The organism is Gardnerella sp. C0684A1 (genome assembly GCF_055326835.1).
The window spans coordinates 115,343-173,013 of record NZ_JBLTSX010000004.1; the positions used below are offsets into that span (position 1 = coordinate 115,343).

Consider the following 57,671-nt stretch of genomic DNA (forward strand, 5'->3'; position numbering starts at 1 on the left):
AGAATTACGTTTTTGTGTTGATCCAAAAGACTTACTAGCGTACTGAGGAGTGATTATGTCAAAAATATACAATTGCGCAGTTTTAGGAGATCCGATTGCGCATTCGTTGTCTCCCGTATTGCACAACGCGGCTTATAAAGCTCTAGGACTTACAAATTGGCAATATTGCAAGAAAAAAGTAAGCGAAACTGAGTTAGCTAATTTTATTCGTAACTTAGATGAATCTTGGAAAGGCTTAAGTCTTACTATGCCGCTTAAAAAAACGGTAATGGAACTCGGAACATCTTGCGATTACTGGTCAAGCGCGCTTAACGTGGCAAATACGGCAGTTTTTATAAGCAACCCAGCAACTGCTTTAAAATCGCAAATCGAACTGTATAACACAGACGTAAGAGGCATAGTAGAAACGTTTAGGAGAGCATTACAGAAAAGCGTAGGTGAAGTAAAAAAAGCTGTTATTATTGGCAGCGGAAATACTGCATCTTCTGCTATGGCAGCTTTGATTGAGATTGCGCAAATCTCAAAACTTGAAAAAGTGCAAGTTGTTGCGAGAGTAGCGAATAGTGGGACTATAAAAGGTGCTGAAATAAAAGGTGCTGAAATAAAAGATGCTGAAATAAAAGGCGTTGAACGTTTTAATAATCTTGTTCAAAAATATTGCGATGATTTTCCAGATAAAAGACGCATAGAAGATTACGGGAATTGCGATAACTGTAATTGTAACTACAAACCGGTAAGCGGTATCGAATTTCCTACAATAAGCGAAGAAGTATTTTCAAAATTCGCTGAGCACAGTGCAAAAAAATTATCAGAATGTGATAAATCTCTCATTTTGAAATCTCTAAGCTCAACAGACGCAATTTGCGCAATAGCAGAAGCGGATATAGTAATTAGCACTGTTCCAGCGCACGTAGCAGATGGGTTAGCAGTAGCGCTAAAAGCATACTGCCAAAATCAGGGATTAAAAAAATTAGGAACATTGCTTGACGTAGTTTACGATCCGCGTCCAAGTGCTTTGCTTAACGTATGGAGACAGTACGGATGCGGAATTGGCGGAGAAGAAATGCTTTTGTGTCAAGCTTTAGAACAAGTAAAGCTTATGACGTTTGATTACAGGCATTCTGAAGATAATTCTGAAGATAATTCTGAAGATAATTCTGAAGATGATTCTGACAAGGCTACAGATTACGATTGCTTAAGTAGTTGCATGCGAAAGGCATTACAGGAGGCATTATGAACGCTAGTAAGCAGCATGATGTTAGCAAAAAGCCAAGTGAAAAATTAAAAGCAACTTTGAAAACAAACAAGACGAACGCAACAAGCGTAACAAATGATGATTCAAGTAATTTAAGTAACTTAAACGACTTAAATGACTTAAATCAAACAAGCGATTTCGAAGTAATGCTAATCACTGGAATGAGCGGAGCTGGGCGCTCGCATGCTGCCAACGCGTTAGAAGATATGGGCTGGTATGTGATTGATAATCTACCTCCAAAACTTCTTATTCCTCTTGTAGACATGATGACTTCTTCAGGCTCTAAAGTACATAAGTTAGCTGCCGTTATAGATGTGCGCTCAAGAGGATATTTTGATGATTTATTCGCAGTTTTAGGGCATATTGACGATCTTGGTGTGAAGACTCGCATACTTTTCTTAGATGCATCTGATTCTGTGCTCATAAAACGTTACGAGTCTGTTCGTAGGCCGCATCCATTGCAACGCGGTGGTAGACTTATCGACGGAATTCGAGAAGAGCGAGAGCTTCTTGGACATTTGAAAGATTGCGCAGATATTATCATAGATACTTCATCTCTTAGTATTCACCAGCTTTCAACTAAACTTTATGAGGCTCTTCTTGGGAAAGGATCATCAACAGTTTCAGTACACATTTTCAGTTTCGGATTCAAATATGGAATGCCAATTGATGCTGATTTTGTAGCTGATATGAGATTTTTGCCAAATCCGTACTGGATTCCAGAGCTTAGAGAATTAACGGGAAGAGATAAAGCTGTAAGTGATTACGTGCTATCAAATCCTTCAGCTAAAGCTTTTCTTGACTCGTACGAAAAGGCTTTACTAACTGCTATAGATGGATTTGCAAAAGAAGATAAACATTATGTGACCATTGCTGTAGGATGTACAGGAGGTCAACATCGTTCTGTAGCGGCTAGTATAGAACTTGCAAGGCGGCTTAGATTACACGGTTTGCAAGTTACAGTATCCGCACGTGAACTACAATATAGGTCGTAAAAGTTTTGATAGCTATGTAAAATGTCCAGCGCATTCGGTATCACAGAAAGCCGAGCATGTCGATGTTTTGCGCATCAACTACGAATCCAACACGCATACTTGAAGAAGAACAAAAGTAGGAGGTTGTCCCTTGGCTCTTCTTGACGACGTCAAAAACGAACTCGTTTCGAACGATAATGAGCTCCCGACTGTCATTATGGCTCAAGCGGCAGCGATGATGCGTTTTGGAGGCGGTTTGCGTCCAGTAAATAATCAGGCCGTTATCCGCGCACAATTTGACTCACAGTCTGCTGCGGACTGGCTTGTCGCTGTTATACGCTCACACTTCCAGCGCGAAGCTACAGTATCTCAAATCTCGCGTCAAACGCCTACAGGAACTGTAGTTAGATATGACGTTCTAGTCGATAGAGGTGCAGCTGCTCTTGCGCTTCAAGCCGGCCTTCTTGACCGCAGAATGCGTATTGTTGCAGGACTCGCTCCTGAGATTGTCGGCGGAAGTATTGCGCAAGTTAAAGCCGCATGGCGTGGAGCTTTTTTGGCACACGGTGCTATCTCCGATCCAGGCAAAGCTAGTTATTTGGAAGTCGTTTGCCCAACTCATGAAGCAGCTAACGCTTTGCAAGCTATGGCAGCGCGATTGGGTATTACTGCAAAAGTTCGACAGGTTAGAAGCTCTGAGCGAGTTACTTTGCGAGATTCAGATGCCATCGAGCGCATGCTTAATTTGATTGGTGCTCCTCGCTCTGCTCGTGAATGGACTGGTAAGCGTTCTGATGGAGAAGCTCGCGGAAAAGCTAATCGTCTAGCAAACTTTGATGATGCTAATATGCGTCGTAGTGCGAAGGCTGCTGCTGAAGCTTGCGAAAAAGTACGTCACGCTTTCGAAATTTTGGGTGATGACATTCCAGATAATCTGCTTATGGCAGGTCGTTTGCGTTTGGAACACAGTGACGCAAGCTTAGAGGAGCTTGGTCACTTAGCAGATCCTCCTATTACGAAGGATGCTATTGCCGGTCGAATTCGTAGACTTCTTCAGCTTTCTGCAAAAGTTGAAAAATCGCGAATGTAATAGCGAAAGTAGTTGCGAGCGTAATTACGGAAGTAGTTGCAAAAGTAATATAAATCTTTTATAAATCTTTGGCGTTGAAGTGCTGATTTTTCTCAGCTTTCAGCGCCATTTTTAAAATTTATGAGATGTTATAGTTATGCGATACAATTGCGCGTGGCATGTATTGACATTCTAGGCTTGATTTAGCGATTTAGCCAGCATGTTTTGGAAAGGATACCAATGAAGACACTTAAAGATTTGGGAGATTTGAGCGGCAAGCGCGTTTTAGTTCGTGCAGATTTTAACGTTCCTCTTAAGGGAACGACTATCACTGATGATGGTCGTATTCGTGCTGCTTTACCAACCATTAAGGCTTTGCGTGAGCAGGGTGCTAAGGTGATTTTGATGGCTCATCTTGGTCGTCCAAAGGGTCAGGTTGTTCCAGAGCTTTCCTTAGCTCCAGTTGCTGCTCGTTTGGGTGAACTTCTTGGCGTTAATGTTGCTTTAGCTGCAGACACTTATGGAGAGGATGCTCAAGCTAAGGTTGCTGCCATGAACAATGGTGACGTTGTTTTGCTTGAAAACGTTCGTTTCAACGCTGAAGAAACAAGCAAGAATGAGGCTGAGCGTGCTGAATATGCCAAGAAGATTGCTTCTCTTGGTGACGTGTTTGTTTCCGACGGCTTCGGCGTTGTGCACCGCGCTCAGGGTTCAAATTACGATGTTGCTGCCGATCTTCCAGCAGCTGCAGGTTTGCTTGTTGAGAAGGAAGTTAAGGCACTTTCTCGCGCAACTGAAAACCCAGAGCGTCCTTTGACTGTCGTGCTTGGTGGTTCAAAGGTTTCCGACAAGCTCGGTGTTATCGAAAACTTGCTTTCTAAGGCTGATCGTCTTGTTATTGGCGGCGGTATGGTGTTCACATTCCTCAAGGCTTTGGGCCACGAAGTTGGTACTTCTTTGCTCGAGGAAGATCAGCTCGAGAAAGTTAAGGGATACATTGAAACCGCTAAGAAGAATGGCGTTGAGCTTGTTCTTCCAACTGATATTGTTGTGAACGCTGGCTTCCCAGCAGGAGACACCCCAGTTGCTCCAGAAGTAGTTCCAGCTGACGCTATTCCTGCAGACAAGATGGGCTTGGATATTGGCCCTGATTCTCAGAAGCTTTTCCACGACAAGATTGTTGATTCTAAGACTGTTGTTTGGAATGGTCCTATGGGTGTGTTCGAGGTTCCAGAGTTTGCAGCCGGTACTCGCGCTGTAGCACAAGGCTTAGTTGATGCCACTAAGAACGGCACTTTCACTATCGTCGGCGGTGGTGATTCTGCTTCTGCAGTTCGTAACCTTGGCTTCCCAGAAGATGGTTTCTCGCACATTTCCACTGGCGGTGGCGCTTCCCTCGAATTCTTGGAGGGTAAGACTCTTCCAGGCTTGAGCGTACTTGAGTAAGTAGCAATTAGGCGAGTAGTCTAAATCTAAAAATTAGTTAATTAGTTAGTTAATTAAATTAATTAATATAATTTGCTATTTAAGATTGTGCCGGCTTATGGAGATTTGCGTAATGCTTATCGAAATGAGTCGGCACAATTTAAATTAAGCGCGCTGAAAGTAGCTCAAAGAAGTAGCTCAAAGAAGTAGCTCAAAGAAGTAGCTTAAAGAAATAGCTTAAAGAAATAGCTTAAAGAAGTAGCTTAAAGAAAATATCATAAAGTAGAAGTTACGTATTTAGTTTAGTTTGAAGTAAGAAGGATGATCATGAGATCCAATCGAACTGCTTTAGTGGTCGGTAATTGGAAAATGAATTTCGACCATCGTGAAGCTACTTATTTTGTACAAAAATTCGCTTGGAAACTTCGCGAATCGCATTTCAACTATTCTAATTGTGACGTAGCTATTATGCCGCCTTTTACTTCAATTCGTAGCGTACAAGTCTTAATTGAATCAGATAAGCTTAGTATAAAATATGGTGCACAAACTGTTTCTGTAACAGCGCAGGGAGCTTTTACTGGAGACGTGTCTGCAGATATGCTTGCAAGTCTGGGCTGCTCAATGGTTATTGTTGGTCATTCTGAGCGCAGAAAATATCATCCTGAAGATGACGCAAATATTGTAGATGAGGTTCGTGCTGTGCTCGCAGCTGGAATGCAGCCTATTCTTTGTGTTGGTGAAAGTCTTAAGGAGCGTCAGCAGGGGATTGCTTTAGATTTTGCCGTAGGTCAAGTTCATGACGTAACGCGCGATTTAGACGCAAAGCAAGCGGAGCGTTTGATTATTGCATACGAGCCTGTTTGGGCTATCGGTACGGGTATGGTTGCAACTGCTCAATCTGCTCAAGAGGCAGCGTCAGCTATTCGTGAAGATTTACGTGACACTTTTGGAAATGCAGTATCAGATAAAATTCGTATTCTTTACGGTGGATCTGTTACTTCATCTAATGCAGCCAGCTTAATTGTTGAGCCTGATGTTGACGGATTTTTGGTCGGTGGTGCTTCACTTGATGCTGATGAGTTTGCTAATATTGTGCGTCTTGCTGCAGCCGCTCAGTAGATTAATGTTGATATGTGTCGGTAGTCAAAGGCTTTTACTAAGCTACTTAAAGTACTGTAAAACAGGAGGTTGGTTGTGTCCACTGTAAAAATTATTTTGCAGGTGCTGCTTGTGCTTACTAGCATTTTGCTCACTTTGTTGATTTTGATGCACAAGGGCAAGGGCGGCGGCCTTTCCGACATGTTCGGTGGCGGTTTAACCAAGAATGCCGGTAGCTCTGGTGTTGCAGAAAAGAATTTGAATCGATGGACTGTGATTATTGCACTCATCTGGGTTGCTGTGATTGTGGCTCTGAATTTGATGACTAAGTTCTCATTGATTTAAGATTGTTTTTAAATAGCGCGGTTTCGGCCGCGCTTTTTTGTAAAAAGTGGTGCGCTAATGTTGATGTTCAGTCCGTCTCTTATAGTAGCGGATTTGGATGGCACAATGCTGCATGATGCAGACGCTTTCGAGAATAGGTTTTTAACTCAGCAAACTATTGATGCTGTTTCTGAAGTTAAAAGAAAAACTCGAGTTCCTTTTGCTATTATTACTGCTCGTCCAGTTTGTGCTGCTCTTAACATAATAAAGTCTCTTAATGCTGACGTTTGCGCTTATTTGAATGGTGCGCTAATAGATTTTGATGCTAACAATTCAAGCGAATCTGTTTTGTCTTCTCAAAATCAGTCTGATTCAGTAGTTCGATTCGGTTTTTCTTCAAAGCGCGCTTGTGAAGTTTGCTTGAATCTACTTTGCGCAATACCTACGTTACACATAGGTATTGTTATGAATGATATTCGATACACTAATTTCGATTTACATACATTGTGGAAGTCAAGTAATTTTATTCGCACTGATTTTCGCGATATTCCAGATGGTATTGCAGACAAAATAATTATTGTTCCGCGAGATAGTGAAAAATTGCGTTTGCAGAGTGCTCTTCCAGACGATTTTTCCTTGCATATTAGCGAAGATGTTTTGTGGATGCTTACAAATCCTCTTGCAAACAAGGGACACGCGTTGAATGTTATTTGTGAGCGTTTGAGCGTAAAGCCTAGCCGGACTGTTGTTTTTGGTGACGATATTATCGATATTGACATGTTCCGTGCCGGAGGATATGGGGTAGCGGTGGCGAATAGTAATCCACGGCTTCTTGCTATTGCAGACGAAGTTTGCGCTTCTAACAACGACGATGGCGTTGCTAGCTGGCTTCAAAACGAATTACTCTAGCTGTTTATTGAAATTATCAAAATCGTACGGATCTTTTTCACACGCTGTTACTGGGTGAAAGCAGGTTGTCGTGTGCGCTTACTCAGTTGATAGAAAATGTCGAAAACATCGGTCGATTTGGTGTTTTCGACAGTTTGGGCTTGCTTTTTGTTTATTTCACCAAATGGTTTGGTGTTTTCGACAGTTTGGGCTTGCTTTTTGTTTATTTCATCAGATGATTTGGTGTTTTCGACAGTTTTAAGCAAGCGACAAAGAAATTGCGCTAGGCACGTTCTCATACTTCCGCATCTACAAAAGACAAACTGTGCCAGCAATGAATAAACTGCATCGAGTGTTATTTGTGCAGAAAACTGTACTGCGTGCGTGTACGTTTTTTTAACATTTGTAAGTGCGCTATAGATGTTACAGCGCTGTTGGAGTATATTTGCAAGTGTTGAGAGAAAATTTTGCTTTGTGATGTTTTTAAATATTGCGAAATATTGCAAGGTAGCGTTAAGTAGTGTGAAGTGGCACCACTTAGCGTTAAGTAGTGATAAGGAGTGTGAAGGTGAAACGTAAGTATGGAATTGTTTCTAGCTGTTTGACTGTATTGCTTGGTTGCATGTGCGGTTTGAGCGCGTGTGGTGAGCCTTCTGCTAGTGATATGCCTGCTAATGGCGGTTTTGAATCTACTAATGCTTCGGATCCTGCAAGTGGCTCTTCCGTTTCTAATGACGCTGGTAGTAAGAATTCATCAGAAACTATATCTCTTAAAGAAGTAGCTAAAAAATGCAATTTCAAGCAATTGGAATCTGATGAAAATGACTATCTCTTTGATGCAGTTCTTATAGATGGAGACCAAGATGCTTCTGGAGAGAAATTTAAGAAAGATTATGCCTGTGCTATAAAAAATGTTAATCCTGGAGACCCAGTTGCAGAGAAATTTAGCGATAAACTAGAATCTTTAGATATCAGAACTCTTTCTGTTAATTTTGAAAACTATGACAAATATATGCCACCATATTTGGGTAACACTTATTACGTATATCCTACTTACGAGGGTATAAAAATAGTAAAACTTAAATAAGCATTTTTTTATTAGCAAATCATCCGTTTGATGTCAGAAATGTTATTGAGTTAGTTCGTATTTCATAATATCGGCATCAGACATTGATTATTAGATTCTATATGTATAAATAATGGAGTTGTTAGCAGTTATGAGTAGAGCAAAAAAATTTATATATTTTGCAGTATCTTTATCAATAGCCTTAACAGGTTTATCTGGCTGCGGTGAGAATAAGGATAAAATAAATTCTTCGAGTACGTCGGGGGATCCTATTAAATCGTTAGCTGCGGAATGTGGATTAAAGGTTGTAAAAGACCCTGTATTTTCTAAATATGACATGGCGATTATTAATGGTTTTAAAACTATTAATGATTTTAACAAAACTAAGTTGTGCTTGCTAAAATCTAATATTTCTACTGCAAATCAAGATAATATGTACACAACAGGGGCAGGTTCTTTTAGATATTTAAATTCGGATGTTGTTGCAATTGATCAATACAATGATGATCCTGAAGAGTACTACTACTGGTCATCTCCTTTAGTGAAGTGCAGTGGCAATTCCGATGAGGCACATTGTTATAATTATATTTTTATTATGAAGAAAGAAGATTTTAACAAGTTAAATCTTGATCGATTGAATAGTCTGAAATAAATATTGCGAAATATTTTGAAATATTGCAAGGTAGCGTTAAGTAGTGCGAAGTGGCATCACTTAGCGTTAAGTAGTGATAAGGAGTATGAAGTGAAACGTAAGTATAGGATTGTTTCTAGCTGTTTGACTGTATTGCTCAGTTGCATGTGCGGTTTGAGCGCGTGTGGAGAGTCTTCTCAAACTGGTGGAACTGCTATGGGTTCTGTTAACAATGGCACTAACCCTTCTAGAACTGTAACTATTAGGGAGGCAGCTATTGCATGCAATATCCCTGAATGGCAAGTCTCATCTGGATATTTGGGACATACTGCACTTTCTTACCAAGAATACGTAGAAGATCCTGGTTACGTTGATGATAACACTGTACCTGAGTATTCTAGAGAAAATAGTAGTCGTATATTGCATTCTTTGACTAAAGTTATTCCTTGTGTTATTCGAGAATTAAATCCTGATGATCCTAAAGCTTTAGAATTAGCTTCTAAAGTTGAGAGAACATTCAGCAAGTACAATCCTGATAATCTTAATGACTACTTTAAAGAAAATGACCTCGCGTTTATTAATTATGTTGGACGTTCGTATGTAATAGCGTCACGCCCTTGTAGAGGTATTGAGTTTCTTGCTTTCAGTGTTGACTATTTTAATAAGTTAAATTCTAAGATGAATTATCGAACACGATAGTAGTAGTTTTTATTTGTTGCGAAGGAGTTGTTTTAGCATGTTTAAGAGAATAGTTGCATCTGTTTCTGCAGTTGCTGCTGTAATGTGTTTGTGCAGCTGTGGTGTTAACAGTAATAATGTCAGTGCTATAAGTAAAAGCGATGGCGCTGTTGGTTTAGGTGCTACTAATTGTGGCATAACAGAGTCTGCTAAGGAGCCTTTATATAATAAGGAAGATATTTATATAAAGAATAATTTCTCGTCTTTTGATGACTTTGCTGATAAAGTAAGCTGTTTAGCTAATTCTATTGCTCCGAATGATTCTTTCTTGAAAGATGGATTAAAAAAATTGAAAAAAGATTATGAGAATAATAAGGAAGGTGTAAGTGTTTATTTCCATGGCGACTATGGAGTATTCATGAGATATAGCCCTTCCGATAAGTGCGGTGAAATATATAATCCAGGTATGTTTACAAACATTAATTCCCACATCGACGCATCTAAATATTGTCGCGTTATACTCTTGATTAGCAGGGATAGCGTTAACGATATGATTCAATATGGTAACTCTCAAAAAAAGAATTAATTAAACATTACTAGGATGTAGTGTGGTACTTATTTTTCGGACAACTACACAAAAACAAAAGCCGTACATGCGATGGAATTAAATCCAAATGCATGTGCGGCTTCTGTTATTTATTTAATGATTTAATCAAATCAGGCGTTTACGCGATCGATGCCGGACTGCACGTCAGCAATCACGGAATCCCAAGACTTGATGAAGGCGGCAACACCGTCGGCCTCAAGCTTGTCGGTAACGTCCTTGATGTTGATGCCAAGCTCAGCAAGCTTGTTCATAACAGCGTGGCTCTCTTCGTAAGTACCCTTAACGGAAGGAGCACCGTTGCCGTGATCAGCAAGAGCGTTCAAAGTCTTCTCTGGCATGGTGTTAACAACATGCTCAGCAACCAACTCGTCAACATACTTGCAATCGGAGTAAGCTGCGTTCTTGGTGCCGGTAGAAGCCCAAAGAGGACGCTGCTTCTTTGCGCCCTTAGCTTCAAGAGCAGCCCAACGTGGGTCAGCTGCAAACTTCTTCTCGAAGAGTTCGTAAGCCAAGCGAGCGTTAGCAACAGCAGCCTTGCCTTCAAGAGCCTTAGCTTCATCGGAGCCGTTAGCTTCGAGGAGCTTGTCAACAGCGCTATCAACGCGGGAGACGAAGAAGGAAGCTACGGAACCAATGTGCTTCAAGTCATGGCCGTTAGCATCTGCCTGAGCGATACCTTCGATGAAGGCGTCAATAACCTGCTCGTAGCGCTCGAGGGAGAAGATCAAGGTTACATTCACGGAAATACCCTTAGCGAGGGTAGCGGTGATAGCTGGAAGACCTTCCAAAGTTGCAGGAATCTTGATCATAACGTTTGGACGATCAACCTTTGCCCAAAGCTCTTCAGCCTGCTTCTCAGTGTTAGCAGTATCGTGAGCCAAGCGTGGATCAACTTCGATGGAAACGCGGCCGTCAACGAAATCAGTCTTTTCAGCAATCTCGCGGAAGATATCGGTTGCGTTACGAACATCAGTGGTGGTCAACTCGCGGATAGCGGTTTCGACATCAACCTTGCCGAGTTCCTTAAGCTGTGCATCGTATGGGCCAACCTGGCTCAAAGCCTTCTGGAAGATGGATGGGTTGGTGGTAACGCCAACAACATTCTTATTAGCAATCAAATCCTGCAAAGAACCGGACTCAATGCGGGTACGGGACAAATCGTCCAACCAAATAGAAACGCCGGAATCGCTGGTGCGCTGCGTTGCTTCAGTCATGTTATCTCCTTAACACTGTGCTCCACCAATTGGGGCACGTCGGTATTTTGGCGTTTTTACAAGAAACAGCGGTTGATGCAGAACCAACGGTAGCTCGGCATCAACACGCCGTCGCTGTCTCTTGTGAAGTAGCTAAATTAGCACTTCTAGTTTTGTGATGAATCAATTTTATTTTGATACATCAAGCTTTATTTTGCTTACTTTCTATCTTAAGCGCGAGCTTCTTCGATAGAAGCCTTAGCAGCTTCTACTACGTGCTCAGCAGTAATGCCCAAGTCGATCATGTTCTGACCGCCGTCACCCTGCAAGCCGTACTGTTCGATAGAAACAGCCTTGCCGCAATCGCCAAGATACTTGTACCAAGGCAATGCCAAGCCAGCTTCGATGGAAACACGAGCCTTGACGGACTTTGGAAGGATTGCTTCCTTGTACTCTTCGTCCTGCTCTTCGAACCATTCGAGAGATGGCATAGAAAGAACGCGAGCCTTAACGCCTTCTGCAGCCAAAGTCTTGGCAGCAGCAACAGCCCACTGAACTTCGGAACCGGTTGCCATGATGATTACGTCTGGAGTGCCTTCGCAATCAACCAAAACGTAAGCGCCGTGCTTTACGCCTTCGCGAGCCTTTTCAGCAGTCTCGGCAAGGGTTGGAACACCCTGGCGAGTCAAAATCATAGCGGTTGGGTAGCTGTTCTTCTTCTCGAAGAAGTAGCGGTAAGCTTCAGCAGTCTCATACTCATCTGCAGGGCGCACAACCTCAAGCTGAGGAATAGCGCGGAAAGCAGCCAAGTGTTCGATTGGCTGGTGAGTTGGACCATCTTCGCCCAAGGCTACGGAATCGTGGGTCCAAACGTAGAGGTTTGGAATCTCCATCAAAGCAGCCAAGCGAACTGCTGGGCGCTCGTAGTCAGAGAACTGGAAGAAGGTGCCGTTGAATGGGCGAGTGTCAGAACCAAGCAAAATACCATTGGTAATAGCACCCATTGCGAATTCACGCACACCGAAGTGAAGCTGACGACCGTACTCGGAAACGTTTGGCCAAGTGCGAGTTGCATCCTCGGATGGGCCGAAGGAGTCAGCACCCTTAATGTTGGTGTTGTTGGAACCACCCAAATCAGCGGAACCGCCCCAAAGTTCTGGCATAACAGCAGCAATTGCGTTAAGAACTGCGCCGGAAGCCTTACGAGTAGCAACCTTAGATCCAACTTCGAAGCCAGCAACCAAGTCGTCAATAGCCTTGTCGAAGCCTTCAGGAAGCTTGCCAGCCTTAATGCGCTCGTAGAGAGCAGCCTTATCTGGGTTGGCAGCAGCCCACTTTGCAAGAGCCTCATCCCAAGCCTTGTGAGCAGCCAAGCCGCGCTCTGCAACCTTGCGAGCATGAGCCAAAGCTTCTTCGTCGATTGGGAACGAAACTTCTGGGTCGAAACCGCAAAGTTCCTTCAAGCCCTTAACAGCTTCTTCACCAAGCTTAGAGCCGTGGGAAGCTTCGTTGTCGGTCTTGCCTGGGGTTGGCCAAGCAATCAAAGTATTAACCTTAATGAAGTGAGGCTTATCGTTAACTTCCTGAGCCTTTTCGATAGCAGCAGCCAAAGCCTGAACGTCTTCCTTGTAGGAGCCGTCTGGCTGGATGAAGCTAACTTCATCGGTGTACCAACCGTATGCACGGTAACGAGCAAGAATATCTTCAGAGAAGGTGAGCTTAGTGTCGCCTTCAATCTGAATGTGGTTTGCATCGAAGATTACAGTCAAATTGCCAAGCTTCTGGTTTCCAGCCAAGGAAGCAGCTTCAGAAGAAACGCCTTCCTCAACGTCGCCTTCGCCGCAGATAACCCAAACCTTGTGATCGAATGGGGAAGTGCCGGCTGGAGCTTCTGGATCGAGAAGACCGCGCTCAAAGCGCTGGCCGTAAGCGAAACCAACAGCAGAAGCAAGACCCTGGCCAAGAGGACCAGTTGTTATTTCGATGCCTGGGGTTAAGCCATACTCTGGATGGCCTGGAGTACGCGTGTCAGCGCCGCCACGGAAATACTTGAGATCGTCAAGAGTCAAGCCGTAACCAGAGAAGAACAACTGCACGTATTGCGTAAGCGAAGCGTGACCGCCAGAAAGAATAAAACGATCGCGGCCAGCCCACTTTGGGTCAGCAGGATCGTGCTTAATGAAGTGCTGGTACAGAGTGTACGCAATTGGTGCCAATGAAACAGGGGAGCCAGGATGTCCGTGTCCTGCTCGCTCAACAGCATCAGCCGAGAGAACCTTCGCCATTTTTACGGCGCGCTCGTCTAATGCAGACCAGTTGAAATCGGTCATGTGATCTACTTTCCTTCCAATAATCCGGGTTTTAAGCACAGCTCACGCTGGCTTTTTACCCTCTCATTGCCCTTCAATCCTATCTTTCATATGCGACGAATATGTTACAAAGTGTGTCAAAAGTTTGCGTTTATGTGCTGTTGAGTGATTGTGAAAAAGACTACAATAGAAAATGTTGTGTAACATGTAAGGAGCTTGTTTTTCTAAGCTCTACCGTACACGGAATTACATGAGAGGTGAATTGATGCAGTCAAGACGCATGATGGTACTCCGTGCAGTTGTTGAAGATTATATAAAATCTAAGGAGCCTGTAGGTTCTGCTTCGTTAGCAAAAAATCATAATCTTGGTGTAAGTTCTGCAACTATTCGTAATGACATGTCTGCTTTGGAAGAAGAAGGCTACTTAGTTCAACCTCACACTTCCGCCGGTAGGATTCCTACAGAAAAAGGTTACCGTTATTTTGTTGACGGTTTAGCTGCGGTTATTCCTCTTTCTGAAGCTCAAAGGCGCGCAATACGTAGTTTTTTGAGCGGTTCTGTTAGTTTACAAGATACGTTACAGCGTTCTGCAAAACTTCTTGCAAGTATTACAGGACAGGTTGCGCTGGTTGCTTCTCCTGCTCTTTCTCGTGCAACTGTTCGGCATATTGAGATTGTGCAAGTTTCTACTACTACGCTTCTTGTTGTTGTGATTACTGATACTGGCGGCGTTGCACAGCATATGTTGCAAGTTGGCTCTATTTGTGCAGAAGATCTTTATAAGGTGATTGCTCTTGTTAATGAGGTCTCCGTGGGTTGTTCCTTAAAGATTGCCGCCCGTAAGATTCGTGCTCTTTCTAGTGCAGTTCATTCTGATTCATCTAAATATGGTGCATCATATTCTCTTTCTTGCGTAAAGTCTTGTGCTACGCCTTCTTGCGTAACTAATTACGCTAATGCTGATTATGTTTCTAATCGTACTGTTGATGCGCTTATTTGTGGTTTGGCAGATGCGCTTGATGATATGCATAATGGTGAGCATGCGCACGACTTGTATGTTGCTGGTGCTTCTCAGCTTGCTCATAGGCAGACTATGACTGATTTTGCTTCGCTTTTTGATGCTCTTGAAGAGCAGGCTGTAATTATGCGCCTTATGACTTCTCTAAGCGAGGAGGCTAGTGATTGCGCAAATGGAGTAAGTGTTGCTATCGGTTCAGAAACGCATACTCCTGGCCTGCTTAACGCTTCGATTGTGACTAGCGGATATGGGTATGGTTCAGATGTAAGTGGTTCTGATATAAGTGTTTCTGATGATAATTCTGAAGTTAGTGAGATCAGTGCGACTTGTGATGTGATTTCTGACTCGCATGCCTCTTCGCCAGTTGCTTTTATCGGTTCTATTGGTCCGCAGCATATGGATTATGTTGCTACTATGGGCGCTGTAAAAGCGGTTGCTAAGTATTTGAATGCTTTTATATCTAAAACTCGCTAGTTTTTGTATATTTATAAATACTTAAACTAGCGGCATTCTACTGACTGTGCCTTATGGCACAATAGTTGGAGTTTATTAATAAAATACAGGTTTTATAAGGGAATATTAAGTGACTGATTATTATAAGATTCTTGGTGTTGATCATGACGCAAGCGAAGATGATATTCGCAAGGCGTATCGAAAGATGAGTCGCAAGTATCATCCTGATATTGCAGGTCCTGAATTTGAAGATAAATTTAAAGAAGTGAATGCTGCGTACGATGTGCTTTCAAATCCAGAAAAGCGTCGTATGGTAGATATGGGTGTAGATCCTAATAATCCGTCTGCAGGTGCTGGAGCTGGTTCTAGTACGTTTTCGAACATGGGAATGGGTGATATTTTCAGCCAGTTCTTCGGTGGTTCGTTTGGCGAATCTCAAGGTCCTGTTTCGCGCGTACAGCCGGGTGCAGATGCGCTTACTGAGACTAATATAGATTTAAAAACCGCTATTTTTGGCGGAAATGCTCGCGTGCGTGTAACTACTTTTGGTGTGTGCAAGGATTGTAATGGTTCTGGTTCTTCCGACGGTAGTAAGCCTGTAACATGTAAGCAATGTAATGGTTCTGGTTTTTGCCAGAAAGTGGTTCGAACTATGCTCGGCCAAATGGTTTCGTCAATGCCTTGCGAACGTTGCGAAGGTCATGGCGATGTTATTGAGCATGTTTGCCAAAATTGCATGGGTCACGGCCGTGTGCGTACTGTACGCGAAGTTGGTGTTAATATTCCTGCTGGAATCCATGATGATTCAAGATTGCGTTTAGCTTCCCAGGGTGCTGTTGGAGAATGTGGTGGCCCAGCTGGCGACTTGTACGTGGATATTCATATTCGTAAAGATAAGCAGTTTACTCGAGAAGGCGATGATTTGCATTGTTGGATCGATGTGCCAATGACTTGGGCTGTTCTTGGTCATGAAACTGAGATTGATACTTTCGATGGTGTTAAAAAGATTATTATTCCTGCAGGCTGCCAGAGTGAGGATACTGTTACTATTAGTAATCTTGGCGTAACGAAATTGCGTTCTGATTCGCGAGGAAATATTGTTGCGCATATTATTGTGGAAACTCCTACGAAACTTAATGAAAATGAGCGTTCTCTTATGGAACAGTTTGCTAAATTACATGACGCTTCTGTTAAAGCTCCTAAACAGCGTCCTGTTCCTAAGCAGAGTGAAGATCGTAAGGGATTCTTCGGAAAATTGAAGGATGCTTTTTCTAATTAGTTGCGCTGAGTGATTAGTTGAGCTGAGTGACTGTTTCAATCTTTAAGATAGTTTATATGTGTAATTGGGGTAGTAAGTATGGTTTTGTCGTTACTTTTTGCTGGAACTCCTGAAGTTGCAGTGCCATCTCTTAGAGCTTTGGCTGAAGATCATGAGCACTTCGATGTTAAAGCTGTACTTACTCGACCTGATGCTCCAACTGGTCGTGGTAGGAAGCTAATGCCGAGTGCTGTAAAGCAAGCTGCTCTTGAGCTGGGTTTGCCTGTACTTGAGTGCAATCCTAGTGATGAGGATTCTTGTATAGCATCTCTTAAAGCGACTGGTGCTGAAGCTGCCGCTGTTGTGGCTTATGGCAAGATTCTGCGCCAGAATGTTTTAGATGCTTTGCCGCTTGGCTGGTATAATCTTCATTTTTCGCTTCTTCCGCAGTGGCGTGGTGCTGCTCCTGTGCAGCGCGCAATTTGGGCAGGAGATGATATTACGGGCGCTACTGTTTTTCGCATAACGCGCGGCATGGATTGCGGTCCTATTCTTTCTCAAATGACTACGAGCATTGGTGAGCATGAAACTTCTGGTGATTTACTTACTAGACTTTCTCACGACGGTGCTTCTCTGCTAGCTGCTTCGCTTCAAGGAATGTACTCGGGTAGCATAGTTCCTGTTGAGCAGGATCAGTCTGCATTCGAGCTTGCTGATAAAATCACTGTTGAAGATGCGCATATTCGTTTTGATGCTCCTGCTTTTGCGGTTGACCGCCAGATTCGTGCTTGTACTCCTAATCCGGGTGCTTGGTGCATTATGCGCGAAGATTCTAAAAATGAGGAGAATTCCACTACTTTACATGTGTTGAAGTCTGCTATTGCTGATTCCAATAATGTTAATACTCCAAAATCTGGCCAGTTGTCGCCTGGTGAGCTTTTTGTTGGAAAACATAATGTTTGGGTTGGTACTGCAACTGAGGCTTTGGAGCTTATTGAGGTTAAAGCTCAAGGTAAGAAAGCTATGAAGGCGGCTGATTGGGCGCGTGGAGCTAGACTTTCTGCAGCAGCTTACTGCGCATAAAATTATGAGTATGAACTTTTCTTCGATGTTGCCAACTTTGTCTAAACCAGGACTTTTGGTTATGGACGTTGATGCCACGCTTATTGAGGAAGAAGTTATTGATTTGCTTGGCACAGAAGCAGGATGCGGTAGTGAGCTTTCTGCTATTACAGCGCGAGCAATGCGTGGGGAAATTACTTTCGACACTTCCTTGCGTTTGCGAGTTGGCATGCTTCGAGATTTAAATATTGACGAGTGTAAAAAGCGTATTATTTCTAAAATTCACGTAACTAAAGGCGCGAATGTTTTAATTGACACTCTTCATGCGCACGGTTGGAAAGTTGGTGCAGTTTCTGGAGGTTTTCACGAGATATTGGATGACTTACTGCCGAATCTGAATATCGATTTTTGGGTTGCTCACCATTTAGAAACTTTAGAAGGAAAGTTAACTGGCAATGTTCTTGGAAATATTGTGAACGAATCCGCAAAAGTTGAGGCGCTAAAAACGTGGGCAAATCAGCTTGAAATTGCGCAATATCAAACTGTCGCAGTTGGTGATGGAGCAAACGATATTTCCATGATTAAATATGCTGGACTGGGCGTAGCTTTTTGCGCAAAACCGGCGGTAGAAGCTGCAACAGCCTACCATATTTGCACGCGCGATTTAAGTGCGGTACTGCGCTTTTTAAACGCTAAGTGATCTTAATTAAACGATTAAAATATAGTAAAGATTTTCGAAAAAGTATTAAATAAACTATAATATACCAGTAGAGATTTTACGGTAGAAGGTATGGGGTGTATGACTGAAGTGAATTTGCGTGAGGTTGCTCTTGAGGTTGCGCGCATTCTTGAGGATGTTGGTAAGCATGCTTATCAAGATCAGCTTAGTCCGCGCGATATGACTCGTTTGGCGTTGGGAGATCTTACTAAGTCTAATTCTGATTTAGGAGATAAGCTCGTTCGATTTATACAGAATCGTATAACTTACATTAATACTTTTCAGGGTTTTTGGCGCAATCGTCCAGAAAATTGTAATCCTGGAGACCGCTTCTGGTGTGTAGGAACTGTTGATGGTGCGATTAATTTCAATCGCGATATGGCAGAGTGGACTCTTACTGTTTCGCTTTTTGAATTCAATCATGAGGGTTCAGCTAGGCCGGTTCTTGGAGTGGTTCACGCTCCTGCATTGGGATTGACTTATCTGGCTGCAAAAGGTCAGGGTGCGATTCGTATTCGTAGGACTCCGCAAGGAGAGAAACGCGAGAAAATTACTCCTTCTACGACTTCAACTTTGCAGGGATCTGTGGTTTGCTACGGAATGTCTTACATACCGGGTGAATCTAAGCGCGCGCTTGACGTGGTTTCTTCAATTGAAGAGGTATGTCCTGCAGATATTAAGCGCATTGGGCCTGCGTCTCTTGACTTGTGCAAAGTGGCTGACGGTACTTATGATGCGTATTTTGAGCCGCATTTGCATCAGTGGGATATTCCGGCAGTTTCGGCTGGAGCTGTAGTGGTTGAAGAAGCACAGGGTCAAGTGTGTCAGTGGGATGGAAGTCCTATTCACTGGCGTAGAGAGAATGATGTTGTGGCTTCTAACGGTTTGCTTATTAAAGAGTTAAAACCGTATTTGAAGTAACAAATAATCTACTTGTGTTTCGTGTTGTATTTGTGTGTTGTATTATATTTTTTTAACGAATATTATGACGTTATAACATACTATTTATGCGGAATTTATGCGGTGTTTATGCGGAATTTATACGGTAATGAAATATAAATCACAAGAAATACAGCATAAAACTGCTTGAAATGTATGAATATTTGAGTAATATTCAACCTGTGTCACTGTCAGTTTGCAAATTATGTACGCTGAAACGTATTAAGAGAGTGTGAAGCGTTCTATAAATATCAAATTGATGTGAAAGAAGCGAATGCTAATTTATTGGCTGCCGCATGATTGCATATTACAAATTATGCATAAGCAGAAGTATAAAGAAGACAGATTGTTGAGGTGAGGAATAATGACGAAGAAGATCGTTAGTGCAAAACATCTTGCTGATTTGCAAAAATCTATGCAAAAATCTATGCAAAAATCTGGTAACAACGTTATTTATGCGCCACTATCCAAGAGCGTGTGCGCTGCGATGCTTGCTGGATCAATGTTGCTTGGGGGGGGGGTATTCGTTTCTCCTGCGCCTGCTTATGCTGACGGTTATGTAGCTCCTGACGGAAATATTTACTACGGTTACAAGTCAGACGCAAACTACAGTAAACAGCGAATTAAAATTGAAGTTCATTACTACAGCAGCAAAGAAGATGCTGATAAAGATGAGAACCGAGATCCTCTTGGCCAGTTTGTACGCGTAAAGTACGTTGCAAATCTTAATTCTGAAGATAATTCATTTGATAAGTGGGCATTCCGTCCAATGTGGTGGTATGGTGTTCCAGCAGGTTTAACTAACGTACACAATGTTATTTACAGCCGCTTTGAGAAGTATACGAAGGAAGGAAAACCTGATACTGTTCCAGGTACTACTAATCCAGGTCTTAAAAAAGATAGTGAAAATACAACTAAGCATTACAGAGACGCAAAGGATTGGAAGAGTATTTCCAGATTCTATATTACCGATCCAAGCACGCTTACTTCTAAGAACGGCTTGGCTATGCTACTTGGTGTCGATGGTGGTAAAAACAAGGGTTACGATCCTAACGGCACTAATGCAGGCAATTGGAAAGACTTCTATGATGCTTCTAAGGGCATGCAGGGAATGTTTATTGATTGGGAGTCTGCAGGTAAGCGCTTCTATGAGATGACTTACGTTGCAGAGTTGACGGATGACGCGTGGAAGAACCGTGACGAGCATCCACTTCGTTTTGCTGCTGGCGTTTACCGTTTTGCTGGTAACTGGCATATTGCTACTGGTCAGATTCACCGCGCTCCAAAGATTGCAGACAGCTTGAAGGTTCAGTATCCAGCTTTGACGCCTGTTGCTAAAGCCGATGGTCTTACGCCTGACGAGAAGACAAAGGTTACAGCTGCAATTAAGAAGGCTAATGAAAACACAAAGCATTTCACAGACCTTCTTGATAAGATTGAAGTTGATAAAGACGGTACTGCAACTCTTACTTTCCATGACAAGACAACGATTACAATGCCTGGAAAGTTGCTTGTAGTAGAAGATAAAAAAGATAACGTTAAGTTCCCACCTGTATACCCTGCTCCAATTGGTGTGGTGAAGCCTAAGAATTTGAGCGAAGATGATCAGAAGGCGATTATTGACGGCTTTAAGAAAGCTAATGCAGACAAAGACTTCCTTAAGAAAGTTAAGGATAAAGACGCTGAGGCTTATACGTTTGATAACAATAAGCAGGAATTGACTATTAATTACAAGGACGGCTCTTCGCTGACCATTCCTTACGATCAACTGGTATATCAGGGTGCAACCATTGCTGATTGGGCTCCTTACGTTGTGCCTGATCCAATTGAGGTTACAGATCCTGCGAAATTAAGCGAGACTGAAAAGAAACAGGTTACCGATGCCTTTGATACAGCAAACGCTGACTTGGATGTTTACAATAAAGCAAAGAAGAATGGTGCAACTCCTGTAAGCTTTGATAAAGACTTCAAGAACGCTATTATTACCTGGGCAGACGGTTCAACAACAGAGATTCCTTCTTGGCAATTCCTCAAGCAAAAGGCTGAAACACCAACACCAAATCCTCAGCCGCCTACTCCGAAGCCAGCTGAAGAAAAGAAGACGTTCACGGTTGATTTCTCTACTACTACGAGTAGGGTTATACCGAACTTTGACCCATTCAACGCTTCGTCTGCAAGTGAGACAACCAAGAATGCAGTTACAGCTTTTAAAGGTGCGCTTAAGAAGCTTCCAGCAAAGGATTCTGATGGTAAGACTGTAACTATTACTGACGTTGATTTTGATTTCAATAGCGGCGAAATTATTTTTAAGGCTGGAAACGATTATAAAGAGCAACGTTATCCTATGTCTTTACTGTTTAAGAACGGTAGCACTGGCACTCAGAATCCTACGCAGCAGACGCCTACAAGCAAGACTGATACTGACCCTAACAACAACAAAAATACTTATAAATATTTTGTTACTAAGACTCAAATTAGTGAAGCTAAAGTTTCTGATGTAAAGCCTCAAGAAGTTGTTAAGGCATTAAAGCAATTTGTTAAAGATAATTACACTGGTTGGACTGAACAAGATTTAGCAAGTGTTACTAGTAATGTAGCTGTTGGTAAAAACTGGAAAGCGAAAAACGGTACAACAAATCTTGAACCATTCAACAATGGTAATGGAAGAATCACATCAATTAGTGTAAGTAATGATAATGGATTAACAGTTAATGGTTATCAGTATGCAGACCAGGAAGATGCTAATATTGATGTATCAACTGATGGTCCATTATTTACTATTTCAGCAGATGATTTGTATGCTCCAAATAGTGGAAGCCAGACTCCTACGGATAACACCGCTGAAAAATTGAAAGAGCTTGCTAAGCAGATTCGCAACCAGCGAAAGCAGGCTGGAGAGTTAGCAGATGCCGATATAACTACTCTCAAAGCTACTGACAAAGATATTGATGGCATGAATAATGAGCAAGCTCTTCGTGATCTTATCAAGAAGATTGCTGATTATCAGAAGCCAAAGCCAGTTGAGTATAAGTACAACTTTGAGAAGTTGAAGTTGAATCATGATGGTGAGCCAAACGATGCTGATTACAAGAAGATTGTTGTAGATCAGTTCTTGAAGAAGAACTATACGACTGACAATGCAAAATGGTCAACACTTGAGAATGCTTATTCTAATAAGACTGTTGTTCTTTCTGGTAACAATGCGAACACATATAACTTAACGCCTGTTACAAGTGGAACATCCGGCTTGAATATTTACACTGGCAATAAGCAAACAGGTAGTGTAACAAGTGTTGGTATCGATTCTAATGGTAATTTAGTCGTTCGCGGCTGGAAAGCAGACTCTAGTAGCCAGCATGCGGAAGTATTGATTACTATTAAGAAAGCTGATTTGTATACTCCAGAGTCTAAGGAACAAAACCCAACTCCATCTGCTGAAGACCTCAAGAAGTTTAGAGAGCAGGCAAAGGAGATTATTGAGCGCAATCCTAAGCTTACTGAGGATCAGAAAAAAGATTACAAGAATCAGATTGATAAGGCTGATACTAAAGATAAAATCCAGAATATCCTCAAGGAAGCTAATAAGAAAGGCAATGACAACAATGTTAATGCTAATGATTTAAAGGAAAAGGAAAAGAAGGAAAAGGAAAAGCGCGAAAACGAGCAAAAGGAGAAGGATAAGAAGGAGCGCGAAAAGAAGCAAGAAGAGCAAACCACTAAGGATAAGAAGAGTGCTAACGACACTATTGATAATCTTAGTGATTTAACTCAAGATGAAAAGGATAAGCTCAAGGAAAAGCTGAATGGAAAGAATGGAGATACTACCAAGCCTGGTGCTAAGACTCCTGAAGAAGTTCAGCAGATTGTTAACGAAGCTCAAGTTCGAAATGCTGCTCACAAAGCTATTAAGGATGAGTTACCATTCTTAAGCCACGGCAAGGGAGAAAGCGACAACGACGATAAGGCTCTTAAGGAGTTAATCGGTTCTGATCCAGCTCAGAAGGATAGCGCGCTCACTGCTTTGGAAAATGCTTTGACTGCAAAAGATGCTACTGCAGAAAGCATCAATAATGCTCTTGACGCCGCCAAGCGCCAGAATACAAGTAATGAGCAGAATGCCAAGATTGCTGGTATTGCGAAGCTTGAAGCTAAGAAGGCAGAGCTTGATGCAGCATATAACGCTTTAGCAGCTGATCAACAGGCGAAAGCCAAGAAGAATTACGACGCTGCTATTACTGCAATCACTAATGCTAAGACTGCTGTTAACAAAGCAACAAAGCCTTCTGACATCATGACAGCTGTTAATGGTGTAGATACTTCGCTTAATGCTGCTAAGGAAGATATCAAGAATAATACTCCTAAGCGCGATACTACTCAGAACACATACGATGATCAGTCTGAACTTAATAAAGAAAAGGAAGCTCAGAAGAAACGTATTCAAGATAGCAATCTTTCTGCCGAAGACAAGCAGAAGGCTATTGATGACATCAATGCTGCCACTAAGCTTGGCGACCCAGAGGGTATTGCTAATCGCGCGCTGAAGGCGCAGAAGATTAAGGATGCGCTTAAAGCAATTGACAACCTTGAGCATTTGAATGATGCGCAGAAGAAAGCGTATAAAGATATCATCAACACTACTGATGCTGGTAATCACAAAGATGACCAGGGCAAAGACACTGGTGTTGACGACATCGACGATGCGCTCGCTAACGCTGCAAACACCGATAATGCTATGGCTCGTCTTAAAGAGTTGAAGAAGAAAGCCGATGAGTTTGCTAAGGGTGATTCTTATACAAAGTCAACTGATACCGATAAAAAGAAAGCGTTTGACGCTGCTGCTACTGCAGCTGGTGCTGTTCTCGACAAAACTAAGGGTGACGCCAAGACTGCGGATCAGGTTAATGAGCTGTACAAGGATCTTCTTAAGGCAATGCGCGATATCGATCCTCAAGCCGAGAGTGCTGGTCTAAAGACCGATGCTCTAAGCAAAGAGATTGAGTCTGATAAAAAGTTGAAGCCAGATGATAAAGCTGACCCTAAGATACCAGGTGATTCGGTTTATACCACTGCTTCTGCAGATAAGAAAAAAGCATTTGATGACGCTTTGACTGCCGCTGAGCAGGCTTTGACGACTGCTGAAAATACTAAGAAGCCTGATGCCAAGAAGATGAGTGCTGAAGAGGAAGCAACTGCTCAGAAGGCTGTTGACGACGCTCTTGACAAGCTTGTTAAGGCTCGCCTTGCTTTGGATGGTGTTAACACCAAGCCGCTTGAGCAACAAATCGCTAAAGATGCAGATATTAATAAGTCTGTAAAGTACACCAAGGCCTCTGCTGGTAAGAAGAAGGCGTACGACGATGCTCTTGCGGCTGCTAAGAAGCTCATAACTGATTTGACTACTCCTATCACTGCTGGCGCCTCTACACCTAAGTACGATAAAATCACATTAGACACCAAGGAGAATAAGCAGAAGGCTTTGGATAAGGCTATCCAGACTCTTAAAGAAGCAGCTGCCGCTCTCGACGGTAAGGAACAAGAACCAACCCCAACGCCTTCTGTTGATAAGAGTGGTTTGCAGCATGAGATTGCGAATAGTGGTGATGTGAAGAAGTCGGATGATTATAATAATGCTCCTTCGGATAAGAAGCAGGCTTATGATCACGCTTTGGATCACGCTAACGAAGTGAACAATGATCCGAATGCTACTCAGGATCAGGTGAATCAGGCTGCTGAGGATTTGCAGAAGGCTGAGAATGATTTGAAGCCAACTCCAAGCCCGCTTCCAACTCCTGTTCCTGGCGGTCATGAAGATTCTGGCTTTGGTGTGAATGATAACGCGCCTACTACTGTGGATAAGGGCGAGTTGAACATTCAGATTGATAGTGCTGAGTCTGATTTGCAGCCGGGCAATGCTGGTAACGGTAACGCTGGTTCTAACAATGCTGGTAATGCTGCAAACTCTGGCGCAAACGCTGGTAATGCCGGTAACGCTGGTAATACTGCTAACAACAACTCTGGCTCCAACGCCAATGCTGCTAATGGCGCAAATTCTGCTGCGGTGAATGCTGCGGTTGAAAATTCGCCGGCTGTGAAGCAGGCTGATGCTCAAGTTGCTAAAGCTCAGGCGGCTTTGGACGCTGCTTTGGCTGAGGCTAAGAAGGTTGCTGCGGATCCTAACGCAACTCAGGCTCAGGTTGATGCTGCGGCTCAGAAGCTTTCTGCTGCTCGTAAGGCTTTGGCTGATGCTAAGGCTCATGCAGATGAGGTTCGTGCTTCTGTTCGTGCTTCTGTTCGCGCTCAGGTTTTGAAGCGTTCTAAGGGCATGAAGTTAAGCAAGACTGGTAGTAATGTGTCTGCATTTGGCGTGTTTGCTGCTAGTGTTGCTGCTGCTGGTGCTGCGCTCTTCGTGAGCAAGCGCCGCGGAATCTCCCGCCACTGCAACAAGTAGTAGGTTATATTTAATTTAATTCGATTAAATTAAATAAACGGTTGAATAATTAAATAGTTGAATAACAATGAGCCTCACTTGCGATTGATTTCACAAGTGAGGCTTTTTGTTATTAATTAACTGAGAAAACAACGGTCACGCGTTACTGGTGCAGTACGTAATCTGCGCTAGTAACAGCATTTTACGATTTATTGTTAGATATCAGCTAATACATGCTTTGAACGCCACCGCACGTTTGTATTACTTACGCAAGTTTTGCGTCACAAAACTTCAATAGACATGATTCCAACCGGTTCGAGTGGAGCATCAGATCGGTCGGTTGCGACTGCATCGAGCTTATCTACCACAGCTTTTGAATCATCATCAGCTACTTCGCCAAAAATAGTGTGATGACCATCCAACCAAGGAGTAGGAACTGTAGTAATAAAGAACTGTGAGCCGTTAGTACCATGCAAACGACCGTCGCGTCCACGACGCTTACCAGCATTCGCCATAGCAAGCAAATAAGGCTTATCGAACTTCAGTGACGGATCAATCTCATCATCGAACTCGTATCCAGGACCGCCAGTTCCTGTACCAAGTGGGCAGCCACCCTGAATCATAAAATCTTTAATAATGCGGTGGAAAGTTAAACCATTATAGAAAGGTTCATGAGAGGATTCACCAGTGAACGGATCTTTCCATTCCTTCTCGCCAGTGGCAAGACCAATGAAATTCTTCACTGTTTCTGGAGTTTTACTGTCAAATAAATTGATTTTAATATCACCTTCAGAGGTGTGCATAATAACTGTAGTCATGAGTACAATTTTCACATAAGTTGAAGACTGCAAATTGTAATTGTGTTAAAAAGAATTATTAAGAAAATTATTAAAAACAAGAGAATTATTCATAATAAAAGCGGGCTCATAGTCAAGCAGTAAGCTCAACCACAAGCCCGCGTATTTGTTGTAACCTTCTTCTATTTATACATTACAAGATTTAATTATTTGCGAAAACTTGTAAGTATTTGTGTTTATCCACTTGCACTTACAAATTTTCGCAAATCAAATTTTCGCAAATCATACGCTTATGAAATCACAAGCGCTGGTACAAAGAAGATCCAGATTCTTGGAACTTCTTGCTCATCTCTTTCATACCATCGCTAATTGCTTGGGTACGTGCTTCTTCGACAAGCTGTTCCTGTTGAGCGGCTCCACCAAAACGCTTACGAATATTCTGCGAAATAGCCATTGAGCAGAACTTTGGTCCGCACATTGAGCAGAAGTGAGCCATTTTTGCTGGCTCTGCAGGAAGAGTATCGTCGTGGAAAGCAATAGCAGTATCTGGATCGTAGCTTAAGTTGAACTGATCCAACCAGCGGAACTCAAAACGAGCCTTACTGATTGCGTTGTCGCGATCCATAGCATGCGGATGATGCTTAGCAAGATCTGCCGCATGGCAAGCAATCTTATACGCAATTACGCCCTGCTTTACATCGTCTTTGTTAGGCAATCCCAAATGTTCCTTAGGAGTCACATAGCAAAGCATTGCAGTACCGTAGCGTGCAATCTCTACGCCACCAATAGCGGAAGTAATGTGATCGTAGCCTGGGGCAGTATCAGTAGTCAAAGGACCAAGCGTATAGAATGGAGCATTCTGGCAAATTGCTTTCTCCATCTCAATATTCATACGCACAGTGTCGAATGGCACGTGGCCTGGGCCTTCAATCATCACCTGAACATCATGCTGCCAAGCAATCTTAGTAAGCTCACCAAGTGTCATAAGTTCGGAAAGCTGAGCCGCATCGTTAGCATCAGCCAAGCTTCCTGGACGCAAGCCGTCACCCAAAGAGAACGCAACATCGTACTTTGCGAAAATCTCACACAATTCTTCAAAATGAGTGTAAAGGAAGCTTTCTTGATGATGCTGCAAGCACCACTCAGCCATAATGGAGCCGCCGCGGGAAACAATACCAGTTACGCGGTTTGCAGTAAGCGGTACGTAGCGAAGGAGCACGCCTGCGTGAATAGTCATGTAGTCAACGCCCTGCTCGCACTGTTCAATAACAGTGTCGCGGAAAAGCTCCCAGCTTAGCTTAGAAGCATCATCCTCAACTTTTTCCAAAGCCTGATACATTGGCACAGTACCGATCGGCACAGGGGAGTTGCGCAAAATCCATTCGCGAGTCGTGTGAATATCGTTACCTGTGGAAAGATCCATAACGGTATCCGCGCCCCACTTAGTAGCCCACGTAAGCTTTTCTACTTCCTCGTCAATAGAAGACGTAACAGCAGAATTACCCATGTTTGCGTTGAGCTTAGTTAAGAAGCGAGAGCCAATAATCATAGGTTCAGCTTCAGGATGGTTGATATTGCAAGGAATTACAGCACGTCCTGCTGCAAGTTCGGAGCGAACAAGTTCCACATCACAGTTTTCGCGAGTAGCAACATACTGCATTTCTGGAGTAGTAATTCCATGACGTGCATACCACATTTGAGTAATAGGATGATCTACAGCCTTCATAGGCTTATGCATGCGTCCGCGCCATTCCTTTGAGGCTTTACCACGCTTAATAGCACGCTTACCATCATCCTGGAGATTACGCCTACGACCCTCATACTCTTCTACGTCACCACGGTCTCGAATCCAATCGAGACGAAGAGGAGCTAAACCTTCCTTAGGATCGCATTTAGGGCCTTCAGTGTTGTAATCGTGGAAAGGAGGGTTAGGGCCTACTCCAGGCGTGTCTGAAAGCTTAATTTCAGTGTAAGGAACTTCCAAATCGTAAGAACCATACTTATATTCAAAATGAACTGGCGTAGTCTTACGGATATGAGCTTTGTCCCTCTGAGTGCATCCACGTGCGGCAATATCAACACGCTGTTGCTTTTGAAGTTTTGCAGCTTCCTTTGCTTCCTTAGCGTTAATAAAAGCTGGTTTCTTTTCTTCAGTTTTTTCCTCAGATTTTTCGGAAACTTTTACTCGCTTAGCGTAACCGTGTTTTGCCTCACCGCGTACTTTATTCCAATGCTCAACAAATTCGTGCATTGTAGATTCTGGTGTTTCTGAATCATACAAAACTTGCGAAATAAAGAAGCCAGCAGCTTTAGTGCTAGCAATCATATCTACATCGTCAAGCTGAGTTTTTCCGCCAACAAGAACAGGGAAATCACTTGCTTTGCAAATCGTATTAATTTTTTCTTCATCAAGCGTTGTGTGATTAGCTTCTAAATCGTAAGCTGCAGTAGTGTTTTCGCAGCCTTCTTCAGGATTGTGCATTGCAGTTACGCAAATGTAATCAATGCAGCCATCTGGAAGCTCATTTATAACTTTTACTAAGCTTTCAGTTTCAACAGACAAACCAATTACGGCATCTTCGCCAAGCAGTGCGCGTGCTTCTCTAGGTTCCATATCGCTTTGAGCTAAGTGCACGCCGTCAACTTTAATGCTTTGATTACGAGCTTGCCAAGCAACATCAACACGCTCGTCAATAACAAACGTTACCGAATCGCACTTGTTGTTATCTTCGATTATTTGCGCGATATCACGAGCTATTGTTGTTATTTCTTTAGCATTTTCATTGTTGCAATGAAGACGTATAAAAGTTGCGCCAGCGCGTAATGCATCATCAACAACATCAGTAAGCGGTCGATTAGAGCAAACTTGCGGATCTGCTATAAAACAAGCGCTGAGATTAAATTGATCACGCATTGATGCGTATGGATAATTCGAGGTCATGCTATTTTTCATTGCTCCCTACGTTGTATTAACTAACAGGTTCGAAGGGTCAGGCTTGTTGGCCTATCTCAGCTTTCTTGCGGAAAGCACCCCTGCAAAAATGTCGAATTATTAGCCAGTTTACATGATTACGTGGCCTTTGTTTGACGGGTATGTTGCGAAAGTGTTGATTTTTATACAAAAACCCGCTCAGCTCCTTATGCTGGGCGGGTATAACGAACGGCACGCACACTTTAAAAGTGGTATGGCTTCATCTACCTAACTTCTTTCTCGCTCTCGCAATTATTCCCCTTCGCGAGTAACACGGTACAAATATATTGCAGAGATTCTTATTTTTCTACGGTTACATTATTTATATTACTTATAACGCGTTGAAAAAAGCTGCAAAAACAGGGTTAAAGGTTATAATGTTATAAAGAATTATTACAAATTTATGACGAATCTGCGTGTCGAGTACAAAAGATTCAACCAAAACACTTTTAAATATCTAGTTGCAGACCGTAGATTACACTGTTACGTATGACTTCATTGCGATTAGCTTTAGCGCAGATTGATACTTGCGTAGGAAATATAGAAAGTAACAGCAATAAAATAGTGCAATACTCGCGCAGGGCAGCGCAAGATGGTGCAAAAATAGTAGTTTTTCCAGAAATGACACTTACTGGATATCCTATTGAAGATTTAGCGTTACGAGCAACATTTAGAACAGCCGCTTCGAAAGCAGCAGAAGAATTAGCAGAAAATCTTAAAAAAGAAAACTTAGGTAACTTATACGTAGTAGTCGGAACTGTAGGAGTAGACGAAAATTCCGGAAAACCAAGAAACAGGCTTCTTGTACTTCACGACGGAGAAATAAAACTCAACTACGATAAGCATTTCTTACCAAATTACGGCGTATTTGACGAATTTCGTATTTTCTCTTCCGGCAACGAGTGCACGGTTATGAACATTGACGGCAATCGTATAGGTTTTGCTATTTGTGAAGACATTTGGCAAGACGGAGGGCCGGTTGAAAAACTAGCCAATATTGGTATCGATCTTCTTGTTACAATGAACGGATCTCCATATGAAGAGGGAAAAACTCACGTACGCTATCAGATTGCTGCAAAAAGAGCAAAACAAGTAAAAGCGCCAGTAGTATACGTAAATCAGGTTGGAGGACAGGATGATCTCGTATTCGACGGAGCAAGTTTTGTCGTAGACTCAGATGGTAGTTTACTTGAACGTTCGCCACTTTTTGATGAAGATTTATCATACTTTGATTTCGATAGAAATTTGTCTAAACAAAAAGAATCAACAATCGCAAAAAGCTTAAATTCTGATGAAGAAGTTTATTGTGCATGTGTTTTAGGCCTTAAAGATTACATGCGTAAGAACGGTTTTAAAGGAGTTTGTTTAGGACTTTCTGGAGGAATTGACTCGGCATTAGTAGCAACCATGGCAGCAGATGCTTGCGGCGGAGAAAACGTTTGGGGTATTTCAATGCCAAGTATGTATTCTTCCGATGGTTCTAAAGATGATGCTAAAGATTTAGCTACAAGACTTGGAGCGCACTACGAAGTGCAGCCAATAGAGCCATTGTTTAAATCTTTCCAAACGCAACTTGAAGTGCAAGGAGTTGCTGCCGAAAACCTGCAGGCTAGAATTCGTGGCGTAATAGTAATGGCGTACTCTAATTCAAAAGGTCTTCTTGCGCTCGCAACCGGAAATAAATCTGAGCTTGCTTGTGGATATTCTACTATTTACGGCGATGCTGTTGGAGGATATGCTCCTATTAAAGATTTGTTTAAAACACGAGTTTGGGCTCTTGCTCGTTGGAGGAATAAAGCTGCGCAAAACGGAGTTGGTTTGGGAATGCTTCCAATAGTTGCAAGTACAGGTAACGTAAGTAAAGTTCCTGAAGATGGTGTGATTATTCCTGTTAATTCCATAATTAAGCCACCTAGCGCTGAGCTACGACCTGGGCAGAAAGATTCAGATTCACTTCCGGAATATGAGCTGCTTGATAGCGTTCTTGCGGCGCATATTGAGCATGCGCATGGACGTAGAGATCTTCTTGCAGACGGTTTTGACGCGAATACTGTAGATATTGTTATGAGATTGGTCGACCGAGCAGAGTGGAAGAGACGGCAATATCCGTTAGGACCTAAAGTAAGTGGATTGGCTTTCGGAAGAGATAGAAGAATGCCAGTTACTACTGCTTTTAGAGAGTGAAAATGTGATGTAAGTCACTGCAAAATCTTTCGTTTATCGCGTGTAGCACTTTTTCATGCTCTAACATTTAAGTAAGACAGCGTGAAGGTGCGCTGCGGATACGAAAGGAGTCACATAATATGACCGCAACAGATGCATCCGTTCTCACCGATGAGGATCTTCGTACAAAAGCGTGGAATGGTTTTACGGGCGAAAATTGGAAGAAAGATATTGACGTTCGCGATTTCATTTTGAAGAACTATACGCCGTATGAAGGTGATGAGAGCTTCCTTGCAAATGCTACAGAAAAAACAAAGCATATGTGGAAGTACCTCGATGATAATTATTTGGCTGTTGAGCGTGAGCGTCGCGTATACGATGTTGAAACCCATATTCCAGCAGGCATTGATGCAATGCCAGCAGGCTACATTGAAAGCCCTGAAGTAGATAATGTTATCGTAGGTTTGCAAACTGATGAGCCTTGCAAGCGCGCTATGATGCCAAACGGTGGTTGGCGTATGGTTGAGCAGGCTATTAAAGAAGCTGGCAAGGAAGTAGACCCTCAAATTAAGAAAATCTTTACTGTCTACCGCAAGACTCACAACGATGGCGTGTTTGGTGTTTATACCAAGAATATTAAGATTGCTCGCCACAACAAGATTTTAACCGGTTTGCCAGATGCTTACGGCCGTGGTCGTATTATTGGCGATTATCGTCGCGTGGCTCTTTACGGCGTGAATATGCTTATTGAGTTCAAGAAGCGTGACAAGGATTCGATTCCATACCGCAACGACTTTACTGAGACCGAGATTGAGCATTGGATTCGCTTCCGCGAAGAGCATGATGAGCAAATCAAGGCTTTGAAGCAGCTTATTAACTTGGGCAACGAGTACGGTTTGGATTTGAGTCGTCCAGCTCAGACTGCTAAGGAAGCTGTTCAGTGGACTTATATGGGTTATCTTGCGTCTGTTAAAAGCCAGGATGGCGCTGCAATGAGCTTCGGTCGCGTTTCTGCATTCTTCGATTGCTACTTTGAGCGCGATTTGAAGGCTGGTTTAATTAACGAAACCGACGCTCAGGAGATCATTGACGCTCTTGTTATGAAGCTTCGTATTGTGCGCTTCTTGCGTACTAAGGATTATGACGCAATCTTCTCTGGTGATCCTTACTGGGCAACCTGGTCCGATGCAGGCTTCAGCGAGGATGGTCGTACTTTAGTAACCAAGACTTCGTTCCGTTTGCTCAACACTTTAACTCTTGAGCATTTGGGACCTGGTCCTGAGCCAAATATCACTATTTTCTGGGATCCAAAGCTTCCAGAAGCTTATAAGCGTTTCTGCGCACGAATCTCTATCGACACTTCTGCAATTCAGTACGAGTCTGATAAAGATATTCGTGAGCACTGGGGTGATGACGCTGCTATTGCTTGCTGCGTTTCCCCAATGCGCGTCGGTAAGCAAATGCAGTTCTTTGCTGCTCGTGTGAACTCTGCTAAGGCTTTGCTTTACGCTATTAACGGCGGTCGTGATGAGATGACCGGCATGCAGGTTATCGATAAGGGTGTTGTTGAGCCAATTCGTCCAGAAGCTGACGGCACTCTCGACTATGAGAAAGTTAAGGCCAACTACGAGAAGGCTTTGGAATGGCTTTCGGAGACTTATATTGAGGCTTTGAATATCATTCACTACATGCACGATAAGTACGCTTACGAGTCCATTGAGATGGCTTTGCATGATAGGGAAGTCTATCGTACGCTTGGTTGCGGTATGTCCGGTTTGTCTATTGCTGCAGATTCTTTGGCTGCTTTGAAGTATGCGAAGGTTTACCCAATTTACAACAAGGATGCTAAGACTACTGAAGGCCACGAGTACGAGTACATCGAGGGCGGTGACGACGATTTAATCGTTGGTTACAAGACTGTTGGTGAGTTCCCTGTTTACGGTAATGATGACGATCGTGCAGACGACTTGGCTAAGTGGGTTGTAAGCACTGTTATGGGTCAGGTAAAGCGTTTGCCTGTTTATCGTAATGCTGTTCCAACTCAGTCTATTCTGACTATTACTTCTAACGTTGAGTATGGCAAGAATACTGGTTCCTTCCCATCCGGCCACAAGAAGGGCACTCCGTACGCTCCGGGCGCAAACCCAGAGAACGGTATGGATTCGCACGGTATGCTTCCATCTATGTTCTCCGTTGGCAAGATTGATTACGATGATGCTCTCGATGGCATTTCGCTTACGAACACAATTACTCCTGACGGTTTGGGTCGTGACGAAGATGAGCGCATTAACAATCTGGTTGGTATTTTGGATGCCGGTAACGGCCACGGCTTGTACCACGCAAACATCAACGTTTTGCGTAAGGAACAGCTTGAGGATGCTGTTGAGCACCCAGAAAAGTATCCGCATTTGACGGTTCGAGTTTCTGGCTACGCAGTGAACTTCGTAAAGCTCACTAAGGAGCAGCAGCTTGACGTTATTTCTCGTACTTTCCACCAGGGTTCAGTTACTGACTGATTTGGTTAATTGTTGAACACTGCCGGGAGTGAGGTTAGTTTCGCTCCCGGCTTTTGTTCATTGTTTATACATAGTTTGGAGGGCAGTTAGATGGCTGAAAATGCAGCATTCCGTACAACAACTCAACATATGTTGAAGGAATCAAAAGAGTATGCTCGCCAAACTTTAATGGGTGGTCTTTCTGGCTTTGAATCTCCAATCGGGTTGGATCGTAAAGATCGCTTAGTTGCTCTTAAAACAGGCGATATTGGGTTCGTGCACTCGTGGGATATTAATACTTCTGTTGATGGTCCTGGCACTCGCATGACTGTGTTTATGAGCGGTTGTCCGCTTCGCTGCCAATATTGTCAAAATCCTGATACTTGGAAAATGCGCGACGGAAAGCCAGTCTACTTAGATGCGATGATTAAAAAAGTTGACCGTTACCAAAGTCTTTTTAAAGCAACGGGCGGCGGAATTACTTTTTCTGGCGGAGAATCAATGATGCAGCCGGCTTTTGTATCTAGAGTTTTTCGTGCTGCAAAAGAGATGGGCGTGCATACTTGCTTAGATACTTCTGGCTTTTTGAATCGCAATTACACTGATGAAATGATTGAAGACATTGATCTTTGCCTTCTTGACGTTAAATCAGGCACTGAAGAAACGTATAAAAAAGTAACTGGCGGCTTACTTCAGCCAACTATTGACTTTGGTCAGCGTTTAGCAAAAGCTGGTAAGAAGATTTGGGTGCGTTTTGTGCTCGTTCCAGGTTTGACATCCAGCGAAGAAAATGTTGAAAAAGTTGCCGAAATTTGCGATTCGTTTGGGGATGCTGTTGAGCATATTGACGTGCTTGGATTCCATCAACTAGGTCGCCCAAAGTGGCATGAGCTTAGGATTCCATACCCACTTGAGAATCAAAAAGGACCTTCTCGAGCACTAAAAGAGCGAGTTGTAAACCAGTTCAAAGACCACGGTTTTGTAGTGTATTAGACTGCGTTTAGATTGCGTCAAAATATAACTGTAATTTAGGTAATTTTTGCGTATTGTATTGTTTTTTTTTTAAAAGGATTTTGTATAATTACACAAACACCCTTTTTAGAGAAAGGATACGCAATGAAGCGCAGAATAGGTTGTTGGATTGCATTAGCTTTCGCATTAGCGTTAGCTATTTTTGCACGGTGTAACGATCAGTTTGGCTTTGGCACAGCAATTATTATTTTAATTGTTTTGCCTATAATCTTGCTGCCGACCAATATCGTTGCAGCTTTCGATGAGAAACTTCTTATTGAAGTGCCAATAATATCTATTGCTATAACCATTGCTACAGAACTTGCCACTTTCCCAATAAGAGATTTAGGTTTACATACCCTCTACGTTATCCCAACGATTTTGGTTTCGGTGGTTGCGTTTACTCTTACTAGATTCCTTAAAACTAAACTTGTTAAGCGCATAACTGACGAAATAGCAAACAATAAAACAGATTGATTATTTATTTTTGATTAGTCGTAGTTGTGTGCGAAAGTTGAAGCCGTGTTAAAGCTTAAAAGCTTCTAACGCGGCTTAAATATTTTCTACAGAATTTTCTACAGAATATTCTGCAGAAAACTGTAGAATAAGATGCAAGAATTTGGCTAAAGCGTACAATCAGGAGGCATTCTTGAACGAGGAACCAAAGCTCTTAAAAGAGCCACGAGAAGGAGTTCCAGAAGTTATTGATACGCTTGAAGCATATAAAGATTATTGTAGTCTGTTGGCAGCCGGCTCCGGGCCTTTGGCTGCAGACGCTGAGAGAGCATCCGGTTTTAGATATGGTCACGAAGATTGGCTTATTCAATTCAAACGCAAAGGTGCAGGAATTGGATTGCTAGATCCAATAGCATTAGGAAAACTTGGTGTTGACTGGCATGAATTTAACGAAGCTGTAGGGGATGCTCCTTGGATTATTCACGACTCTATACAAGATTTGCCAGGATTTTTCGATATTGGTTTACAGCCAAAAGCTTTATTTGATACTGAGATTGCAGCTAAATTACTTGGCAGAAAGCGCTTCGGTTTAAGCTCAGTAACAGAATATTATTTAGGATTGACTCTTGCAAAAGAACATTCTGCAGCAGACTGGTCTTACCGTCCACTTCCTAGAGATTGGCGAAATTACGCTGCTTTAGACGTTGAATTGCTAATTGAATTAGAAGAAGTGATGCGTGCAGAATTACGCGCACAAGGAAAACTTTTATGGGCCGAAGAAGAATTTGCTCACTTATTGAAACAAGGAGCACAAAAGAAAGCTCCACACCCACGACCATGGCTTAGAATATCGCATATTAGCGTACTTATGCACGATAGAGTTGGGTTAGTGATTGCAAAATCATTATGGGAAGAAAGAGACAAATTAGCAAAAAAGTACGATATTGCTCCAACACTTTTGCTTTCAGATGCTGCAATTATAGAAGCAGGAAAACGCAAGCCTGGTAATACAAAATCTTTCAGATCTATACGAATATTAAACGAAAGAGTACGCGTACATACGGGCGGAGAACAAGATAAAATGTTCGAACGTTACGCTCCAATTCAGCGCAAAATTCGACCGACAACTTGGAAACGTGTTATTGAAGATGCTATAGCAAAAGCAAAAAAAGGCGAAAATGCTATGGTAATCAAAGAAGATAATAGTTCAGACGAAGATAGTGATATTTCTCATACGTATTTTCATGATCAAAATGGCTATGAGCAAATTAGCTCTGACCAGAGTAATCAAGATCAAGATGTTTTAGATAAGCAGAGTGCTCCTAGATCTATGAAATATTGGAAAGAACATCACCCTAAACGTTACGAATGCTTACAGAGAGTAAAAGACACACTAAATCAAATTTCTGAAGACACTCATACTCCTGCAGAAATCATCATAAAACCGCAGATTATTCGTAATCTTTGCTGGCATGATGATGTGCAACATATTGATGTTCAAACATTCTTAAGTGAGCAAGGCGCTCGCGAATGGCAAACTCGATTGATAACTGAGTCCGTAACTCGCGCTATCATGTAACGGTTGTGCCATATGGCAGAAGCTAGAAAACGTAATTTCAGGAGCATGAAGCGTGAAAATCAGCGTCAGGAATCTTGAGCCAACTAAAGTTAAGCTCACCATTACCGCAGATCTCGAAGATTTTGAGCCATTCTTAGACGAGGCTCGTAAAGAGATTGCGAAGCAGATTAATGTCCCAGGTTTCCGTAAGGGACATGTGCCAGCAAAAGTTGTAGATAGGCGAGTTGGCTTCGGTGCTGTTGCCGGAGAAGCTTTGAATTCTGCTGTACCAGAGCTTTATTCTAAGGCTTTGGAAGAGAAGAAGATTCGCCCAATGGATCAGCCAGAATTTGATGTTCAGGAAGTTCCAGAATCTGCAGAAGATGAAATTAAGCTCAAGTTTGTTGCAACTGTTGAGCGTCGTCCAGAGTTTAAGCTCAACAAGTTCAAGGGCGTTGAGATTGAGGTTGAGAAGCCAGAAGTAACCGATGCTGATGTTGATGCCAGACTTGAAGCTTTGCGTCAGCGTTTCAGCACGCTTGTTGGTGTTGATCGTCCTGCTAAGAATGGCGATTTTGCCAATATTGATTTGGAAGCTCGCATCGATGATGAAGTTGTCGATTCCCAGGAAGGTGTGAGCTACGAGCTTGGCTCTAACACCATGCTTGACGGTTTGGATGAGGCTTTGGATGGTCTTTCTGCCGGCGAAGAAACAACTTTCGAAGGAACTTTGGAAGCTGGAAAGCATAAGGGTGAGAAGGCTCAGGTTAAGGTAAAGGTTAATTCCGTAAAGGCTAAGGAATTGCCAGAGCTTAATGATGACTTCGCTCAGGAAGCTTCTGAGTTTGATACTTTGGATGAGCTTAAGGCTGATGTTCGTAAGATTTGCGAACAGTCCAATGAAGGTCGTCAGGCTACTATTGCTCGCGATGCTTTTATTGCAAAGATTCAGGAAGAAGTTGAAATTCCTGTACCAAAGGGCGTTATGGAGAAGGCTGTTGCTGAACACTTGAAGGGCATGACTCCAGATCCAGAAAAGGCCACTGACGAGCAGAAGGAAGAGGCTGCAAAAGCTGCTGAAAAGGAAATTCGTGACCAGATGGTTCTCGATGCTTTAGCTGAGCAGTTGGATGTTGAAGTTTCTCATTCCGACGTTTCTAACTTCCTTGTTTCTGTAGCTCAGCAGTACGGCATGGATCCAAGCCAGTTTATTAACGCAATTGTGAACAATGGACAGCTTGGTTCTGCAGTTCAGGAAGTAGCTCGTTCTAAGGGCTTAATCGCTGGTATGCGTGCAGTAAAGTTTGTTGCTGGCGGCGAAACCATCGACTTGAGCGCTTTCTTAACTGAAGAGGATGATTCTGAAGAAGAAAGCGTGAAGGCTGCTACTAAGGCTGCTGAAGTCGCAGACGAACTTTCAAAGTAAGATAAGTTTTAATACTTTCTAATATTTGTTTGTAAGAAACCCAGGGCTTATGCTCTGGGTTTCTTGCGTTTTATTGTTATGCTTTAAGTAGAAATATAAAAGCAAATACAATAAGGAAGGCTGCTGCTAATGAAAAAGCACAATTTGCAAGTAGTAAGCGGTAAACAACCTAGTAAGTGTTTGTACTATTTTGTGCAATGTTTGCGATTAGGTTTTCTTGCTTTTCTTTCTGCAGTTGTCGCTGGTTTTTGTGCAGTAATATTAACGTTATTGCTGCATTTTATACAGAGTGTAGCTTTTGGAACTTATGAATCTGCTTTGAAGCCTTCGCCAGTTGGATTATCAATATTTCACTATGTTTCTATTCCACTAATAGCTATGATTATTGCTGCTAGTATATGGATGTGGTTATGGGGAAAATCTTCGAATCGTATTGTTGATATAGCTCATGCTGTTCGTGGTCGAATAATGTCATGGCATACAACAATTATCCATGTATTCTTGCAAATTCTTATTGTTTCTTCTGGGGCAAGTTTAGGTAGGGAAGTTGCTCCTCGCGAATTAGCAGCAATGCTTACTCAGAAATTGCTTCGTGCGTTTCGTATTAATGAATTTCAATCTTGCATTTTGGTAGCAAGTGCTGCTGGAGCTGGTTTAGCAGGAGTTTATCGCTCGCCAATTGCAGGTGCGATTATGGCATTAGGTTTGGTTCAAATTCCACGCTTTGCACATGAATCACAATCATCATTGAAACGTTCGAAATGGTATTGGCTTATACAAAAATTTAGTATTTTTGTTATTGCATTATTTATGAGTGAAATTGCTTCCTTCACTAGCGTTTTGGCTCTTGGAAATGAATCATACTATTGTCTTCCATGTCTTGATGATATTGATGTTATTAATATGCCGGTAATGTTTCTTGCAATTATTGTTGGTTTTATTTGTGGCATTGTAGGAACTTTTTTTAATAAGTTAATTCGTTGGGCGCGTTCCAATAGTGCGCATAATTACAAAATTTTGTATCTTTTGCCAATAGTTGGTTTTACAACAGGATTAATAGCGGCGTGGAATTCAGCAATTATGGGTAACGGTCGCGCTTTAGCACAGTACGCTTATAATGCTGCGAGAAATAATATTTCGATTGACAAGAGTGTGCTTATAACTTTGACGCTGCTTGCTTTTGTAAAAATTCTTTTAACAAGTTGTACTCTACGAGCTGGAGCAAGTGGTGGTGTGCTTCAGCCTAGTATGTCATCGGGTGCTAGTTTTGGTTTGATTGTGGGCGTTTTAAGTATGAAATTTCCGCTGATCGGTAGCATATTATCAAGTCAGCCTAAAATATTGGTAATTGCTGCTATTTTTGGTGCCGCTAGTTTACTGACTGCAAGTCGAAAATCTTTATGGTTTGCTCTTTTTTTGGTAGCGCAATTAGTGAATGTTCCGCTTATTATGATTATTCCGATGACTGTTTCTTGTGCTGTTTCGCGAAGTGTAACGATGCTGCCCACAATTTTTAGTCGCAAATAATATTTTCTTTAGTAGAGAAATTTATCTGCTAATAATAATGCGCCTCTGCTTTGTTTTGAGTAAGCAAAGGCGCATTTACTATATGTTAGTATGATCGCTAATTAATAGTGAAATCTCTACTTGTAATAGCAGAACCATCATCATTTAAAAATGTGAAGATTAAGTGTACTGGAGCAATTACTTTACTCTTAACGTCACTAGCTGCTGATTCTGACATGAAACCTAAGGAACTTTCACTTGCTGATTGTATTCCCGTTCTTATTGCTGCAACTTGGAATTCAGACATGTGCTCTTTGGATTTTGCGGTTATATTTAGATTATCACCTTTAGCATCAAATGTTACATTGAACGGTGAGCCGCTATTTTCTAGTTCATTTTTGAATTTTTCAATTTTTGCCGGGTGGCAATGCACGTACTCTTCAATGTTTGCGTTTCTTTCTGCAGAGCAATTGTAATGTGGTGTAGAAGGTGTAGAACGATTAGTCATTACTTTGTAACCGCCGAAGGCTGCTACTGCAACAACTACCACCACTGAAATAATAATCCAAATATTTCTAGTAGTGTTAGTGACTACATTCGCAGCATTTGAAAAAGCGTTTGTAGGCTGCTGAGTATTCTGATATGAGCTTGGCTGGTATGAGCTTGGTTGATAACTGTTTGGCTGATAGGTATTGGCTGGCTGGTAACCGTTGTTTTGGTAACCGTTGCTAGGCTGATAGTTGTTGGTTGGCTGGTAACCGTTATTTTGATAGTTGGTTGGCTGATAGCCGCCATTGGTTGGCTGGTAGCTGTTATTTGGTTGATACCCGTTGTTTTGATACCCGTTGTTTTGGTAACCGTTGCCAGACTGATAGTTGTTGGTTGGCTGGTAATTGTTGTTTTGGTAGTCGTTTGTTGGTTGATAGTTATTGACTGGCTGATAGCCGTCATTTTGATAGTTGGTTGGCTGATAGCTTCCGTTGTTCTGTTGATATCCGTTATCCTGCTGGTACCCATTGTTTTGGTAGCCATTGCTAGGTTGGTAGTTATTGTCTGGCTGGTACCCATTATTTTGCGCATCGTCAGGCGAGTAATTGTTGTTTGGCAATTGATTAGAGTCCATGACCACTCCTCTACATGAATTTACATTCACTAAAAATATACTAAATATTGAATACTAGTGCAAAATATTAAGTAACAAAATAGATGTGATTAAAATAAATCAGAATGTAGAAATTTGTTGTAAAACATTGCGCTTATTTAATACTTACGATATTTTCTATACAGTCACGCGCACACGATAGTCTTATAAATACTTGAGTTTATGGTAAGGAGATAATGTGACCGAACTGTTTACAGCTTCTCCTGTTATGCAACAGGATGAGGTAGCATCCCCGACGGATCCGATTTTTCACCAGCTGTTGAAGAGTCGAATCATATGGTTGGGTTCTGAGGTTAGAGATGAGAATGCAAATATTATTTGCGCTCAAATGCTAAAACTTGCTGCAGAAGATCCTAAGAAGGATATTTGGCTTTATATTAATTCGCCAGGTGGCTCTATTACTGCAGGAATGGCAATTTACGACACTATGCAGCTTATTGAGCCTGATGTTGCAACTATTGCTGTAGGTATGGCTGCTTCTATGGGTCAGTTCCTTCTTAGTTCTGGAACGCCAGGAAAGCGTTTTATTACTTCACATGCTCGCGTGCTTATGCATCAGCCTTCAGGTGGTGTTGGTGGAACTGCTACAGATGTTCGCATTAACGCCGAGTTGATCATGGACATGAAAAAGACTTTGGCAGAGCTTACTGCACAGCAAACTGGGCATACTGTGGAAGAGATTTACCGTGATAATGAATACGATCACTGGTTTACAGCTAAGCAGGCTTTGGAATATGGTTTTGTAGATAAAATCGTAACAACCCCTGCTTCTATGCGCGGCGAGGAGTGAGATTTATGGCAAGTGAAGAAGCAAAGTTTGTTAATCGTGCTGAGCGTCTCGCTGGTTTTGGTGGGGTTAGTGCAGCTCAGCGTATTACTAATCGTTACGTTTTGCCACAGTTTGGTGAACAAACTCCGTATGGTATGAAAACGCAAGATCCTTATACCAAACTTTTTGAAGATCGTATTATTTTCATGGGCGTGCAAGTTGACGACACTTCCGCTGATGACATTATGGCTCAGTTGCTTGTGTTAGAAAGCATGGATCCTAGCAGAGATGTAATGATGTACATTAATTCTCCTGGTGGTTCCATGACTGCTATGACTGCAATTTACGACACAATGCAGTATATTAAGCCTGATGTTCAAACCGTATGTCTTGGTCAAGCTGCTTCAGCTGCTGCAATTTTGTTGGCATCTGGTGCTGCTGGTAAGCGTATGATTCTTCCAAACGCTCGTGTTCTAATACATCAACCTGCTATGGGTCAAGATTTTGGTAAAGCAACAGAAATTGAGCTTCAAGCAAAAGAAATGCTTCGTTTGCGCGAATGGTTAGAAGCAACTCTTGCAAAGCACACAGGTCAAGATATTGAACGTATTCGTAAAGATATTGAAGTAGATACTATTTTGACTGCTACTCAAGCAAAAGATTACGGAATGGTAGATGAAGTTCTTGAGCATCGCTCATAGAAGTAATCAACTTTATTACAAAATATTTTTGTAAAATGCGTTAATATTAAGCAAACCCCGGTCGACACGCCGGGGTTTGTGTTTTACTTGATATGGTTGTATATTAGTCAAGTTGCCGAAAACAAGGACAAGTTCCTTGGAGTCGGAAAACATGCGCCAGTAGCCCAACGGATTAGAGCATCTGACTACGGATCAGAAGGTTGCAGGTTCGAATCCTGTCTGGCGCACAAATTAATCGCGGTGCGTTTGTGCCGCGATTTTTTTATTCTCATATTCCTAACTCGCTCAGTTTATACCTCTCAGCTATACTAAAAATATAAAGTTAGTTTTTCCAGGGTAGAGGGGAATAATTTCGAAATGATAAAACGCGGTTGGAGTATTGCGCGAAAAATTGCTAATAATGAGCGTGTATCTGGCCTTATAATGTTAGGTTTCGCGTTAACTGGTTTACTTCTCGCGAATATTCCTTTAACTGCGCCAATTTTCGAAGCAGTATCTCATACTCAACTAGGTATTCCTTGGACTAATATCCACATGTCGATTGGTCATTGGGTTCAAGATGGTGTTTTAACTGTTTTCTTCCTTTCAGTTGGCTTGGACTTAAAGCATGAGCTTATTGCTGGTTCTCTTTCCGATCCTCGCGCTGCTGCAATGCCAATGATTTGCGCAGTTGGTGGAATGATTGTTCCTCCTATTCTTTTTATTGCCACTGTTACCGTGTTTTCTGAGCTTCACGCAGGACAGGAGATTATGCGTCTTACTTCAGGAGCTCTTCCATCCTTAAGCATGGTTCGTGACGGTTGGGCTGTTCCTACAGCAACAGATATTGCTTTCTCTCTCGCTGTGCTTGCTTTGTTTGCTAAAACTTTGCCGCACGCTTTGCGAGCATTTTTGATGACTCTTGCTACCGTCGATGATTTGCTTGGAATTGCTCTTATAGCTGTTCTTTTCTCGTCACTAAACGCATGGTATTGGTTTGCTGGAGTAATTATTTGCGGACTTGTTTGGACTACTTTAGTTCGTTTGAAAAAAGTTCCGTGGTTGCTTGTTGCTTTAGTCGGAATTATGGCTTGGGTGATGATGTATGAGGCTGGTTTGCATCCGACTTTAGCTGGAGTGATGGTAGGTCTTCTTACGCCTGCTCATTTAGTGCATGGTGAGAAGAGTTTGCGCGCTGAACGATATCGTGAGAAAATTCAGCCTATTTCTGCTTTAGTGGCACTACCTATTTTTGCGTTATTTGCTACAGGAGTACATTTCGAAACGCTTACTTGGGAATTATTCCTGTCTCCAATTTTGATCGCAATTACAATAGCTTTAGTTATAGGTAAGCCGCTTGGAATTATGATTACAGCATGGTTTTCTAAACGTATTCTTGGGCTTAAAGTTCCTGACGATCTGAGAGTTAGAGATCTTCTGCCAACTGCGTGCGCTTGCGGAATCGGCTTTACTGTATCTTTGCTAATCGCATCTCTTGCATATAGTGACGCGGATCTGTCTGCTGAAGCTCGTTTTGGAGTATTAGTAGCATCTATTGTTGCTGCTGGAGTTTCAGGTTTTATGCTTGCTCGTCAATCTCGACACATGGAAGAAGAGCTTGACGATGATGAGGATTAATAATACCTTGTAACTATTTTAGGTGAGGAAAATAATGTGCGAAAAAAGTAAATCGGAAGAATTTAATGAAGATTTTGTTAATAAATACGATGTTCTAAATTCTTCACAAATAAACGACGCATATTATACGAATGTTTATTATCAGGGGCCTGTAATGATGAGAGGCTCTATGATACCTAAGAAAAGTACTACAGAAAATCTACTTTCGCATGGTAAACACGATTTAGAAGATACTTCAGATAATCATTCTAAAGCATGTAATTGTGATGCGTGGCGCAGTTCTGACGCGTGGAGAACATTGCGTATTCAAGCAGAATTTGTTGACGGTTTTGATGCTCTTGCAAAATTAGGACCAGCAGTTAGCGTGTTTGGATCTGCGAGAATTAAAAGCGAAGATAAAGAGTATTCTGATGCACGAATTATGGGTTCAGAACTTGTTAAGCGTGGTTTTGCTGTTATTACAGGCGGAGGGCCTGGAATTATGGAAGCTGCTAACCGTGGTGCTGCTGAGTCTGGTGGAACTTCAGTTGGTCTTGGTATTGAGCTTCCTAAAGAGCAGGGATTAAATAAGTGGGTTAATCTCGGAATGCAGTTCCGCTATTTCTTCGTAAGAAAAACAATGTTCATGAAGTATTCTTGTGGAATTATTGTATGCCCAGGCGGTTTTGGAACAATGGACGAAATGTTTGAAGCGCTAACGCTTGTACAAACTCATAAAGTTTCGCGCATTCCTGTTGTTCTTTTCGGCACTGAATACTGGAAGGGTCTTGTTGACTGGTTGCAAAATACTGTAACTGTGCGAGGAATGATTTCTTCAATCGATCCTAATTTGTTTGCTATAACTGACGATCCTATAGAAGCAGTACGGATTGTGTCCGGAAGTTGAGCAGAGAATATTAATTTCTGCTTTTACGCTCGTTTATAAGCGTTGTGAGCTGCCAAATTTCCTCTCCAATGTCTATTCCTCGAGGACACTGTCTCGAACATGCTCTTACAGACTGGCAGGCACTAATGCCATCGCTGCTGTCTATTAAATCTAATCTATGATTTGTTGCAGTGTCGCGAGAGTCGTAAATAAAACGAGCAGCGTTAATCAAAGCAGCAGGACCAATAAAAGCTTCTCCGCCAGCGTAAATTGGACAAATAGCTTCACACGCTCCGCACATTATGCAGTTGCTTAAAAGCTCAAATTTTTGAAGCTGTTCAGGATTTTGCAAAAACTCAAGTAAAGTGAGTTTTCCATCAGAGTTTCGTGTAGGAATTTCAGCAGCTTTTAAGTACGGTTCTAAGCGTTTTATTTGCGAGATCATAGGAGAAATATCACATATAAGATCTCGCTGAACAGCAAACCCAGAAAGTGGAGAAATTTCAATAATACCAAGATTATTGCCATCGTCTGAACAATCTTGCGAATCTTGCGAAATTTGCGAATTTACGTTCTGTAAAATTTTTCTTTCAGATAACGGCATTGAGCCAGTTTTTCTAAATCCTCTAGATTTAATACCAGACTCACTTTTGTGTCTTGCGTTCGCTCCAACAGTAGCACTACAAAGTAAAGTTGGCATTCCGTTAACATTAGCCGCATCTGAACCGCATACTCCGTGACCGCAAGAGTATCGGAAAGCTAGAGTAGGATCGACTGTTCGTTTAATAGTAAGTAAGCAGTCTAAAATTGTGTCAGTTGTTTTAACAGACATAGTGTAATCTTGTACCCAATGCTTTCCAGGCATTTTTTGAGTTTTAAAATTAGAAGTGTCTGCTGTGTCAGTAGCTTGTGAATTTTTTTCGTTTTCCTCACTACTTTCTTCGCAACTATCCTCGTTTTTCTTATCTAACTTACCAAAAGGATTACTGCGAGATTTTCTGTCTCTAAAAGGGGAGGAAGATTTTTTAGCAAAAGGACTAGTGTGAGTACGTCTAATAAGACCGGTGGTTGACTCTTCAGAATTGCAACTACTTGTGTTGTCTGTAGCATCTGAAGTAGGAATATCTAAACTGTCTACGGGAGAAAATCGAGATATGCGCAATGTGACGATAGTATCCGCATCACTATTTTGATGCGAATTGCTGCCGTCTAAATTAAAACTCATACCATTATTCCTTCCGTATACACTTTTATAGTTTGCCACAAGAGTTGCACAGAGAGCTAATAAGCTTATTGGCGGCTCCTCAGGTTAGTCTAAATACTATGACTGATGCTTTATTCCTACTGAATACTGACTGTGATAATGCTCCAGTGCTTGCTGAAGGGATTGAAGAGGGTTGGACTTTAACTCTTCCGCCTCATGTTAAGCGTCACGCTATTGGCGCGATGAGATTGCAAGAAGGCGACACTTTACAGCTTTCAGACGGAAATGGTTTGCGTATTCACGCAACTGTAACAGATACAGAAAATGGTTTAGTAAAAGTAGATGCTTTTACTCGACAAGCTCGCACAAAAACTAGAATTGCTTTAGTACAAGCTTTAGCAAAAACAGGTCACGACGAGCAAGCTATAGACATGGCTACGCAAATCGGTGTTGACGAAGTAATCCCATGGTGTGCAGATAGGTCAATAGCAAAGTGGAAAGCAGGTCGTACAGATAAACGTTGGAAGCAGGTTTTACAGGCTGCTACAGAACAGTCTCGCCGAGCTTTTGTGCCAGAGCTACAAGATTGCATGTCTAGTAAGCAGATTGTTGCTATATGCAGAAGAGCATGCGTTTATGGAAATCTTGTTGTAGTTCTTCATCAAGATGCTACAGACACTTGGAATAGTATTGAGGAATCAGTAAATGCGCTTACTGAGCGTTGTCTTGATGACGGCAAAGAGCGTACAGTGTACGTTTTAGTTGGCCCTGAAGGAGGCATAAGCGAGGATGAAGTTTCTATGTTCTTAGACGCTGGTGCGCACAGTTGTGTACTTGGAAGTAATATTTTACGAGCCTCAACAGCAGGTCCTGTAGCTATTTCACTACTTTCTAGAGCGTTAGGACGTTACGAATAAAAGACGCAGTTTTGTGTAAAATAGTACAGGAAGTGCGATTTGTGTTAAACGAAGAGCATTTAAGTATGAACCGTGTTATAAGGGGAGAAAATGAGTAATACAACATACCATACGGAAGCTGATTGCATTTTTTGTAAGATTATCGCGGGCGAAATCCCAAGCAGCCGCGTGTATGAAGACGATACTGTAGTTGCGTTTAATGATATTAATCCTCAAGCTAAAGTGCATGTTCTTATCGTTCCAAGAAATCACTATAAGAACGTTGCAGAACTTGCTAGTAAAGCTCCTGAAACTTTGGCTCATATTACTCAAGTTGCGCAGCATATTGCTGACGATGCTTTTAACGGAGATTACCGCCTAGTTTTTAATACCGGTTTAGGAGCAGGTCAAACCGTTTTCCACGTTCATGCGCATGTTCTTACTGGTGAAAAACTCGTAGAAGGTAGTTTGTAAATCGTGACAAATAGTACAACGCGAATTGTTCAAATTCCTGATGAACTAAGCTCAGTTGCTGTACTTGGTGCTGCAGACGCTGGTTTGAGAGAAGTAGAACATGCTTTTCCAGAAGTAGACATAACTGTTCGCGGTAAAAGCGTAAAAATAGTGTCACGTTCAGCAAAAATCGAGGAAGATGCTGCAAAAGCCGAGCATGCAATACGTCGTATGGTTGATGCTGCATATGATAAACCTATGGACGCTTACGAAGTGAAAAGAATGATTGAGCGAGATGTGCTTCACAATTCTGAACACAACGTTAGAGCCGCAAGTATAGGTCACGGCGGTGGAATTTTCGACAGTTCGTTTGCATATAGTGAAAGTAATGAATTTTCTTACGCAAGTAAAGACGTGCTAGCTTCAGACGAAGAAACTAATAGAAAAGTACTTAATCGCAAAGCGCGCATGAGTAAAGGTGTTATTACTTTTGCTGGAGGCATGCCAGTAAAGCCAAAAACAGCTGGTCAAACTGAGTACGTTCACGAAATCGACTCTCATGTAGTGACTTTCGCAATAGGTCCTGCAGGCACTGGAAAAACATATTTAGCAGTGGCAAAAGCAGTAAGAGCATTGGAAGATGGAAGAGTTCGTAGAATAGTGCTCACTCGTCCTGCTGTAGAGGCAGGAGAAAACTTAGGATTCTTGCCAGGAACTTTAAACGATAAAGTAGATCCGTATTTGCGCCCACTTTATGATGCACTTTCTGACATGTTAGGATCGTCTCAGCTTAAAAGATATTTAGATGAAAACGTTGTTGAAGTTGCTCCACTTGCATACATGCGAGGCAGAACGCTAAATGATGCTTTTGTGATTTTAGATGAAGCTCAGAATGCTACAGTTCAACAGTTAAAAATGTTTCTTACTCGACTAGGTTTTAACACAACGATGGTTATTACAGGAGACAGTACGCAGGTTGATTTAGCTGTGCCTCGTTCCGGTTTAGTTTCTATCGAAAAAATTCTTGGCGATGTAAAAGATATTGCTTTCGTGCATTTGCAAGCTCAAGATGTTGTTCGTCACGCTTTGGTTGGAAGAATTGTAGAAGCATATGAGCGTTACGATGCTTTGATTGAAAGCAAAAAAATTGAGAGAAAAAAGCAAGCAAAAGCAGAAAATACTTTTCTCGCTCAAAATATTTCTAAAGAAAGCGCTAATGAAGAAACTTCTTACGAGAGGAATAATGAATAATCATGAGCGTTGAAGTCATGAACGAAACCGTTTGGAACATAGACCCTAAAATCTTCTCAGATTTAAGCATGTGGGTTATGCAACAGATGAAGGTCAGTACTCAATCTGATTTGTCTATAACTTTCGTAGATCCAGAGCCTATAGCCTGCTTGCATGAGCGCTGGATGAATTTGGAAGGCCCAACAGACGTAATGAGTTTTCCAATGGACGAACTTAGTCCTGGAAGTGATGAAAAAGTTTCAGAAGGAATGCTTGGTGATTTAGTAATTTGCCCGTGGGTTGCTGAACAGCAGGCGCTCGCAGCTGGACACAGCACTATTGAAGAAATGATGCTGCTCACTATTCATGGCATATTGCATTTGCTTGGATATGATCACACTTCTCAAGATGAGGAAAAGCAAATGTTTGGTTTGCAAAGACAGTTGTTGCTCACTTTCTTTGCTGCAAGATCTGGCGAATTGTGTGACGCAACTCTTCCGCAAGATGCTGTTAACGAGCTTGAAAGATACGATGCTGAGCATAAGGATGAATCGTATAAGTCAGATAAATCAACTGGCAAAAACAAGTAAGTAAATACTGGAAGTAAAAATCTTAAGTAAAAATCTTAAGTAGAAATTTTAAGTAGAAATTTTAAGTAAAGGCAACACTGAAGAAGGCAAAATTACGGTGAATATGAATACTATGAGTGCGGCAATTGGATTAAATTTTCCAACATTATCTGCTCATGTATGGGTTGGATTAGCTTTTCTTGCTGTGATTGCTGTTCTACTAGTGTGGCTTTCGCTAGCAATGGCAGCTGCTGAAGGTGCAATACCTAGAGTTACTAGAGCTAGTCTTAATAATTTAATGATTGAAGCGCAAACTAACGAGGCTGAAAGTAGCGCAATTGTTAGAATGCGAAAAATCGCAAGAATTCATAGAGTAAAAAAATTAATATCAGATCGTTACGTAACTTATGGTGCGTGCGCTTTCGTAAGAATAGTGTGCAATGTACTTGATGGTGTTGCTGTTGCTGCTATTGCTGCAACTCTTGAATCACCATTGTGGTTAACTTTACTTGTTGGACTTTTAGTTTCTGTACTCGTAGCAGTTATATCCGTATGCGTGCGTCCACGTTCCGTAGGTGCAGCGCAGCCTGTTGCAAAACTTATGAGACTTTCTAGAATAGTAGTTTTTGCAATAAGAATTTGTCCGTTTGCGCGCATAGGAAGCAGTTTGGATGATTCAACGAAGCGTAAGCGTACTGAACCTTCAGACGATGAAGCTTTGGAAGATATTCAGTTAGATCAAGCAAAAGCTAGTATTGATCGTTTGGTTGAAGCGAACGATTTTGATCCTGAAGTTTCGGAAATGATGCGTAATGTGCTTACGCTTTCAGATACTTTGACGCGAGAAATAATGGTTCCGCGAACCGATATGATTTGCGTAAAAAGTGACGAAACGCTGGAAAACTTTCTGAAATTGTGTTCTCGCTCAGGATTTTCTCGAGTACCTGTAATAGGAGATTCTGTTGATGATCTTAAAGGTGTAGCTTATCTTAAAGATGCTGTTCGTGCTACAGTATTTAATCCTGCAGCTTCCAGTAGAGCAGTTTCTACTATTATACGAGATCCAATGTTGGTTCCTGAGTCTAAGCCCGTAGATGATCTATTCCACGAAATGCAGCGAATCCGTCAGCATGTGGCTGTAGTTGTTGACGAATATGGTGGCATTGCAGGTTTGGTTACGATTGAGGATGCTATTGAGCAGATTGTAGGCGAGTTGGAAGATGAGCATGATCGAACTCAACATGCAGATCCTGAAGAGGTAAGTGATGGCGTGTGGAAGATGCCAGCTCGAACTCCTATTGCAGAGTTGGAAAATATTTTTGAAGTTCATATTGACGAGGACGATGTTGATACCGTTTTCGGACTATTAACTAAGCTATTAGGAAATGTGCCAATAGTAGGATCTAGTGCGGTTACTAGAGGACTTAAACTTACTGCTGTTGATTCTGCTGGAAGACGCAAGAAAGTCTCAACAATTCTCGTTGAAAGAGACGAAGAAGTTAAGGGTTTGAAAGAAAAATCTGCTGAGACTTCTGCAATCAGTAGCGAGAAGTAGACTTAGTAGAAGAGCTACTTGAATGCTTCGTTTGTTGTAAACGCTTAAGTATTTATGTGAAAATTTACTACAGATTGGTAATAAAACTACAGTTATGAACGATAAAACTACAGATAATATCACGGATAACACTACAGATATGGATAATAATATGCCTAATGAGTTGGAAGATTCTGAAAATAATATTAGTGAAGACGATACTTTTGAAGATGATGATTTTGAAGGTTTGGATTCTTCGACTCGAGTTAAACTTGATACTCCGGATTTTCGCGGTTATCGTTCCGGTTTCGTAGCTGTAGTTGGTAGGCCAAATGTTGGTAAATCAACTCTTATGAATGCTCTTATTGGCACGCAGATTGCTATTGCGTCTTCTCGTCCGGAAACTACGCGTAAGGCAATTCGCGGAATTGTTACTACCGATAATGCGCAAATGGTGTTGGTTGATACGCCTGGTATTCACCGTCCGCGTACGCTTCTTGGTCAGCGTTTGAACGATATTGTTGACGAGTCGCTTGCAGATGTTGACGCGATTGCATTCTTGCTTCCAGCAGACCAGGAGATAGGACCTGGAGATAGGCGAATACTAAGCCGTCTTCGTTCCGATTTTGCTAAAAAAGATGATAAGGGCAATTGGACTTGGAAAGTTCCGCTTATCGGTATTGTTACGAAAATCGATACGCTTAACCGCAGCGAGTTAGTTGCGCATTTGCTTCAAATTCAGCAGTTTGCTGATTTTACGGATATTGTGCCTGTGAGTGCGTTGGAACGCGACAATGTCGACGAAGTTAAGAATGTTTTGATTCAAAACTTGCCTGAAGGTCCACAAATGTATCCGGAAGATCAGCTTAGCGAGGAAAGCCCAGAAAGCATGATTTCGGAGCTTATTCGCGGAGCGTTTTTGGAAGAATTGGACGACGAGTTGCCTCATTCGTTAGCTGTTGTAGTCGACGATATTGTGTATCCGGGCGGTGGCGAGGATACTCAATACGATGACAATAAAGCGCATGTGCTTGTGTCTGTTTATGTTGAGCGAGATTCGCAAAAGCCGATTATTATTGGTCATCGTGCGGAGCATTTAGTGCGTGTAAAGAAGCGTTTGCGCACGGCGGTAAATCGCATTACTGGCACAAAAGCTGTGCTTGAATTGCATGTGAAGGTTGCAAAAGGCTGGCAGAGCGACCCTAAGAAGCTTGAGCGTTTGGGGTTCTAGACTATTCGCTGTTAGATTGCAACTCGGATTCGTGCGGGCGAATATTGTTGTGCAACGTATTTATGCTTTGGCTTGGATTTGTTATATATGTCTCAGAGGTGAGGCATTTGTAACGCTTTTTGACCTAATTTCGTTATATATGTCTCACTCATGAGGCATTTGTGACGTTTTTTGGGTCAAATCCGTTAGATTTGCATCATTGATGAGACAAATATAACGTTCGTCGTAAGTCGTCAGCTCAGTCTAGTCTCATTCTGCCTCAAATAGCCTTTATCCACATTGATCGAAATCTATTGCGCATTCATTGCTTATTTCATAATCTCAGGCTTATGAAAAAGTCTAATGTTAAAAGCATGCTCGAAAAAGCTGAGTTTGAGCATCGTTGTTTTCATCCAATCAGCAATTCGCAAAGGCAGTGTGCGTATAGGTACACTAGGTCAGGATCACTTGTGAGAGTATTTTCAGGTCTTTATGCAAGAACAGAGTATTGGCAAAATTTGTATACAGCTGAGCGAATTCGCCATATAGCGTTTTCTTTGATGAATATTCATCCAGACTGGAAATTCACAGGTGTTACTGCTGCTGCGCTAATCGGCTACGATGTTGTGAATGATTATGATCACATAACAAATGATTATAAAACTGATAAAAATCGTGATTGCGCCAAAATGTTGCAGTCTCAATCAACTCCAATTTACGTTCGCACTATGACCAGAAAGTCTGCAAATGATAATCCGTTGCTACGTAGAATTAATGCAACAGGCAGAGAGATGGATGGCACTAGTGATGATGTTCGAATTGTGCATGGAAGAGAGGGAAGTGGCGGTCGCTTAGTTGCCCTTCCGCATTTAAGCGACAATATAGATTACGAAGTTCGAAGTCATATTGTAGATAAGAGCACAATGCTTTTCGATGTTGCAAATAGCGTTAATTTTAGATTAGCATTGTCGATTTTTGATTCTGCGGCTCGCGATAATGTTGATTTTGCTAAAGTCATTTCTATTTGTGAAAGTCGATATTCGACTTTGGATGTTAATAATTATAAAAGTGTTGCTGCAACAACAACCTCTGATTTATTTGAAAGCACATTTTTTGGAAGGTGCTGTGAAACTAGAGTAGATAAGTTTCTTTCGCTTAGACGTCTCTGCTATTTTGCAAGTGGATTAAGCGAAAATGGCGGGGAATCGTTCGCGCGAGGAACTATGATTTCGCTCGGATTTATGGTGCCAGAATTGCAACGCGAGTTTATATTACCGCACTCAGGTGGCAAGTATAGGTGTGATTTTTTGTGGCGGCTTCCCAATTCTGAGTTGATTGTTGGCGAGCTTGATGGGCATTCAAAGTATTACGTTGATTCGGATAATTTTATGCATACTAACGTCGATTTTAATTCGTCTTTCGATAATCGAATGTTGCGTAAATCGTACAATCCTAGTGTTATTAATCGCAATATTGACAGGCAGGCTGAGCGTGAAGCGTTGCTTATGAAGGAGTGTGGAGTAAGCAGGATTGTGCGTTTTACCATTTCAGATATAGTTAATCCTAAAAGGATTGAGAGTAAGTTGATTAATGCAGGAATTCCTAGGATTATTAAGATTCTGTGATTTATGCGAGTGATAGTGGCTGTGCGCTGACTTTGTGGTGTTGGATTTGTCTCGCGCTGTAACGCGTTAACGACATTTTCTGTTTGCCTCAGATTTGTTATATATGTCTCAGAGGTGAGGCATTTGTAACGCTTTTTGACCTAATTTCGTTAGATTTGCATCATTGATGAGACATTTGTAACGCTTTTTGGCTGATTTTCGTTAGATTTGTCTCAGAGGTGAGACAAATATAACGCATGAGCATGGGGTCGAGGTAAAACGCGGGAGTGTGGGGTAGATACAAGAAACCGCGGCAGACTAGTGAATCACAAAGTCAAGCCGCGGTTATCTATATTAGTTTTATTTAGTTCTATAAAGTTAGTATTACTTCTTACGAATTGTATACATCTGCGTGTTGAGCAATGCAGAATACTTCTTAATAACACGCGGGCGAATAATCTTCATAGATGCCGTCATTAAGCCGTTTTCTTGCGTAAACTCTTCAGGCAGAATAATGAACTTTCTTACAGACTCAGCTCGAGAAACACCCTCGTTAGCAAGATCTACAAACTTCTGAACTTCTGCACGCACTACAGCGTTATTAGTAGCTTCTTCCAAGCTCATAGAAGCATCGAGACCCTTAACTTTAAGCCAATTGCGCAAAGTCTCCTCGTCTAAAGTAATAAGAGCAGAAATAAACGGACGCTTATCTCCAAGAACTAAAGCTTGAGAAACGATTTCGCAACGTTTAATAATTTCCTCAATAGGACTTGGAGCAACGTTCTTGCCGCCTGCTGTAATAATCAAATCCTTCTTACGTCCAGTAATATAAAGGAAACCATTATTGTCAATGCGGCCAAGATCGCCTGTTGCATACCATCCATCTTTTGTAAACGATGTCTCGGTAGCTTCCTCATTCTTGTGATATTTCTTGAACACGCATGGGCCGTTAACCTGAACTTCTCCATCTGCAGCAATTCGCAAAGAGAAAGCTGGGAAAGCAATACCAACTGAACCTTCGCGGAACGGTACTCCAAGAGGAGTAAATGCACAAGGTGCTGTAGTTTCGGTAAGTCCATAGCCTTCAAAAACAGGTACTCCAGCTCCACGGAAGAATGATAGAAGCTCAGGGTCAAGAGGAGCGCCTCCAGCTACAACCCAGCGAGCGCGTCCGCCGAGAGCCTGTCGCAAAGGACGATACACAATAGGATCGTATGCTGCGCGACGAGTCTTAGTAAGTATCTTAGCTTCGCCGTACTTGCTTACTTCTTTCATATACTGTTGAGCTGTAACAACAGCACCTTGGAAAGCTAAGCCCTTAGCGCCATGTCCAGCCTTTTGGGAAGCAGCATTATAAACTTTCTCAAGAACTCGAGGAACTACAATCATCACAGTAGGTTTTGCAACCTGCAAATCAGAAATTAAAGTAGAAATTCCTTGAGCTATATAAATTCGCAAGGTGCTTGCTACAACAATATAGTTAATTGCGCGTGCGAAAGAGTGAGCTTGAGGAAGGAAAAGCAGTACAGAACCATCAGGATCAGATAGTAAGTCTGGCATATATTTCGGCAGATTAAGAGCGGTAGTGCAGTAATGCTCATGTGTCATTTCTACACCTTTAGGAGCAGCAGTAGATCCAGAAGTGTAAACGATAGAGCACAAATCTGTTTTCTTTACCGAATCGATTCGATTATTAAGCTCTTCATCACTAATTGAGTATCCGAAAGCTTGAAGTTCATCTAATCCGCCGGTTTCGATGCACATAATGCGTTCCAAAGTTGGGCAGTCTTCAATAGCGCCATCCGCCTTATCTCGCATTTCTGTTGTTTCTACAATTAAGAATCGCGCATCAGAGTTATTTACAATATTGCGAATCTGCTCAGCTGAGTCAGTATCGTAAATTGTAGCTAATACGCCTCCGCAAGCCATAACAGCAGCATCAATAACATCCCATTCGTATGAGGTTTTGCACATAAACGCTACGCCGTCGCCTTTATTTAAGCCGTAGTGCATAAAGCCTTTTGCTGCTGCGCGAACGTCTTCAAGAAACTCGTTTGCAGTTTTTGTTACCCATTTGTCTGCACTTCTGTAAGTGTAAAGTGGTTCGTCACCCATTCTTGCTGCACGATCTGCGTACAAATCGTAAATACTTGTACCCTCGTCTATTTGTGCGCTTCCTGGAGTGCTGGTAGTAAGAAGTCCAGTTTCTGGATCTAATAGAGTTGTAGTTGGAGTTGTGCCCCATTCAACAACGTGTGGAAGCAGTGGATTTACATTAGAATCCTGCGTTGGATTCGGGCTTGAATAATCTGGTTCCCCTGCTTGGTCGTCGCTGACTGGATGAGCAAAATTACTTCCGATACTCAACGCTTTTCTAGCAATGTTGAATGCTTGCTGTTGAAGTCTGTTAATTACGGACACGTCTGCTCCTTCATTGTGCCGAAAGGCTTGTTGTTTGCGTACAGTATCTGCACGTTATTTCTTTTGTTATCTATGATAATCGTTCCTGCTTAACAATTCATCTTCTGTGTCATATTTGTGCTTTAATATACTGATTTTTTATTTTGAAATTTCTATTTTTGCTATTTATTTTTAGGTTTTAATTTAGTCGTCGCACTCTCGTATACTTAAGAGGTTGCTTTGGCGAGGGAATAACACTAGTGTGTAAGTTCCGTTATCGACTGGGCTGATAGCCACTTATGGTTTTCGGCGCGTCGGTGCGCCTGAAGCTGGAGTTAATACAAAATAATCCAGATAATAAGGAGACCGATATGGCTACCAAGATTACTCTTGAAGGCGATGTTCGCAATGAGTTTGGTAAGGGCGTTGCTCGTCGTTTGCGTGTTGCTCAATTGATTCCTGCAAGCATTTATGCTGGCGGTGCTGAGCCTGTGCACGTTACGCTTCCAATGAAGGAAACTACTTTGGCATTGCGTCACGCTAACGCTTTGTTCACTATTAAGTTCGGCAATGAATCTCGTATTGCTGTTGTTAAGGATGTTCAGCGTAACCCTGTGAAGCGCATTGTTGAGCACATTGATTTCTATGAAGTTAAGGCTGGAGAAAAGATTGATGTTGAAGTTCCAGTCTTCGTTGAAGGTACTCCAAAGGGTGCTGCTGTTGCATTCGTTGACGTTCAGGAGCTTAAGGTTCGTGCTGACGTTGCTAACTTGCCAGAGCGTTTGGTTGTGAATGTTGATGGCCTTACCGACGGTACTAAGGTGTTTGCTAAGGATGTAAAGCTTCCTGAGGGTGCTGAGCTTGATATGGATGGCGAAGAATCTGTTGTAAGCGTTACTGTTCCTGAAGATGCTGCTGAAGCTCCTGCCGCTGAAGCTGCTCCTGCAGAAGAGAAGTAAGTTCAGTTAAGTATCAGTAAATTTTGATTTATTTAAGCCGCGTAAGCTTTTGCTTGTGCGGCTTTTTTATATTTAATTTTCTGATTATTAAATTTTGTTTTGTTAATAAGTTGTTAATAAGTTTCGTTTTCGGCAATGCGAAATTCTGCTTGTAATAGTATTACCTGTAAGTTTTGCTAAAAACAAAAATCGTATTAATCTATACGATTAACTGCATAAAATGCAAGCAAAAATAATAAACACAGAAAAGAGATACAATGGCTGGTTTAGAAGTAGCTCCAGAGTTTAAGGATGCTTATGAATCCGACGATCATAGCGATCCTACTCTGTTAAACAAATTAGCTGATAACTTCACTGTTTTGCCAAACGATAATCCAGTTTCGGATGCAAAGCGCAATGAACTTATTGACAAGCCTGCTTTCGGTCAGATTTTCTCCGATAACATGGTTCATATGACATGGACTAAGGGTGAGGGATGGTCAGATCGTCGTGTTGAGCCTTATGGTCCATTAAAGATGGATCCAGGCGCATCCGTTTTGCATTATGCGCAGGAATGCTTTGAAGGTTTAAAGGCATACAAGCGTACTGATGGTTCTATTTGGCTGTTCCGACCAGATATTAACGCTGCTCGTTTCCAAAATTCTGCTAAGCGCTTGTATTTGCCAGACCTTTCAATTGACGATTTTATTGGTTCTGTTGCGGCTTTAGTTAAGCGCGATAAGC

General features: G+C 42.0%; 44 protein-coding genes, 1 tRNA gene, 1 pseudogene and 1 riboswitch (2 of these 47 running past the window's edge). Of the genes and pseudogenes, 39 read left to right on the top strand and 7 right to left on the bottom strand.

Annotated elements, in window-relative coordinates; genetic code table 11:
* From ACNEUN_RS04885 to ACNEUN_RS04940, 12 genes and pseudogenes are all read left to right on the top strand, one after another.
* Window positions 1–46 carry the 3' end of a primosomal protein N' family DNA-binding protein gene (locus tag ACNEUN_RS04885; protein ID WP_463631213.1) on the top strand. Its footprint begins 2,477 nt before the window's first position, so only the last 46 of its 2,523 coding nucleotides appear in the window; its start codon lies off the left edge, out of view; the stop codon is at window positions 44–46.
* A gap of 9 nt (window positions 47–55) precedes the next feature.
* Window positions 56–1,237 carry a shikimate dehydrogenase family protein gene (locus tag ACNEUN_RS04890; RefSeq protein ID WP_463631215.1) on the top strand — a complete coding sequence of 394 codons (1,182 nt, stop codon included), beginning with the start codon at window positions 56–58 and terminating at the stop codon, window positions 1,235–1,237.
* 152 nt (window positions 1,238–1,389) lie between these two features.
* Window positions 1,390–2,250, top strand: a pseudogene (gene rapZ, locus ACNEUN_RS04895) (RNase adapter RapZ); the annotation flags it as partial.
* A 130-nt stretch (window positions 2,251–2,380) separates the two neighbouring features.
* On the top strand, window positions 2,381–3,319 hold the full coding sequence (whiA, locus tag ACNEUN_RS04900; protein ID WP_427877143.1) for a DNA-binding protein WhiA: 939 nt from the start codon (window positions 2,381–2,383) through the stop codon (window positions 3,317–3,319).
* A 219-nt stretch (window positions 3,320–3,538) separates the two neighbouring features.
* Window positions 3,539–4,744 (top strand): phosphoglycerate kinase, encoded by a 1,206-nt coding sequence (locus tag ACNEUN_RS04905; protein ID WP_463631217.1) that lies wholly within the window; start codon window positions 3,539–3,541, stop codon window positions 4,742–4,744.
* Window positions 4,745–5,050: 306 nt separating this feature from the next.
* Window positions 5,051–5,842, top strand: a complete 792-nt coding sequence (gene tpiA, locus ACNEUN_RS04910; protein ID WP_427877139.1) for a triose-phosphate isomerase — start codon at window positions 5,051–5,053, stop codon at window positions 5,840–5,842.
* A 75-nt stretch (window positions 5,843–5,917) separates the two neighbouring features.
* On the top strand, window positions 5,918–6,166 hold the full coding sequence (secG, locus tag ACNEUN_RS04915) for a preprotein translocase subunit SecG (protein WP_004119067.1): 249 nt from the start codon (window positions 5,918–5,920) through the stop codon (window positions 6,164–6,166).
* Window positions 6,167–6,223: 57 nt separating this feature from the next.
* Window positions 6,224–7,054, top strand: coding sequence for an HAD hydrolase family protein (locus tag ACNEUN_RS04920; protein ID WP_463631220.1), 831 nt, complete (start codon window positions 6,224–6,226; stop codon window positions 7,052–7,054).
* 547 nt (window positions 7,055–7,601) lie between these two features.
* Window positions 7,602–8,120, top strand: a complete 519-nt coding sequence (locus ACNEUN_RS04925) for a hypothetical protein (protein WP_463631222.1) — start codon at window positions 7,602–7,604, stop codon at window positions 8,118–8,120.
* A 130-nt stretch (window positions 8,121–8,250) separates the two neighbouring features.
* Complete coding sequence (locus tag ACNEUN_RS04930) at window positions 8,251–8,751, top strand: hypothetical protein (protein WP_463631224.1); 501 nt, start codon at window positions 8,251–8,253, stop codon at window positions 8,749–8,751.
* A gap of 90 nt (window positions 8,752–8,841) precedes the next feature.
* Window positions 8,842–9,429 (top strand): hypothetical protein, encoded by a 588-nt coding sequence (locus tag ACNEUN_RS04935; protein ID WP_463631226.1) that lies wholly within the window; start codon window positions 8,842–8,844, stop codon window positions 9,427–9,429.
* A gap of 37 nt (window positions 9,430–9,466) precedes the next feature.
* A complete protein-coding gene (locus ACNEUN_RS04940) occupies window positions 9,467–9,994 on the top strand; it encodes a hypothetical protein (RefSeq protein ID WP_463631227.1) in 528 nt (175 codons plus the stop codon).
* Window positions 9,995–10,125: 131 nt separating this feature from the next.
* Here the strand turns inward: ACNEUN_RS04940 and tal are convergent, their stop codons facing one another.
* The gene (tal, locus tag ACNEUN_RS04945; protein WP_419399090.1) at window positions 10,126–11,229 is read right to left on the bottom strand and encodes a transaldolase; all 1,104 of its coding nucleotides are present in this window, start codon (window positions 11,227–11,229) and stop codon (window positions 10,126–10,128) included.
* Window positions 11,230–11,438: 209 nt separating this feature from the next.
* Window positions 11,439–13,538: a transketolase gene (gene tkt, locus ACNEUN_RS04950; protein ID WP_463631229.1), complete on the bottom strand. Its 2,100-nt coding sequence runs from the start codon at window positions 13,536–13,538 to the stop codon at window positions 11,439–11,441.
* Window positions 13,539–13,797: 259 nt separating this feature from the next.
* Here tkt and hrcA point away from each other — a divergent pair, with 259 nt between their 5' ends.
* The 6 genes from hrcA (at window position 13,798) to ACNEUN_RS04980 (ending at window position 25,413) form a co-directional block, all read left to right on the top strand.
* A complete protein-coding gene (gene hrcA / locus ACNEUN_RS04955) occupies window positions 13,798–15,009 on the top strand; it encodes a heat-inducible transcriptional repressor HrcA (RefSeq protein WP_463631291.1) in 1,212 nt (403 codons plus the stop codon).
* Between the two features lie 109 nt (window positions 15,010–15,118).
* Window positions 15,119–16,267 (top strand): molecular chaperone DnaJ, encoded by a 1,149-nt coding sequence (gene dnaJ, locus ACNEUN_RS04960; RefSeq protein ID WP_427877124.1) that lies wholly within the window; start codon window positions 15,119–15,121, stop codon window positions 16,265–16,267.
* Window positions 16,268–16,345: 78 nt separating this feature from the next.
* The gene (gene fmt / locus ACNEUN_RS04965) at window positions 16,346–17,329 is read left to right on the top strand and encodes a methionyl-tRNA formyltransferase (protein WP_463631231.1); all 984 of its coding nucleotides are present in this window, start codon (window positions 16,346–16,348) and stop codon (window positions 17,327–17,329) included.
* A gap of 25 nt (window positions 17,330–17,354) precedes the next feature.
* Window positions 17,355–18,008 (top strand): phosphoserine phosphatase SerB, encoded by a 654-nt coding sequence (gene serB, locus ACNEUN_RS04970; RefSeq protein WP_463631293.1) that lies wholly within the window; start codon window positions 17,355–17,357, stop codon window positions 18,006–18,008.
* Between the two features lie 99 nt (window positions 18,009–18,107).
* Entirely contained in the window at window positions 18,108–18,947 is an 840-nt protein-coding gene (locus ACNEUN_RS04975; protein ID WP_463631233.1) for an inositol monophosphatase family protein, read from the top strand.
* Window positions 18,948–19,329: 382 nt separating this feature from the next.
* Window positions 19,330–25,413 (top strand): MiiA motif-containing surface protein, encoded by a 6,084-nt coding sequence (locus ACNEUN_RS04980; RefSeq protein WP_463631235.1) that lies wholly within the window; start codon window positions 19,330–19,332, stop codon window positions 25,411–25,413.
* Window positions 25,414–25,673: 260 nt separating this feature from the next.
* On the opposite strand, the gene ACNEUN_RS04985 is transcribed toward ACNEUN_RS04980, so the two are convergent.
* Complete coding sequence (locus ACNEUN_RS04985) at window positions 25,674–26,210, bottom strand: peptidylprolyl isomerase (protein WP_463631237.1); 537 nt, start codon at window positions 26,208–26,210, stop codon at window positions 25,674–25,676.
* A 277-nt stretch (window positions 26,211–26,487) separates the two neighbouring features.
* Window positions 26,488–29,130 carry a phosphomethylpyrimidine synthase ThiC gene (gene thiC, locus ACNEUN_RS04990; RefSeq protein ID WP_463631238.1) on the bottom strand — a complete coding sequence of 881 codons (2,643 nt, stop codon included), beginning with the start codon at window positions 29,128–29,130 and terminating at the stop codon, window positions 26,488–26,490.
* Window positions 29,129–29,234: riboswitch (TPP riboswitch) on the bottom strand. It overlaps the preceding gene by 2 nt.
* Window positions 29,235–29,649: 415 nt before the next feature.
* On the opposite strand from thiC, the gene ACNEUN_RS04995 reads away from it, so the two are divergent.
* From ACNEUN_RS04995 to ACNEUN_RS05025, 7 genes are all read left to right on the top strand, one after another.
* Window positions 29,650–31,344, top strand: a complete 1,695-nt coding sequence (locus tag ACNEUN_RS04995; protein WP_463631240.1) for an NAD+ synthase — start codon at window positions 29,650–29,652, stop codon at window positions 31,342–31,344.
* Window positions 31,345–31,463: 119 nt separating this feature from the next.
* On the top strand, window positions 31,464–33,839 hold the full coding sequence (pflB, locus tag ACNEUN_RS05000) for a formate C-acetyltransferase (RefSeq protein ID WP_463631242.1): 2,376 nt from the start codon (window positions 31,464–31,466) through the stop codon (window positions 33,837–33,839).
* Window positions 33,840–33,929: 90 nt separating this feature from the next.
* Window positions 33,930–34,811 (top strand): pyruvate formate-lyase-activating protein, encoded by an 882-nt coding sequence (pflA, locus tag ACNEUN_RS05005; RefSeq protein ID WP_427877107.1) that lies wholly within the window; start codon window positions 33,930–33,932, stop codon window positions 34,809–34,811.
* Window positions 34,812–34,934: 123 nt separating this feature from the next.
* Window positions 34,935–35,306: a hypothetical protein gene (locus ACNEUN_RS05010; RefSeq protein WP_463631244.1), complete on the top strand. Its 372-nt coding sequence runs from the start codon at window positions 34,935–34,937 to the stop codon at window positions 35,304–35,306.
* 172 nt (window positions 35,307–35,478) lie between these two features.
* Window positions 35,479–36,864, top strand: coding sequence for an HRDC domain-containing protein (locus ACNEUN_RS05015; protein ID WP_463631294.1), 1,386 nt, complete (start codon window positions 35,479–35,481; stop codon window positions 36,862–36,864).
* A 52-nt stretch (window positions 36,865–36,916) separates the two neighbouring features.
* Window positions 36,917–38,269 carry a trigger factor gene (gene tig / locus ACNEUN_RS05020; RefSeq protein WP_427877102.1) on the top strand — a complete coding sequence of 451 codons (1,353 nt, stop codon included), beginning with the start codon at window positions 36,917–36,919 and terminating at the stop codon, window positions 38,267–38,269.
* Window positions 38,270–38,398: 129 nt separating this feature from the next.
* Window positions 38,399–39,796: a chloride channel protein gene (locus ACNEUN_RS05025; RefSeq protein WP_463631246.1), complete on the top strand. Its 1,398-nt coding sequence runs from the start codon at window positions 38,399–38,401 to the stop codon at window positions 39,794–39,796.
* A gap of 97 nt (window positions 39,797–39,893) precedes the next feature.
* Here the strand turns inward: ACNEUN_RS05025 and ACNEUN_RS05030 are convergent, their stop codons facing one another.
* Entirely contained in the window at window positions 39,894–40,898 is a 1,005-nt protein-coding gene (locus tag ACNEUN_RS05030; RefSeq protein ID WP_463631248.1) for a hypothetical protein, read from the bottom strand.
* Between the two features lie 217 nt (window positions 40,899–41,115).
* Here ACNEUN_RS05030 and ACNEUN_RS05035 point away from each other — a divergent pair, with 217 nt between their 5' ends.
* The 5 genes from ACNEUN_RS05035 to ACNEUN_RS05055 all read left to right on the top strand — a co-directional run bounded on the left by ACNEUN_RS05035 (window position 41,116) and on the right by ACNEUN_RS05055 (window position 44,910).
* On the top strand, window positions 41,116–41,727 hold the full coding sequence (locus ACNEUN_RS05035) for an ATP-dependent Clp protease proteolytic subunit (protein ID WP_427877097.1): 612 nt from the start codon (window positions 41,116–41,118) through the stop codon (window positions 41,725–41,727).
* Between the two features lie 5 nt (window positions 41,728–41,732).
* On the top strand, window positions 41,733–42,407 hold the full coding sequence (locus tag ACNEUN_RS05040) for an ATP-dependent Clp protease proteolytic subunit (protein ID WP_427877096.1): 675 nt from the start codon (window positions 41,733–41,735) through the stop codon (window positions 42,405–42,407).
* Window positions 42,408–42,560: 153 nt separating this feature from the next.
* Window positions 42,561–42,634: transfer RNA gene (locus tag ACNEUN_RS05045), tRNA-Arg, on the top strand.
* A 130-nt stretch (window positions 42,635–42,764) separates the two neighbouring features.
* Window positions 42,765–44,024, top strand: a complete 1,260-nt coding sequence (locus ACNEUN_RS05050; RefSeq protein ID WP_427877094.1) for a Na+/H+ antiporter NhaA — start codon at window positions 42,765–42,767, stop codon at window positions 44,022–44,024.
* A gap of 34 nt (window positions 44,025–44,058) precedes the next feature.
* The gene (locus ACNEUN_RS05055) at window positions 44,059–44,910 is read left to right on the top strand and encodes an LOG family protein (protein ID WP_463631251.1); all 852 of its coding nucleotides are present in this window, start codon (window positions 44,059–44,061) and stop codon (window positions 44,908–44,910) included.
* A gap of 10 nt (window positions 44,911–44,920) precedes the next feature.
* On the opposite strand, the gene ACNEUN_RS05060 is transcribed toward ACNEUN_RS05055, so the two are convergent.
* Window positions 44,921–46,114 (bottom strand): succinate dehydrogenase/fumarate reductase iron-sulfur subunit, encoded by a 1,194-nt coding sequence (locus ACNEUN_RS05060; protein ID WP_463631253.1) that lies wholly within the window; start codon window positions 46,112–46,114, stop codon window positions 44,921–44,923.
* Window positions 46,115–46,212: 98 nt separating this feature from the next.
* Here ACNEUN_RS05060 and ACNEUN_RS05065 point away from each other — a divergent pair, with 98 nt between their 5' ends.
* From ACNEUN_RS05065 to ACNEUN_RS05095, 7 genes are all read left to right on the top strand, one after another.
* On the top strand, window positions 46,213–47,010 hold the full coding sequence (locus ACNEUN_RS05065) for a 16S rRNA (uracil(1498)-N(3))-methyltransferase (RefSeq protein ID WP_463631255.1): 798 nt from the start codon (window positions 46,213–46,215) through the stop codon (window positions 47,008–47,010).
* Between the two features lie 90 nt (window positions 47,011–47,100).
* Window positions 47,101–47,463 (top strand): histidine triad nucleotide-binding protein, encoded by a 363-nt coding sequence (locus ACNEUN_RS05070; RefSeq protein ID WP_427877086.1) that lies wholly within the window; start codon window positions 47,101–47,103, stop codon window positions 47,461–47,463.
* 3 nt (window positions 47,464–47,466) lie between these two features.
* Window positions 47,467–48,693, top strand: coding sequence for a PhoH family protein (locus tag ACNEUN_RS05075; protein WP_427877085.1), 1,227 nt, complete (start codon window positions 47,467–47,469; stop codon window positions 48,691–48,693).
* Window positions 48,694–48,695: 2 nt separating this feature from the next.
* Window positions 48,696–49,262: an rRNA maturation RNase YbeY gene (gene ybeY, locus ACNEUN_RS05080; protein ID WP_427877083.1), complete on the top strand. Its 567-nt coding sequence runs from the start codon at window positions 48,696–48,698 to the stop codon at window positions 49,260–49,262.
* Window positions 49,263–49,374: 112 nt separating this feature from the next.
* A complete protein-coding gene (locus ACNEUN_RS05085; RefSeq protein ID WP_427877081.1) occupies window positions 49,375–50,796 on the top strand; it encodes a hemolysin family protein in 1,422 nt (473 codons plus the stop codon).
* Between the two features lie 139 nt (window positions 50,797–50,935).
* Window positions 50,936–52,006: a GTPase Era gene (gene era / locus ACNEUN_RS05090; protein WP_463631296.1), complete on the top strand. Its 1,071-nt coding sequence runs from the start codon at window positions 50,936–50,938 to the stop codon at window positions 52,004–52,006.
* Window positions 52,007–52,335: 329 nt separating this feature from the next.
* Entirely contained in the window at window positions 52,336–53,610 is a 1,275-nt protein-coding gene (locus ACNEUN_RS05095; RefSeq protein WP_463631258.1) for an AMP-dependent synthetase, read from the top strand.
* Between the two features lie 363 nt (window positions 53,611–53,973).
* Here the strand turns inward: ACNEUN_RS05095 and ACNEUN_RS05100 are convergent, their stop codons facing one another.
* Window positions 53,974–56,010, bottom strand: a complete 2,037-nt coding sequence (locus tag ACNEUN_RS05100; protein ID WP_463631260.1) for an AMP-dependent synthetase/ligase — start codon at window positions 56,008–56,010, stop codon at window positions 53,974–53,976.
* Window positions 56,011–56,360: 350 nt separating this feature from the next.
* On the opposite strand from ACNEUN_RS05100, the gene ACNEUN_RS05105 reads away from it, so the two are divergent.
* Together ACNEUN_RS05105 and ACNEUN_RS05110 are read left to right on the top strand one after the other, a co-directional pair.
* On the top strand, window positions 56,361–56,948 hold the full coding sequence (locus tag ACNEUN_RS05105; protein WP_463631262.1) for a 50S ribosomal protein L25/general stress protein Ctc: 588 nt from the start codon (window positions 56,361–56,363) through the stop codon (window positions 56,946–56,948).
* Window positions 56,949–57,205: 257 nt separating this feature from the next.
* A protein-coding gene (locus ACNEUN_RS05110; RefSeq protein WP_427877072.1) for a branched-chain amino acid aminotransferase crosses the window boundary here: on the top strand, window positions 57,206–57,671 show its 5' end (the start). It continues 704 nt past the right edge of the window; 466 of the gene's 1,170 nt are visible here — the first part of the coding sequence; its start codon is at window positions 57,206–57,208; its stop codon lies beyond the right edge, outside the window.

Excerpts from the sequence above, each read along its gene's own strand:
- ACNEUN_RS04890 (WP_463631215.1), top strand. The coding sequence starts at position 56 with ATGTCAAAAATATACAATTGCGCAGTTTTAGGAGATCCGATTGCGCAT.
- ACNEUN_RS04905 (WP_463631217.1), top strand. The coding sequence starts at position 3,539 with ATGAAGACACTTAAAGATTTGGGAGATTTGAGCGGCAAGCGCGTTTTA.
- tpiA (WP_427877139.1), top strand. The coding sequence starts at position 5,051 with ATGAGATCCAATCGAACTGCTTTAGTGGTCGGTAATTGGAAAATGAAT.
- ACNEUN_RS04920 (WP_463631220.1), top strand. The coding sequence starts at position 6,224 with ATGTTGATGTTCAGTCCGTCTCTTATAGTAGCGGATTTGGATGGCACA.
- ACNEUN_RS04930 (WP_463631224.1), top strand. The coding sequence starts at position 8,251 with ATGAGTAGAGCAAAAAAATTTATATATTTTGCAGTATCTTTATCAATA.
- ACNEUN_RS04940 (WP_463631227.1), top strand. The coding sequence starts at position 9,467 with ATGTTTAAGAGAATAGTTGCATCTGTTTCTGCAGTTGCTGCTGTAATG.
- tal (WP_419399090.1), bottom strand. The coding sequence starts at position 11,229 with ATGACTGAAGCAACGCAGCGCACCAGCGATTCCGGCGTTTCTATTTGG.
- tkt (WP_463631229.1), bottom strand. The coding sequence starts at position 13,538 with ATGACCGATTTCAACTGGTCTGCATTAGACGAGCGCGCCGTAAAAATG.
- hrcA (WP_463631291.1), top strand. The coding sequence starts at position 13,798 with ATGATGGTACTCCGTGCAGTTGTTGAAGATTATATAAAATCTAAGGAG.
- fmt (WP_463631231.1), top strand. The coding sequence starts at position 16,346 with ATGGTTTTGTCGTTACTTTTTGCTGGAACTCCTGAAGTTGCAGTGCCA.
- serB (WP_463631293.1), top strand. The coding sequence starts at position 17,355 with ATGTTGCCAACTTTGTCTAAACCAGGACTTTTGGTTATGGACGTTGAT.
- ACNEUN_RS04975 (WP_463631233.1), top strand. The coding sequence starts at position 18,108 with ATGACTGAAGTGAATTTGCGTGAGGTTGCTCTTGAGGTTGCGCGCATT.
- ACNEUN_RS04980 (WP_463631235.1), top strand. The coding sequence starts at position 19,330 with ATGACGAAGAAGATCGTTAGTGCAAAACATCTTGCTGATTTGCAAAAA.
- ACNEUN_RS04985 (WP_463631237.1), bottom strand. The coding sequence starts at position 26,210 with ATGACTACAGTTATTATGCACACCTCTGAAGGTGATATTAAAATCAAT.
- thiC (WP_463631238.1), bottom strand. The coding sequence starts at position 29,130 with ATGACCTCGAATTATCCATACGCATCAATGCGTGATCAATTTAATCTC.
- ACNEUN_RS04995 (WP_463631240.1), top strand. The coding sequence starts at position 29,650 with ATGACTTCATTGCGATTAGCTTTAGCGCAGATTGATACTTGCGTAGGA.
- pflB (WP_463631242.1), top strand. The coding sequence starts at position 31,464 with ATGACCGCAACAGATGCATCCGTTCTCACCGATGAGGATCTTCGTACA.
- pflA (WP_427877107.1), top strand. The coding sequence starts at position 33,930 with ATGGCTGAAAATGCAGCATTCCGTACAACAACTCAACATATGTTGAAG.
- ACNEUN_RS05010 (WP_463631244.1), top strand. The coding sequence starts at position 34,935 with ATGAAGCGCAGAATAGGTTGTTGGATTGCATTAGCTTTCGCATTAGCG.
- ACNEUN_RS05025 (WP_463631246.1), top strand. The coding sequence starts at position 38,399 with ATGAAAAAGCACAATTTGCAAGTAGTAAGCGGTAAACAACCTAGTAAG.
- ACNEUN_RS05030 (WP_463631248.1), bottom strand. The coding sequence starts at position 40,898 with ATGGACTCTAATCAATTGCCAAACAACAATTACTCGCCTGACGATGCG.
- ACNEUN_RS05040 (WP_427877096.1), top strand. The coding sequence starts at position 41,733 with ATGGCAAGTGAAGAAGCAAAGTTTGTTAATCGTGCTGAGCGTCTCGCT.
- ACNEUN_RS05050 (WP_427877094.1), top strand. The coding sequence starts at position 42,765 with ATGATAAAACGCGGTTGGAGTATTGCGCGAAAAATTGCTAATAATGAG.
- ACNEUN_RS05055 (WP_463631251.1), top strand. The coding sequence starts at position 44,059 with ATGTGCGAAAAAAGTAAATCGGAAGAATTTAATGAAGATTTTGTTAAT.
- ACNEUN_RS05060 (WP_463631253.1), bottom strand. The coding sequence starts at position 46,114 with ATGAGTTTTAATTTAGACGGCAGCAATTCGCATCAAAATAGTGATGCG.
- ACNEUN_RS05065 (WP_463631255.1), top strand. The coding sequence starts at position 46,213 with ATGACTGATGCTTTATTCCTACTGAATACTGACTGTGATAATGCTCCA.
- ACNEUN_RS05070 (WP_427877086.1), top strand. The coding sequence starts at position 47,101 with ATGAGTAATACAACATACCATACGGAAGCTGATTGCATTTTTTGTAAG.
- ybeY (WP_427877083.1), top strand. The coding sequence starts at position 48,696 with ATGAGCGTTGAAGTCATGAACGAAACCGTTTGGAACATAGACCCTAAA.
- ACNEUN_RS05085 (WP_427877081.1), top strand. The coding sequence starts at position 49,375 with ATGAGTGCGGCAATTGGATTAAATTTTCCAACATTATCTGCTCATGTA.
- era (WP_463631296.1), top strand. The coding sequence starts at position 50,936 with ATGGATAATAATATGCCTAATGAGTTGGAAGATTCTGAAAATAATATT.
- ACNEUN_RS05095 (WP_463631258.1), top strand. The coding sequence starts at position 52,336 with ATGAAAAAGTCTAATGTTAAAAGCATGCTCGAAAAAGCTGAGTTTGAG.
- ACNEUN_RS05105 (WP_463631262.1), top strand. The coding sequence starts at position 56,361 with ATGGCTACCAAGATTACTCTTGAAGGCGATGTTCGCAATGAGTTTGGT.